Consider the following 41,119-nt stretch of genomic DNA (forward strand, 5'->3'; position numbering starts at 1 on the left):
GCCGACGATCGCGAACTTCAGGGCGACCGAGACCGGCTCGACGAGATCCGCGAGCGGCAGCGCGGTCACGAGCCGTCCTCGACCGTCATCGAGACCGTGCCGAGGTCCAGGCGGTCGCCGGGCCCGACCGGCGACGGGTCGTTCGGCCCGCCCACGGTCCGGCCGTTGACGCGGACGCCGTTGGTCGACCCGAGGTCGAAGACGATCCAGCCGTCGCCGCGGGGCCGGAGCTCCAGGTGTTGGCGCGAGACCTCGGCGCTGGCGATGACGACGTCGCACTCGCGGCTGCGGCCGACGGTCCCGCCGGCCGGCGGGACGGGCTCGCGGCGACCCTCGAGGACGAGCACGATCGAGCCGGCCCCGGCGCGGGGGCGCGCACCCTCGCGCGGCCGGGGTCGAGCGGCGGGCTCGGCGACCCGCTCGCGGCGGCGCGGCACCGGGTCGGCGGCGCCCGTGACCGCGCGGCGGCGGGCGACATCGGCGGACTTCGAGCGGTCGGGCTCGCCCGCGAGGATCGACGGGCCCTCGTCGTGCTGCGCCCGGACGCCGTAGCGGCTCGTCGGCAGCTCGGGCCCGAGGTGGAAGACGATCTTCGGGGCGTGCGCGAGCGCGAAGCGCTGCTCCCGCGCGTGGATCACGAGACTGGCGGCCAGCTCGTCGGCGAGCATGGCGGCGCCGTCGGAGATGCGCTTGTGGTCGGCGGGGGAGAGGAACACGTCGTAATGGTGGGCGACCCACGTGCGGTCGAGACCCTGGCGCCGCGTGGCCTCCATCTCCCGAGCCAGCCCACGGGCCAGCTCAGCGGGGGTGACCTCGCTTCGGAACATCCGGCCGAAGGTTCCTTCGACCAGACCGGCTAGCTTGCTCTCGATGTCTCGCAGCACTGGGGTCTCTACTCGGTCACCGGATGCTACGGGGTGCACGCACACGACCGGGACACCCTCCGGCGGCCACCGCGAGGCCGCCGGCGAGCAGCGGCCCGATCACCGTCGCCGCGCTCCCGGCGACCGCGCCGGCCAGCGGGGCGACGGCGAGCCCGCCGAGCGCCACCCCGAGGGCCAGCAGGAGCAGGCCCGCGCCGAGCCGGCGCGATCCCGGCCGGGGGTCGGTCGGTGACGCGCCCCAGACGACGGCGGTGACCGCCGACGCCGCGAGGGCCAGCGCGAACGCGGCGGCCGGAGCGGGGCCGACCAGGGCGCCCGCGGCGGCCGCGACCGGCGCCGCGCGCAGGAGCGGCGTGCGGGTCCTCGGCGCGGCCGGCAGGGCGTCGGCCTCGTGCGAGTGCTGCTCCCGCAGGACCCGGGCGATCGGGACGCCGCGCTCGGCCAGCCCGTCGCGCAGCGCGCGCTCGAGCTCCTCGACCCCGCCGCGGTCGGCGGGCTCCTCCGCCACCGCGCGGTCGACCGCCGCGATGACGACGTCGGGCAGGTCGGGGCGGCGGGGCCGCAGGGACGGCAGGTCGGCGTGCGCGCGCACGAGGGCGCCGGCGCGCTCGGGCTTGCCGGCGGGGTGCTCGCCGACGAACGCCTCGTGGAGCACCACGCCGAGTGCCCACAGGTCGCCGGACTCGTCGCCGGGGCCGCCGGTCAGCCGCTCCGGGGCCATGTAGGACAGGGTCCCGACGATCCGGCCCTTGCGGGTCTCCTCGTGGAGCTCCTTGGGCCGGGCGATCCCGAAGTCCGCGAGCTTGGCCGGCGGCACGTGTGCGTGGGCGACGGTGCCGGGCCGGACCCCGGTGCCCGTCGTGCGGCCGAAGGCGTCGGCGGGCACGAGGACGTTCCGCGGCGTCACGTCGCGGTGGACGATCCCGTGCGCGTGGGCGTGGCGCAGCGCGACGCACAGCGCGACGCCGATCTGCAGCAGCTCGTCGTCGGTGTGGGTGTCGTCCGCGATCGTCCGGCGCAGCGTGTCGCCGGCGACGAACTCCGTCACCAGCCACGTGCAGCCGTCGGCGCTGCCCAGGCCGTAGGTGCTGACGACCGTCGGATGGCCGAGCCGAGCCGCCGCGCGGGCCTCGGCCAGCGCGCGGTCGCCGCCCTCCATCGGCAGGCACTTCACGGCCACGGGGCGGCCGAGGTTGCGGTCCTCCGCCATCCACACGGTGCCCGCGCCCCCGCGCCCGAGGATGCGGACGAGCTCGTAGCGGCCGAGGACGAGGTCCCCGGGCTTGCGGTCCGCGCCCGCCACCGGGGTGGGACGTGACCCTGCTCCCGGCCCGCGGAGACGCGCCGCGGTGGGAGCGGCGTCGTCCATCGCAGGGGGCACGACGCGCGAGGCGTCGGAGGCGGCGGCGGTTCCCGTGCGCACGTCGCGGTCTTCGCCCTCGTGACACCCTCTCCTCCCGGACCGCCATCACCGTCCCCGATCGGTGACGGCCCGGGTCCGGACGGACGTCACAGGTCCGCAGCCATCCGGCTTTGCAGGTGTTCTCGAAAAGAAGGACTCCTCGCCGTGATGGTGAACGGCAGGCAAGACCGTCGGTAGCGTCCTTCCGGGACGAGTCCGCACGCAACCCCTTTCACCTCCCCAGGAGCACCCCGTGTCGTTCTTCGACGACGACGACTTCGATGAGCCCACCCACGTCGCCGACGCCCCTCGGCGCGGTGGTGTGCGCGCAGGTGCCCTCGGCGGGTTCGGTCGCGGGGGCGGGGGCGGTGGTCGCTCGACCCCCGGCGGCATCGACCCCCAGACGGCGCGCACGCGCCAGCTGGTGGCCCTCGGCGTCATCATCTTCGTGCTGCTGCTCCTCGTGGTCGCGGTCAACAGCTGCGTGAAGTCGGGACGCACCTCGGCCCTGAAGGACTACTCCCGCGACGTCAACGCGGTCCTGCGCGAGTCCAGCGACGAGGTCGCGGTGCCGATGTTCCGCGCGCTGCGCTCCGGCGAGGACGCCAACGCGGTGCAGACGGCGCTGAACCGCGTCCGCGGCACCGCCGAGGACCAGGCGGACCGCGTCAAGAGCTTCAGCGAGCCCGGCGACGACAACGGCAAGGCCGCGCAGCGCGACCTGGAGCTGGCGATGAACCTCCGCGCCGAGGCGGTCCGCGTGATCGCCGAGCAGATCCCGGCGGCGATGTCGGACTCCGGCGACGACGCCACGAAGGCGATCGCCGGCCAGCTCGGTGCGTTCCTCGCGAGCGACGTCATCGTCAGCCAGCGGACGAAGCCGCTGATCGACGAGGCGCTGAAGGACAAGGACGTCAGCGGCGCCGACATCAGCGCCCCGAAGACGATCACCGACGTCACGGTGCTCGATCCCGTGACGGTCCAGGCGGCGCTCGGCGGGGGCGGCTCGACCTCCGCGTCGGGCAGCACCACCGGCGAGGTCCGCGACCGCTCCAGCGAGCAGCCGCAGAACCCCGACGTCACGCACGGCACCCAGCTGGGCGACGTCACGGTCGGCGACCAGACGCTGGCCGCGGGCACCGAGGCCACGCTCACGGGCCGCGCGATCTCCGTCGCCGTGACCAACAGCGGCGCCGCCGACGAGTCCAACGTCGAGGTCGGCGCGACGTTCACCGCCGACGGCGGCAAGGCCGTGTCGGTCAAGACCTCGATCCCGACGATCGCCCAGGACGAGTCGAAGACCGTCCAGCTGCAGCTCCCGGCCAGCGTCCGCGCCGGCCAGAGCGGGCAGCTCGTCGTCAAGGTCGGCGGGGTGCCGGGCGAGGAGAAGCTCGACAACAACGAGGCGACGTACACCGTGACGATCGGCGGCTGATCGGCGTGGCCGGCAACGACGAGACCTTCCACCTCGTCGCCACCGTCGGCGCGGCGCTGGCGGTCGCCGCCGTCGTCTGGCTGGTGGTCCTGTCGGTGCAGATGCGCCGGATGCGCCGTGCCCAGCTGGCGGTCCTCGGCGAGTCCGGCACCGACGACCTCGTCGCGCACGCCGCGGCGCTGAGCCGCCACGTCACCCACGAGACCGCCGAGTGGCGGTCGACCGCCGCTCGCATCTCGGAGCGGATGGGCGGCATCGAGGGCGCACTGCTCAACGTGTTCTCGCGCCACGGCCTCGTCCGCTACGACGCCTACGGCGAGATGTCCGGCCAGCAGTCCTGCTCGCTGGCCCTCCTCGACGTCCGCGGCGACGGCTTCGTGATGACGTCGATCCACCATCGCGACCAGGCCCGGCTGTACATCCGTCGGATCAACCGCGGCAAGCCCGAGCACCGCCTGGCCCCCGAGGAGGAGGAGGCGCTGGCCTTCGCCCTGCGCAGCGGCGCGGTCGGATCGACCGGCGTGATCGACGGCATCGACCCGGAGGCCCGCCCCGGCGTGGAGTAGGGAATGGGGTGCGGGCCCCGGCCCCTGCTTCTCGGGTACGGACCGCGACGGACCGCGACGAGGCACCGGCCACCCGCAACGACGACGGTGGGGAGTCGAACCCCGGCGTCATGGTTCCGTGAACCGGGTGGACATCCGGGGGGCGACGGGTATCCTCGGTGCCGGAGTGCAGGTGATGCACGCGGGAGAGCCCTCAGCCACCGTCGTGACCCTGCCGCCCCGCGGCGCCGGATCTGCTCCGGTCCAGCCCAGGGGTGGTGGACACCTCACTGCGCGCCAACGCCGGTCCGGCGCCGCTGGCGCGACCACGACGGAAGCCTCCCTCTCGGCCGCCTCGGCCCCCAGCTCCCACGTGCTCGTCCTCAACGCGACGTACGAGCCGATACACGTCTGCGGCATCAAGCGCGCGGCCGTGCTCCTGCTGAAGGAGAAGGCCGAGGTCATCGAGAACGGCGAGGGCGAGCTCCACGCCGAGCACACCGCGATGGCCCGCCCGGCGATCATCCGCCTGCGCACCTACGCCCCGGTCCCGCGCCGCAGCCGCCGCCGGCTGACCCGCCGTGCGGTCTTCGCCCGGGACGAGTGGAAGTGCCAGTACTGCGGCGACCACCGCGACCTCACCGTCGACCACGTCATCCCGCGCTCGAAGGGCGGGTCGAGCGAGTGGGAGAACATCGTCGCCTGCTGCTCGTCGTGCAACCGGCGGAAGGCGGACCGCCTGCCCCACCAGGCGCGCATGTTCCCGAAGACGACCCCGCGCCCTCCGCACCCCTCGGTCTTCATCCAGGTCGCGTGCCCGCGAATACCTCCGAGCTGGGACGCCTGGCTCGGGCACGCCGCCTGACGGCGGCGCGGCGCAGGGCGATCTACTCGTCGGTCCCGTGGGGCCGGAAGGACGCGATCCGCCACGCCCCGTCGTGGTCGGCGACGACCAGCTCCCGTGCCTCGACCGTCTGCAGGCTGTGGTCCGCGTCGCTGCCGACGGGGAACGAGAGCAGCCAGATCGGCCGGCCCGACGCGTCCGAGCCCGCCCGGCGGTAGCTCGCGCGCAGCCGGGCCGGGTCGCTGCCCGCGAGGTAGGCGACACCCGCGTGGCAGACCGTGGCGTACGAGGAGCCGTCGAGCGCCTGGAAGATCTCGGCGTTCTCGGGGTCGTAGTTGAACGGCCACTCGAGGATGTCGTAGTCGGGGACCTGCCGGGCGGCGAAGCGGCCCCCGGGGAACATCGACAGCAGGTCGCGCAGCTCGGTCGCCCGGTCCGGCGGGGGGTTCTCGGCGGAGTACGCGCTGGGGTCACCGTCCGTGGGCCCGTGGTATTCGTCCTCGGAGTACTGCCCGAGGAGCCCGCTCTCCGCTCCGGGCTCGAAGAGCGCCGACAGGCGCCGCAGGCTCGTCGTCGCGACGTTGAAGTCGCAGCCGACGAGGCCGCGGTCGAAGCCGTCGACGATGAGCTTCGCGATGCCCTCCCCGTCGGCCTGCCGGTCCGCCGCCGGCGCGGTCGGCGCCCGCTTCGCGGCGGGGGCTCCCGGGATCGCTCCCCCGCCGTCACCACCGCCGCAGCCGAGCGCGCCGAGCGGCGCGAGGCCGCCCACCACGACCGCGGCGAGGAGCGCCAGGCGTGGTCGCCCGACCGGTCGGAGTGATCGTGGGCGACGCGTCGTCGGCATCGGGGGATGATCCCGGCCGGACCGCGCCACCACATCCGCCATCCGGCTGAACCGCGCCGGACCGACGGGTGGTCCCGCCCGGAGTCAGCCGGCCTCGGCCGTCGCGACCGCCCGGGCGAGCGACTGCGCCGCGTAGCGGCGCCAGAGGGGCGCCAGCGCCCGGACGGCGAGGGCCGCGCCGCGGCGGGGCCGGAAGTCGTAGGTCCAGCTGACCTCGGTGGAGCCGGCCGGGCCCTGGCTCAAGAGAAACGACCCGTCGATGTGGTCGACGACCCGGCCGAGCGGGCCGGTCATCGGCCCGACGCGGTAGTGGAAGGCCTCGGGGCTCGCCACGGCGACGATCCGCTCGGACAGCTCGTTGCCGTCGGCCAGCTCGACGACGCGCGTGGACCCGGGCGTGTCCCACGGACCGACCTGGTCGCGCGTGCCGCGCACCGCCGGCAGCGGACCGTAGCCCTGCATCATCGCCGCCAGGTCGATGGGGACGATCGCATCGAAGCAGCGCTGCGGGGAGACCCTCGCGGTCGCCGTCACGGTCACGGGCACGGACTTCGGCACGAAGCGGACCCTAACGGGCGCCGTGAGCCCCGTCGCGGTTCGAACCCGAGACGCTCGCGGTGCCCCCGCACCCCCTACAACGACGCGCGGCGCCCGATTGGGCGCCGCGCTGAGTGTGCCGGGGGTGATCCCGAACCGAGGTTCCGCTCCCCACCGTGCCAGTAACACGGGTGCGTATCCGCTGGGACCAGGGCAGACCCTCGATCGGCGGCGACGCGACGAGCGTCACCGACCTCCCGGATGACCGTCGTCAGACGACGGCCACCTCCTGAGTCCCGGAATTCCTGTCGTAGATTCGGACCACCTCCTTTCTCTGGTGCAGTGGAACCGAACCTAGCAGGGCGATCCGACGAGGTCGAATCGACCGGCGATCCGCGTCCCTCACTCGTCCAGCGGGTTCGAGTCCGGAGGGGCGCCGCGGGGTGCGGCGGACCGCCGCACCCCCGGGGATCACTCCCCGTCGGGCTCGTCCTCGTCGGCGTCCCGGTTGACGGTGCCCGGCGTCTCGTCGGCCTCGTCCGCGGCCGGCTCGTCGGAACCCTGGTCGACCGGCTCGGTGTCCGGGACCGGGGCGTCGGCGGCGGACAGGTCCACGGGGCCGCCGCTCACGAGCGGGTTGCCCTCCGCGTCGACGAGCTCTTCGACGACGTCGGTGGTCTCGTCCTCGAGGATCCGGGCGACGGCGCTGACGCGGTCGTCGTCCTTCATGTTCATGACCTTGACGCCCTGCGAGTTGCGGCCGTAGCGGTTGATGCCGCGCACGGCGGTCCGCTGGACCATGCCGCCCTCGGAGATGAAGACCAGGCCCTCGTGCTCGCGGACGACGAGCGCGCCGGCGAGGCCACCCTTCGTCTCGGTCAGCTGGATCGTCTTCACGCCCTTGGCGCCGCGGGACGTCTTGCGGTACTCGCGGATCAGCGTCCGCTTGCCGAAGCCGTTCTCCGTGATCACCAGGAGGTCGAAGTCGTCGCGGGCGACGTCCATCGCGATGACCTCGCCGTCGCCGACGTCCATGCCGCGCACGCCCGAGGTGTCGCGGCCCATCGAGCGCGCGTCGTCCTCGGAGAAGCGGACGGTCAGGCCGGCCTTGGAGACCATCACGATCTCGTCGTTCTCGTCGACGCCGCGGACGGCGACGAGCTCGTCGTCGTCGCGGATCTTGATGGCGATGATGCCGTCGGCCTTGATCGGCGTGTTGTACTGCTGCAGCTCGGTCTTCTTCACCGTGCCGGAGCGCGTGGCGAAGACCAGGTACTGCGTCTCGCTGAAGTCGCGCGTCGAGAGGACGGACTGGATCCGCTCGCCCTCGCGCAGCGGCAGCACGTTGCCGAGGTAGCGACCCTTCGCGGTGCGCGACGCCTCCGGCAGCTCGTAGACCTTCGAGCGGTAGACCTTGCCGCGGTTGGAGAAGAACAGCAGGTAGTCGTGGCTCGAGCAGACGAAGAGGTGCTCGATGTAGTCGCCGTCCTTCATGTCCATCCCGGTGACCCCGCGGCCGCCGCGCTGCTGCTGGCGGTAGGTCGCGAGCGGCAGGGACTTGATGTAGCCGGACTGCGTGATCGTGATGACCATCTGCTGGTCGGCGATCAGGTCCTCGATGTCGATGTCGCCGTCCGCGTGGGTGATGAGCGTCTTGCGCTCGTCGCCGAAGCGGTCGCGGATCTCGGTCATCTCGGTCTTGATGAGGTCGAGCACGAGCTGCTCGTCGCCCAGGAGGGTGCGGAGCTCCTTGATGCGCTCCATCACGTCGGCGTGCTCGCCGCGGATGGCGTCGCTCTCCAGCGCCGTCAGCTGGGACAGGCGCAGGTCGAGGATGGCCTGGGCCTGGATCAGCGTCAGGCCGAACTGCGCGATCAGCTCGCCACGGGCGGTCTCGCGGTCCTTCGATCCGCGGATGACGGCGATCACGGCGTCGAGGTTGTCCAGCGCGATGAGCAGGCCCTCGAGGACGTGCGCGCGGGCCTCCTTCTGCGCCAGCTCGTACTTCGCCCGGCGGACGACGACCTCGCGCTGGTGGCCGACGTAGGCCGTGAGCACCTGCTGCAGGTTCAGCGTGCGCGGCACGCCGTCGAGCAGCGCGACCATGTTGACGCCGAACGTCGTCTGCATGTTCGTGTGCTTGTAGAGCTTGTTCAGCACCACCTTCGGCAGCACGTCGCGCTTGAGCTCGATGACCAGGCGCATGCCGCGGCGGTCGGTCTCGTCGCGGATGTCGGAGATCTCGGAGATCTTCTTGTCGCGGACGAGGTCGGCGATCTTGACGATCAGTCCGTTCTCGCCGCCCTTCTTGACCTCGTAGGGCAGCTCGGTGACGATGATCGCCTCCTTGCCCTGGGCCAGCGGCTCGATGTGCGCCTTGGCCTGGACGCGGATCTTGCCGCGACCGGTCTCGTAGGCGTCGCGGATCCCCTGGTGGCCGAGGATGATGCCGGCGGTCGGGAAGTCCGGGCCCTTGATGTGCTGCATCAGGCCGTCGACCGAGATCGACGGATCGTCGATGAAGGCGATCGTGGCGTCGATCGTCTCGCGCAGGTTGTGCGGCGGGATCTTCGTCGCCATGCCGACCGCGATGCCCGCGGAGCCGTTGACGAGGAGGTTCGGGTAGCGCGACGGCAGGACCGTCGGCTCCATCTTGCGGCCGTCGTAGTTCGGCGTGAAGTCGACGGTGTCCATGTCGAGATCGCGCAGCATCTCGAGGGACAGGCGCGTCAGGCGCGCCTCGGTGTACCGCATGGCCGCGGCGTCGTCGTCGTCGATCGAGCCGAAGTTGCCCTGTCCGTCGACGAGCTCGTAGCGCATCGAGAAGTCCTGGGCGAGGCGCACGAGCGTGTCGTAGATCGACGCGTCGCCGTGCGGGTGGTAGTTGCCCATCACCTCGCCGACGATGCGGGCGCACTTGGCGTACGGCCGCGTCGGGCCGATGCCCAGCTCGGACATGCCGAAGAGCACGCGCCGGTGGACCGGCTTCAGGCCGTCGCGCACGTCCGGGAGCGCCCGGCCGACGATGACGGACATCGCGTAGTCGAGGTACGCGGTGCGCATCTCGTCTTCGAGGGCGCGGGGCTCGATGTTGCCCCCGCTGAGGGCGTCGGTCGTCGCCATGGATCAGGCTCCGGGTACGGGTGTCGGGACGGTCTGGTGGGGCCTAGACATCGAGGTTGGCGACCTGGCGGCCGTGCTCCTCGATGAAGTTGCGGCGGTGCTCCACGTGCTCGCCCATGAGCATCGAGAACAGCCGGTCGGCGCCGGCGGCGTCGTCCACCGTGACCTGCTGCAGGGTGCGGTGCGCGGGATCCATCGTGGTGATCCGCAGCTGCTCGGCGTTCATCTCGCCCAGCCCCTTGAAGCGCGACAGCGCGACACCCTTCTGCGCGACGCTGAGCACGCCGCGGCCGAGCTCCTCGAACGTGTCGGCGTCCTCCGTCCGGTCGCCCAGGCGGATCGTGAACGACGGCTGGCCGAAGAGGCCCACGAGCTGCTGGTGGACCTTGACGAAGCCGACGTACTCGGGGGAATCGAAGAGCAGGCGGTCGAGGTCGGTCGTACGGGCCAGGCCGGTCTTCTTCTCCGTCGTGCGGATCCGCAGGTGCGTGCCCTCCTCGGAGAGCAGCTTCACGTCGATCGCGGCGTCGTCGCCGGAGACCTCCGCGGACTGCAGCCGCGCCAGGACCTCGGCCGAGCCGGTGATCCCGTCGTGGACGAGGCCCGTCGACGCGAGGAAGTGGACCGTGTCCATGCCGTGCTCGGCGCGCAGCGCGGAGGCCCAGCCCTCGTGCTGCTTGCGCAGGCGGGCGAACTTCTTCCACTTCGCGTCGTTCAGCGCCACCTTCTCGCCGGCGGCGTTGATGACCTCGAACTTCTCGAGCTTGTCGGAGAGCAGGAACTCCTCGAGCTCGTGCTCCTTCTCGATGTAGCGGTCGTGGCCGCCCTGGCGCACCTTGTACAGCGGCGGCTTGGCGATGTAGACGAAGCCGGCCTCGATGAGCTCCTGCATCTCGCGGAAGATCAGCGTCAGCGCGAGCGTGCGGATGTGGGCGCCGTCGACGTCGGCGTCCGTCATCAGGATGATCTTGTGATACCGGGCCGCGGTGATGTCGAACTCCTCGCGGATGCCCGTGCCGATCGCGGTGATCAGCGACTGGACCTCGGTGTTCTGCAGCACCTTGTCGATGCGGGCGCGCTCGACGTTCAGGATCTTGCCGCGCAGCGGCAGGATGGCCTGGGTGTGGCGGTCGCGGCCCTGCTTCGCCGAGCCGCCGGCGGAGTTGCCCTCGACGATGAACAGCTCGGCCAGGGACGGGTCCTTGACGGAGCAGTCGGCGAGCTTGCCCGGCAGGCGCGAGTTCTCCAGCGCGCTCTTGCGCCGGGTCAGGTCGCGGGCCTTGCGCGCGGCCGAGCGGGCCTGCGACGCCTGGACGGCCTTGCGGACGACCGCGATGGCCTCCGACTTGTTCTCCTCGAAGAACTCCTGGAGCTTCTCGTTGACGACCTTCTGGACGAAGCCCTCCATGCCCGGGTTGCCGAGCTTGGTCTTCGTCTGACCCTCGAACTGCGGGTTCGTGAGCTTCGCGGAGATGACGGCCGTGAGGCCCTCGCGGACGTCCTCGCCGGAGAGGTTGACGTCCTTCTCCTTGAGCTCGCCGTTCGCGCGGGCCCAGGCGTTGATCGTGCGCGTCAGCGCGGAGCGGAAGCCCGAGAGGTGCGAGCCGCCCTCGTGCGTGTTGATGTTGTTCGCGAAGGAGTGGACCGACTCGGTGTAGGTCGAGTTCCACTGCATCGCGATCTCGACCGCGGCGCCCTCCTTCTCGTCCTCGGAGTCGAAGGCGATGACCTTCTTGCCGATCGGGTCCTTGGACTCGTTCAGGTACTCCACGAAGTCGGCGATGCCGCCCTCGTAGTGGAAGTCGACCTTCTTGCCGCCCTCGCGCTCGTCCTCGATGACGATCCGCAGGCCGCGGGTCAGGAAGGCCGTCTCTCGCAGGCGGCTCTCGAGCGTCGACCAGTCGTACTCGGTCGTGTCGAAGATCTCGGTGTCCGGGAGGAACCGGATGATCGTGCCGGTCTGCGCGCCCTCAGGCAGCGCCTCGCCCTGCGCCAGGTCGGCCGTCGGCACGCCGCGCACGTAGGACTGCGTCCACACGTGCCCGTCGCGGCGGATCGTGATGTCGAACTCCTCCGACAGCGCGTTGACGACGGACGAGCCGACGCCGTGCAGGCCGCCGGAGACCTTGTAGCCGCCGCCGTCGCCGAACTTGCCGCCGGCGTGCAGAACCGTGAGCACGACCTCGACGGTCGACTTGCCGGTCTCGTGCATCGCGACCGGGATGCCGCGGCCGTCGTCGGAGACGGTGATCGAGTTGTCCGGGTGGACGACGATCGTGACCGTCGACGCGTGCCCGGCGAGGGCCTCGTCGACGGAGTTGTCGACGATCTCCCAGACCAGGTGGTGCAGGCCGCGCACGCCGGTCGACCCGATGTACATGCCGGGACGGTGCCGGACGGCCTCGAGGCCCTCGAGGACCGTGATGTCCGCGGCGTCGTAGGTGGCGTCGGTCGCGGTGCGCGCCTTGGCGGCCTTCGTGGCCTCGGAGTTGGCGGCCTTCGCAGCCTCCTTGGCGGCCTCCAGCATCGCCGCGGCGTCGCCTGCGCCGGTACCGGCCTCTCCTGCCCCCGGGTCGACGGGGACCTCCTTCGCCGGCTCGTCGGGGGTGGGGTTCTCGTCAGTCGCCATAAGCCTCCGTGCAGCGAAACGCCTCGGTCCAGTCGCCTACGAGGGCGGACCGAGGCGGAGCGTGCGAATCACGTGTGAGGATACCACAGCGCACCCCCGAAATCCCCTCCCGCGCGGTGCCGAATCAGCCGCTGAGGGCCCGCTGGCGCCGCTCCTGGCGCCACGGGCCGCGGCGAGGACGGTCCCCCCTCATCCCCGGCGCCCCCGGGAGCGATCCGGGCCTCCTGCGGCCCCGCGGTCGCGGGCTCCGCCGCCGGCCCGGCGCGCGGGCCGGCCGGGAGGCGTCGGCGCAACCCCGCCGGCGCGGGGCCGGATCGCCGTCACGTCGGCGACGCCGGCCGCCGCCAGGGCCTCCAGGAGCATCGGCTGGCGCAGCTCCATCTCGTGCGCCCAGGTGGCGTCCTCGCAGGCGACGTGGAGCACCCCGTCGACGAACGCGACGGGCTTCCCCGCGCTCGCGATCGCCGGTCCGACCGCGCCGGCCCACGCGCGCTGCAGCCGCGCGAGCCCGACGTCGCCGCTGTCCTCGGGGGCGAGGTCGTCGAGCAGCGACTCCAGACCGGCGGCGGCGGAGTGCGGCGACGAGCGGCGACGACCCCTCATCCGTCCCCCCGGTCGGCGGCCACCGCGGTCGCCGTCGCGGCGCCGGGAACGACGTCGATCCGGCCGATGCCCGGGTCGTCCGCGCCGGGAACGTGGCTCGCCTCGGTGACGGTCACCAGCGCCTGGCCCCGCTCGCGGATGAGCTCCACGAGCCGGGCCCGCCGGTCGGCGTCGAGCTCGCTCATCACGTCGTCGAGGAGCAGGACGGGCCGGCTGCCGGTCGCGTCCTCCATGACGTCGGCCTCGCCGAGGAGCAGCGCCAGGAGCGAAAGCCGCTGCTCGCCCTGGGACCCGAAGCGCGTGATCAGGCGCCCGTCCCGGCGGACCGCGAGGTCGTCGCGGTGCGGCCCGTGGTGCGTGAAGCCGCGCTCGACGTCGCCGGCGTGGCGCTCGACGAGGGCCGCGAGGACCTCGTCCGGGTCCTCGGACGCCCGGGGGCGGTAGGAGATCTCGAGCTCGCCGGCCAGACCGAGCTGCTCGGCGCGGGCGTTGACGGCGGGGCGGATCGCCTCGGCCGTCTCGCGTCGCGCCCGGGTCAACCCCGCCGCCCCGGCGGCCAGAGTCCGGTCCCACGGTGCGAGCTCCTGCGCCGCCCGTTCGCCGCCGACGCCGCGCGCCTTCAGCGAGGCGAGCAGGGCGTTGCGCTGGCGCAGCGACTCGTGGAACGCGCGGCGCACCGGCGACGACGCGGGACGCAGGACGGCGAGCAGCTGGTCCAGGTGCGCGCGGCGCAGGGCGGGGCCGCCCTTGACGAGGACCATGCGGTCGGGGAGGAAGACGCTCATCCGCGGCCGGGCGGGGTGGTCCAGCAACGTCTCGACCGGGGTGCCGTCGACCCGCAGGCGCCGGCCGCGCGGGGCCCCGGGGTCGATGCCGACGGAGAACACGCTGGGGCCCGTCGCGGTGACGACGGTGGCGGCGGCGTTGCCGGCCTCGGCGCCCCGCCGAACGAGGTCCGCGTCGGAGGCCTGCCGGAACGACCGTCCGGTGCAGGCGAGGTAGGCGGCCTCGAGGAGGTTGGTCTTCCCCGCGCCGTTCGGGCCGGCGACGACCGTGAGGCCCGGGCCCAGGTCGACGTCGGCCTCGACGTAGGTCCGCACGTCGCGGACCCGGAGCCGGGAGAGGTGGGTCGCGGTCGGGGCCGGCCGCCGGTCCGCCGGCCCCTCCGTGCCGCGCTCCGCGGCCGCCACGACTCCCCGATCCGCGATGGGAGCGGCCCTAGGAGTTCAGGCGGATGGGCATGATCAGGTAGAGGAAGCCCTGATCGTCCGTCGTCTGCAGCAAGCCGGGACGGATCGGGCTCGTCAGGCGCAGCAGCACCTCGTCGCCGTCGATCGTGTCCAGCCCGTCCCGCAAGTACTCGGGGTTGAAGCCGATCGCGAACGCCTCGCCGTGGAACGGCACCGGCAGGGCCTCGCGGGCCTCACCGACGTCCTGCGTCTGCGACGAGACGACGAGCTCGCCCTCGCTGAACGCGAGGCTGAGCGCCGCGGCCTTCTGCGCCAGCAGCGAGACGCGCGAGACGACCTCGCGCAGCTCGCTGGTCGACACGCGCAGCTCGTGATCGAACGTGTCGGGGATCAGCGAGCGGTACTGCGGGAACGTCCCGTCGACCAGGCGCGAGCTGAGCACGTGCTGCCCGACGGTGAAGAGGACCTGGTTCTCTCCGCGGGCGACGGTCAGGGTCTCCGCACCGCTGGCGGGCACGAGGCGCTCCAGCTCCTGCATGACGCGGGCCGGGACGTTCGCCTCGAACGAGCCCTCCAGGGGGCTCTCGAGCGTCGTCTTCTTCTCCGACAGCCGGTAGGAGTCCGTCGCCACCATGGTGAGGACGTCGCCCTCCGCCCGCACCAGCACGCAGGCCAGCAGCGGCCGCGTGTCGTCCTTCGCGGCGGAGCGGACGACCTTGGCCGTCGTCGCCACGAAGGCCTGGGCCGAGACCTCGACGCCCGTGGCGCCGGACGGCTCCGGCAGCGGCGGGAAGTCCTCGCCGCGGAGCGTCCGCAGGTGGAAGACCGCGGACCCGGCGGTGACCTCGACGTCCTGCTCCTCGGTGCGCAGCTCGAGCGTCAGCCGCGGCCCGGGGGCCTGACGGGTGATATCCAGCAGCAGGCGGGCCGGCAGGACCACGGTGCCGGGACGTTCGACGTCGCCCTCGAGCTGGATCCGGAGGCCGACCTGCAGGTCGGTCGCACGCAGCTCGATGCCGTCGCCCGTCGCCGCGATCTGGACCCCGGACAGCGTCGGGTTCGCCAGGCGACCGGACGCGATGCGGCTGAGCGACTGGAGGTGCCCCAGCAGGTCCTGTGCGGCGGTGTGCAGTTTCACCTTGGAATCCTCGGGAGAGAAGAGTGATCAGGAGTCGTAGGAAGTCCTGTGCGTCCTGTGCGTCGAGGGTTCCGGAGACCCGGATCCCCCGTCGTCATCGGGATCCGCGACGCGGCGGCCACGCACAGGGCGCTGTGCAGTCTGTCAGTCATGGCGGTCGTCCTGTGGACCGTCGGTGACGGTGTCGTCGCCACCGACCCCGGACTCGCGCACAGCCTGCAGCAGGGAGCGCACACGTGCGAGGTCCACCTGTGCGCTCGGATCGCGGTCGATCCGCTCGCCGACGCTCTTCCAGGCGGACATCACGGTGGTGTGGTTCCGGCCGCCGAACTCGCGGCCGAGGCTCGGATACGACGCACCGGTCTCTTCGCGCGCGAGGTACATGGCGAGCTTGCGCGCCCAGGACACGCGCTTGTCGGCGCGGCGGGAGAGGAGGTCCTCCTCCGAGATCCCGAACGTCTGCGACGTCGCCGTCAGGACGTGGGGGACCGTGACCGGCTCGAGGATCGGGTCGTCGGCCCGCTGGCCCGGGGTGCGGGTGCGACCGGGGTAGAGCGACCCGAGGACCTCCTGGGCGAGGCCGGCCGTCAGGGGCCGGTCGGTCAGGGAGGCGTAGGCGACGACGCGGACCAGCGCGGCCTCGACGGCCCGCACGCTGCTGCTGACGTGCCGGGCGATCTCCTCGAGCGCGGCCGGATCGGTGAGCTCGATCGCCTGGCCCGTGATCCGCTTGCGCAGGACCATCAGGCGCGTGGCGAGGTCCGGCGGCTCGACCTCGGCGGCGAGCCCGGACGCGAAGCGGTCGCGGAGCCGCTGCTCGAGCTGCTCCATGTCGTGCGGGACGCGATCGGCCGTCAGGACCAGCTGGGCGCCGGACTCGTGCAGGGCGTTGAAGGTGTGGAAGAACTCCTCCTCCGTCGCCTTCTTCGCCATCAGGAACTGCACGTCGTCGACGAGCAGCAGGTCGAGCTCGCGGTAGCGCTCCTTGAACGCGGCGATGCCCTTGCTGCGCAGCGCGCCGGTGAACTCCGACGTGAACGTCTCGGCGGTGCAGTACCGGACGCGCAGCCCCTCGTGGTGCCGGCGCGCGTACTGCCCGATCGCGTGGAGCAGGTGCGTCTTGCCGGTGCCGGGCGGGCCGTAGAGGAACAGCGGGTTGTACGTGACCCCGGGGTTCTCGGCGACCGTCAGCGCCGCGGCGTGGGCGAAGCGGTTGGACGGCCCGAGAACGAACTCCTCGAAGCGGTACCGCGGGGTGAACGGGCGCTCGGCGGGGAGCGGCTCCGGGGCCGGTGCGGCCGGCCCGCCGTTCCAGCGACCCGCCTGTCCAGGTGGGGGCGGCGCCGGCTCGTCGGCGGCGAGGCGGACGGTCAGTGGCCGCCGCATGACGCGGGTGGCGCTGGCGCTCAGGAGGGGGACGAGTCGCGCCTCGATCCACGTGCGCGCGTGAGGCGGCGCCTGGACCCAGAGCTGGTGCCCGTCGGTGGACACCGGCCGCAGGACCGAGAGCCAGCTGTCCCAGGCCCCGTCGCCGATCTGCCGCCTGGCGTCCTCCATGATTGCGGTCCAGGCGCGGTCGAGGTCGGAGGGGTTCACGGGTAGGACGAGACGGCCGCTCGGCGAGCGGCGGGGAGAAGCAGGAGGGAGACCGTCGGACGGGCCCCCCGAGGAGGCCGTCACCAGGGGTGACGGCGAGCCGCGAATATACCAGCGGTCGTGGCGCCCGACGGGCCGGACGGGGGCCCGCTTCGACGGAGTTCCCGGAAAGAGCGGAAAAGGATCTCCGCGGGCCCCGGTGGTCTGTCCGGAGGGTGCTCTATGACCGCTGCGCCCGAGCGTCACGGGACCGCTAGACTGCTCGTTCCGTGCCCGTGCCGGGCAGGCCGTCGTGCCTGTTCCGCTGCCGGGCCCCTCGACCCGAGCTCTAGTTATGAAGCGCACCTACCAGCCGAAGAAGCGCAAGCGCGCCCGCACCCACGGCTTCCGCGAGCGGATGTCCACGAAGGCCGGCCGCCAGGTCCTGAAGCGCCGCCGCGCCAAGGGCCGTCGCAAGCTCACCGTCTGAGTCATGCCTGATCCCCGTCCGGCCGCTCCGCGGTCGAAGCGGGGTCGCCTGACCCGCAGCGCCGACTTCGAGCGCGTCTTCCGCAAGGGGCGCTCGTACGGCAACCGCCACCTGGTGCTGCATCTGTTCCCGCGGGACGACGCCGACGAGGCCCGCGACCCGCGGGTCGGCCTCAGCGTGTCCCGCCGCGTCGGCGGGTCCGTCGAGCGCAACCTCGTCAAGCGCCTCCTGCGGGAGGCCATGACCGAGCACGTCGACCGCTTCCGCTCCGTCGACCTCGTGCTCGTCGCGCGCCCGGATGCCCTGGCCGTCGCCGAGCGCGACGGCCTGTCGGGTATCGCCGAGGTGCTCCGTGAGCTCGTCGAGAAGGCCTCACCGGCCGTCGCGGCGCCGGACGCCACCAGCTGATGTCGATCCTGCGGTCGATCGTCGTCGCGCCGATCCGCGTGTACCAGCGCGTGATCTCGCCGGCGCTCCCGCGCACGTGCAAGTACGAGCCGACGTGCAGCCACTACGCCGCCGAGGCCATCAGGACGGAGGGCGTCCTCAAGGGACTCGTCCTCGGTGCCTGGCGGATCCTCAGGTGCAACCCGTGGAGCCACGGCGGCTACGATCCCGTGTCGGCCCAGCGGCTGTTCCGCTCCCGCCGTTCCTCTCCCTCGTCCTGAACGACTGAACGAGTTCCATGCCCGCAGCCGTCATCGCCCCGATCCAGTGGCTCATCAACCTGTTCCTGCCGATCCTGGAGTTCTTCCACGACTCGGTCGGTCTGGGCTGGGGCCTCTCGATCATCGTCCTCACGATCCTGCTGCGCCTCTGCGTCCTGCCGCTGGGCGTCAAATCGTTCAAGTCGATGCGGGGCCTCCAGGCGATCACGCCGCAGATGAAGGCCCTGCAGGCCAAGTACAAGGACGACAAGCCGCGTCTCCAGCAGGAGACGATGAAGCTCTACTCCGAGCACAAGGTGAACCCGTTCGGGTCCTGTCTGCCGCTCCTGGTGCAGATCCCGTTCCTGGTCTCGTTCTACTACATGCTCCGCACCGATCTGAAGTTCGAGATCTGCGGCAGCGGGCGGAACCTGAACCTGCCGCACGACATCGGCTGTGGCGTCGTCCCGAACGTGAACGGTGAGGCCCCGAAGGACTTCATCTACAACCCGGACACGTTCTCCGCCGTGAAGGAGGCCGCCAAGAAGCTCGGCGGCTTCGGCGAGAACTTCATCGGCATCCACGACATCACGGCCGTCGCGACCGGCAGGCTGCTGGTCCTCCTGCTGGTCCTCTACGTCGGCTCGCAGATGGCGTCGTCGATCGTGAACATGCCGCCCACGGCGGACAAGAACCAGAAGCGCCTGATGCTCGCGCTGCCGCTGGTCTTCGTCTTCTTCCTGATTCCGATCAAGCCGCCGTCCGGCCTGTTCATCTACTGGATCACGACCAACGTCTTCACGCTGGTGCAGCAGTGGGGCCTCATCCAGGTCTTCGGGCACGTCAAGCACGCCCCGGTGGAGGAGGAGGACGAGGTCGCCGTCTCCCCCGGTGGCGCGGCCGCCGTGCGCGCCGGCGGTGGTGGGGGCGCGGTGCCGCCGCCCCCGCCGCGCAAGCGCAAGAAGAAGCGGTCGGGCCGGAGGCGCTAGGGATGGGCACGGACGAGATCGGCCAGCGGATCGCCGACGAGGTCGGCCTGCTGGTCGGCCGTGTGGCCGTCGCCATCGACGCCGGCGAGGAGGTCGAGGTCACGCGTCGGGGCACGCGGATCACGGCCACCCTCAACGGGGACGCCGTCGCGCCGTTCATCGGTCGCCACGGCCACGTGATCGACGCCGTGCAGCACCTCGCCACCCGGATCGCCGCCAAGCACGCGCCCGGTGGCGACTGGGTCGTCACCGTGGACGCCGGCGACTACCGCACGCGCCGCGAGTCGATCCTCGAGCGGATCGCCGACGAGGCCGCCGAGCGCGCCCTGCGCACCGAGCAGCCCGTCGCCCTGGACCCGATGACCGCGAGCGAGCGCCGCTTCGTCCACGAGCGCCTCCGCGATCGCGGGGACGTCGGGACGCACAGCGAGGGCGACGAGCCCGACCGCCACCTGGTCGTCACGCGCCCGGTCGCGTGAGCATGCCGTCGCCCGCCCCGTCGTCGGTGGATCACCGATGAGCGCCCCCACGTTCGACGCCCGCGTCGAGACGCGCCTCGATGAGCTCGCCGCCGAGTACGAGCTGCCCGGAACGGCCGTCGACCAGCTCCGCGTGCTGCTCGACGTCTACGCGACCGACGAGCACGCGTCGACGACCGTGAAGGATCCCGTCGACGCCGTGGACCGCCACGTCGCCGACGGCCTGTCGGGCCTCGTCGTCCCGGCCCTCTCGCGGGCCTCCCGCGTCGTCGACGTCGGCACGGGGGCGGGTGTCCCCGCCCTGGTCCTCGCGGCCGCGCGCCCGGACATGGAGGTCGTCGCGCTGGACACCGTCGGCAAGAAGGTGGCCTGGACGGTGTCGTGCGCGGAGCGCATGGGCCTGAGGAACGTCCGCGGCGTCCACTCCCGCGCCGAGGCGTGGTGGGAGGGCCAGGGCTGGGCAGAGGTCGTCACCGCCCGCGCCGTGGCCCAGCTCGGCGTTCTCATCGAGTACGCCTGCCCCCTGCTGACCCCGGGCGGCCGCCTGGTCGCCTGGAAGGGCTCGATCGAGGGCGCGGAGGAGACGGTTGCGCAGTCCGTCGCCAAGCGCCTGCGGATGTCGCCCCCGGAGCAGCTCGAGGTCCGCCCGTGGCCCGAGGCCACGCAGCGCCGCCTCGTCGTCCTGATCAAGAGCGGGCCGACCCCCAAGGGCTTCCCGCGCCAGGCCGGCGCTGCGCTGCGCCAGCCGCTCCGCTGAGCCGGGTCTGAGGTCTCCGGCCCCGCCGGAGGGGGAGGGCGGTCCGGTGTGGTCGTCCTTGGCGATGGGTGGGCCGGCGGCGCGCCCACGGTAGTGCCCGGCGTCCGCGGTGCTCCGCCCTCGGGCCGGCGGTAGTGGTGGGCCGGAGGTGGTCGCGCGGCCGTGGAGCGTCGACTGGGCCACCGGGGTGGTCGCGGTGCTCGGGACGCATCGGAGGTCGCGGGCCGCGTCGGTCTTCGACCTTGCGCTCGCCGGACTCTTGGTCGTCGGGTTCTTGGCGTGACCGCGGACTTGCCGCCTGACGCGCCCCGTGGAGCGCGGGTCGCTCCGGTGGGTGTCGGTCCGAAGGAGAGCCTGTCCGCCGGGTCGTCGGCGGTCGGGGGTGGTCCCGCCCGGTTCGCGGCGCCGCTACCGTGCCGCTGCGGCGAGCGACCAGGTGTGGCTCGGCGTGCGGCGGACCCGAACCGCCTCCCGTTCCGGGGGAGCTCGACCCCGGCGTCGTGGCGTGATGACCGGGGTTCGTGGCTCCGGTGCCCGAGACGTCGGGGTGGCGCGATGGGCGAGCCGGGGACGGCCGATGGGGTCGCCGTCGTGGTCGCCTGGGCCTGCCTCTATTCGACGCTGGCAGGGTGGTGCGCGGTGGTCGGGGGATCGGGGTGCTGTCTCTGGCGCGCGGCGCCGTGTTTCACGTGAAACACCTGGGAGACCGTGGGAGGTCGGGATGGCGTGCCCCGGACCGCTCGGGCCCCGGGATCTCCGAGGACGTCGCGTGGTCGGTCGTGCGTGGCGTCGCACGAACCGCCGACGTCGGCCGGGTCTCGGGCCTTCGGTGGTCCGCGACCGGGACTCAACCCACCGGGACGCGGCGACGGTGGAGGTCGGCCGACCTGTCCGTGGGGCGACACCGGGCATGCTGCAGGCGATCGCGCGAGCGCAGCAGCATGCGTCCGGCCGGGTCACCGGCGTCGCGCATGTCGTCGTCGTTGGCTCGGACTCGCTTGCCGCGGTTCGTGCTGCCGGCTTGGTCCCCCGGTGCGTCCGGCACCCTTCTTCCAGCGTGCACCCGGTCGGCTGGCGAGGTGGCGACTCGTCGGCGGTTCCACGGTGTGGACCGGGGGGCCGGGAGTGCCGGGTCGGTCCCCCGGTGCGTCCGCGGGTGCGGCGGGTGGTCTCGCCGGGTGGCGGGCCCGCGGTGGGCACGGACCGGGTCGCCGAAGGAGCCGCCGTTCGGCGGGGCGGTCTCCGCATCGTTGCGGCGTCCCAGACACGATCGCCCACCGCCCTCCGCTTGGTGCCCAGGACGACCAACCGGAGGCCCTTCGCACGGCCAGGGAGGGCGGCACATGTCGCGTCGTGGCGATGGCTCGTGCGTCGGCCTCGCACGTGAGCCCTCGTCGGCCCCGCGCTGCGCCCGCCCGGGAGCGCGGCGCGACTGCTCGTGCCGCGACCGTGACGCCTCGTGCTCCCGCCGCCGCCGTCCTGCCTTACCTGCCGAGCCCTGCGGGTCCGGACTCCGTCCCCTTCTCGGGATCGGGCCGGCGGCGGCGCGGAGGGACGTGTCGATCACGATGTCGGAAGTCGCCGGCTGCTCAGCCCGGGCTGAGCGGGGGCTCGAACGAGTCACCGGCTTCGGCGTTCCGGTGCGCCGCGCCGCCACCGGAGCGGCGGGCGGCGGGGCGTTGTGCCCCGTTGCGGTGGGTGCTTCGGCTGCGGTCGTCGAGCCCGTACGGTCGCGGCGGCCGCGCCGACCCGGGGGGGGGGTTCGCGCGCCGCCACGCGGGGGCCGCTCGCGACGTCTCGTCTCGGTCCTGCCGTCGTGTTCCGGGGCACCAGGGAGCAGCAGGATGTCCCTGCCGGTCGCCACTGACGGGTGTGTCGATGGCGCGGTCGCAGTCGCGATTCTCGGGTGTCTCGTCACTGGCGGTCGCCGACCAGACCGTTTCACGTGAAACACGTGAGGCGGACTCTTGCCGCGGAGGGTTCCCTTGCGCCCGGATCCGGGCGCGAACCCCGGCGCGGCCGGCAGGCCGTCTCCAGGTCTCGGGAGACCTGCAGGGGCGGGCGGTGTTTCACGTGAAACGGAGGGCCGCTTGGGTCGAAGGCGTCGATGTGAGATCCGTCGCCCCCCGAATGGTTCACCGTCGCCCAGGACCGACGTGCCGAGGTCGACGCGCAGCCCGGTCCGCGGGACGTCGAGCCCCGGGCCCGGGTACGGCCATGCGCGCCGACGACGGTCGGCTGGGCGGCCTCGTCGGCGCAGCGGACGGGGGCGGGGCAGTCGCGGTGTCGGTTGGCTCGCCGCCTGGCTGGGACGGCGACCTCCCGATCCGAACGCCGCGTGGTGGCGAGCGCACCCCTGGTCGGTCCGCGGCGGCGTCTCGGATGGCCTCGATCGAGGCCGGCGCCGTGTCAGGCCAAGGTGGCTGGCGGGGTCCGCTCAGGCGCGGCGGGCGGGCGCGAGCGCGCATCCCCGGGCGTCGCGTCGCGCAGACGTCCACCGGCGCGCTCCGCGAGGCCTCCTGCGGGACGCGGCCCGAGGCCGCCGCCGACACCCCACGGATGTTTCACGTGAAACGCGCAAACAGCGGCGCGGCGCCCTCGCGCGCGGGGTGCGCCCGGTACCCTCGGTGGCCCTTGGGCACCATCTACGCCATCGCGAATCAGAAGGGCGGCGTGGGGAAGACCACCACCGCCGTCAACCTCGCGGCCTGCATCGCGGAAGCGGGCTACCGGACCCTGCTGATCGACATCGACGCGCAGGCCAACGCCACCGTCGCGCTCGGGATCGACAAGCACACCGAGCCCAGCGTCTACGACGTCCTGCGCGGGGACGTCACCGCCGCCGAGGCGGTCATCGACACGAGCATCGACGGCCTCTCGCTGCTGCCCTCGAACCCCGACCTCGCCGCCGCGACGGTCGAGCTCGCTCGCGAGGCCGGCAGCGACGGGCGCCTGCGCGACGCGCTGGAGGGTATCCGCGAGGACTACCGCTTCATCCTGCTGGACTGCCCGCCGTCGCTCGGACCGCTGACCATCAATGCGCTGGTGGCGGCCGACCGGGTCATCGTCCCGGTCCAGGCCGAGTACTTCGCGCTCGAGGGCCTGGCGGGTCTGCTCGACACCCTCGGGCTGATCCAGCGGCGACTGAACCCGCGGCTGGCGATCGCCGGGATGCTGCTGACGATGCACGACACCCGAACCCGGCTGTCGCACGACGTCGAGCGCGAGGTCCGCGAGCACTTCCCCGAGCTCGTCTTCAAGACCGTCATCCCGCGCAACGTCCGAATCAGCGAGGCGCCGAGCTACGGCATCCCCGTGATCCACCACGATCCGCACTCCAACGGCGCGACGGCGTACTTCGACCTGGCGAAGGAGATGGTGGCCCGTGGCTAAGCCCAAGCAGCGGGGGATGGGCCGCGGGCTCGCCGCGATCCTCTCGGCCGACGAGCAGTCCGAGACCGGCACCGAGCGCCGGGCGGAGCTGCGGACCCTGCCGGTCGAGCTCGTCGTCCCGAACCCCAAGCAGCCACGCCGCACCTTCGAGCCCGAGGCGCTCCAGGCGCTCGCCGACTCGATCGCCGACCGCGGGGTCCTGCAGCCCGTCCTCGTGCGCCCGATGCCCGGGGGGCGGTACGAGCTCGTCGCGGGCGAGCGCCGCTGGCGCGCGACGCAGCTGGCGGGGCTCGGCGAGCTCCCGGCCCTCGTCCAGGAGCGCGACGACGCGACGACCCTCCAGGCCGCGCTCGTCGAGAACATGGCCCGGGCGGACCTCAACCCCGTCGAGGAGGCCCGCGCGATCTCGGCCCTCGTCGAGGACATGGGCCTCACCCGCGAGGCCGTCGGCCGGATGGTCGGCCGCTCGCGCGTCGCGATCTCGAACCTCCTGCGGATCCTCGACCTGCCGGACGAGACGCTCGACCTCATCGGCGAGGGCCGCCTGACGGAGGGGCACGGCCGCGCGGTGCTGCTTGCCGACGGGCACGACGTCCGACGCTCGCTCGGCCAGGCGGCCGCGGACCAGGGCTGGTCCGTCCGCGTCCTCGAGCAGAAGGCCCGGGCCGAGGGAACGGGCAACCGCGCGAAGCGCTCGCGCGAGGTCGCCCCGGCCGACCAGGTCGCCGCCGCGACGGACCTCAGCGACCGGCTCGGCAGGCGCATGGGCCACGACGTCGAGGTCAAGCCGAAGGGCGACGGCTTCGCGATCGAGATCCGCCTGCGCGACGCCGGCGCGGCCCGTCGCCTGATGGAGCGCCTCGACGCCTGAGGGCCACCGCTCCCTCGGCACCCCGGTCCGGGTGCGGGCCCACCGCATCGCGGGTGAGAGCGGGCGATCGGGAGGGATCGGGCACGAGGCATGCGTCGCCGTTCTGCGCTAGTCTTCCCCGTCCGCGGGGGCGATTAGCTCAGTCGGTTAGAGCGCTTCTCTGATAAGGAAGAGGTCCCTGGTTCGAATCCAGGATCGCCCACTCGGAAGGGCCCGCATCGCGGGCCCTTCGTCGTTCTGGGACCGGGTGTCGGCCGCCGCGTTCCGCCCCACCCCGGGTCGCTGCGGTGCCCGCAGGTCGCAGCGTCGCGGTGAGCGGCCGGCATCGCAGCGACCCGGGCACCAGGCGCCGGGGACGCCGGCGCGACCCGGGCGCCCCGTGTCCCGGCCCACGGTGGCCCGGATGGTCCCCCGCCTATACTCGTGGTGCAGGACGCCGAGTCGGCCTTCTGGTCCACCGCACCCTCCCCGCGGAGCAGATCCATGCAGGAGATGACCATCTACGGCGTGAGCTTCGACATGGTCGGCAAGCAGCCGATCGTGCTCCTGAAGTGCGCCGAGTCCAACCGCTTCCTCCCGATCTGGATCGGGCATCCGGAAGCAGCGGCGATCCTCATGCGCCTGCAGGGCGCCTCGACGCCCCGCCCGATGACGCACGACCTGATGGTCGACGTCCTCGAGCAGTTCGAGGTCAAGTGCACCAAGGTCGCCGTGACCGAGCTGCGCGACAACACCTTCTACGCGACCATCACCCTCGACCTGAACGGGAGGGAGGTCGAGGTCGACTCCCGCCCGTCCGACGCCCTCGCGTTCGCGGTCCGCTGTGGCGCGCCGATCTTCGCGGCGGACGAGGTCATCGAGGAGTCCGCGATCGAGTTCGACAAGGGCTCCGAGGAGGCCGACGACGTCGTCGACCGCTTCCGCAGCTTCCTGGACCAGGTCTCCCCGGACGACTTCGGCCAGCAGGGCTGACCCGCCCTGCAGGATCCCGCCCGGGTGGCGCCTCGGCGCTCGACTGCACGAGATGTTGCATCCGCGTCGTCGGCGCTCCGGCCGGCGACGCCCGCGGACGGTCCGGGGCGGTGCGTCCCGACCCACCGAGGATCGGCTTGCGCGAGCAGGCCTGACGGCGCGCTCAGGCGCCGGCGGACGCCGGCTGCAGCGCCAGCTCCACGAGCCGCGCCACCAGGGCGTCGAAGCCGATGCCCGCGGCCTCCGCGGCCACCGGCAGGTAGCTCGTGTGCGTCAGCCCGGGCACCGCGTCCACCTCGAGCACGGTCAGCTCGCCGGTGACGCGGTCGGCCAGCAGGTCGACGCGCGCGAAGCCGCGGCAGCCGAGGGCGTGGAAGGCCCGCAGGGCCAGGTCCTCGGCCGCGGCGATCGTGGCCGCGTCGAGGTCGGCCGGGCACGTGAACGTGGTCTCGCCGATCGTGTACCGCTCCGCGTAGGGGTCGACGCCACGGGGGTGGACCTCGACGACCGGCAGCGTCTCGTCGTCGAGGACCGAGACGGAGAGGTCCCGCCCGTCGACGTGGTGCTCGAGGAGCACCCGGTCGTCGTAGGAGAGCGCGGCGACGAGGGCCGCGGGCACCTCCTCGGCGCGCTGGACCATCCGCAGGCCGAGCGCCGAGCCCTGACGGGAGGGCTTGACGACGAGCGGGAAGCCGATGCGCTCGCCGACGAGGACCAGGGCGTCCGCCGCGCCGAGCTGCTTGAACGCGGACTCCGAGACGGAGACGGCGTCGGGGGTCGCGATGCCCGCCCCGGCCAGCGTGCGCTTGGCGACGACCTTGTCCCAGCAGCGCTCGCAGGCCGCGGGCGCGGAGCCCGTGTAGGGGATGCCCAGGACCTCGAGCAGCTCCTGGACCGTCCCGTCCTCGCCGTCCTCGCCGTGCAGGGCGACGAACGCGACGTCGGGCCGCAGGTCGCCGAGGGTCCGGACGAAGGCGTGGTCGATGTCGACGCCGTGGACCTCGTGGCCCAGGCGGCGCAGCGACTCCTCGACGCGCTGGCCCGTCTGCAGGGAGACCTGGCGCTCGAGCGACCGGCCGCCCTGGAGGACCGCGACCCGCATCAGGCGGTGCCCCGGCGCCGGCCGGCGGTCCGCAGGGGGACGATCGACCGGTCCGTGTCGCCGGGGCTCGCGACGGGGTCGGAGGAGCCGCCGCGGGTCGAGCCGCCGCGCGGGCGCGGAGTCCCGGCGATCGACGCGTAGAGCTCGAGCTGCTCGGCGATGACGGAGCCGATGCGGCTGACGCCCTCGCGGATCTCGTCCTCGGTGACGCCCGAGAAGTTGACCCGCATCGAGTTGCCGCCGCGGCCGTCGAGGAACGCGCCGCGCCCGGGGACGAACGCCACGTCGTGCTGCAGGGCGCGCGCGAGGAGGTCGGTCGTGTCGATCTGCTCGGGCAGCGTCAGCCACACGAAGAGGCCGCCCTGGGGCCGCGTCCACGTCGTGCCGTCGGGCATGTGCCGGGTCAGCGCCTCGAGCATCACGTCGCGGCGCGCCTGGTAGACGGTCGCCTGCTGGCGGACGTAGTCCCGCCAGTCGCGCTCGCGGAAGTAGTAGGCCACGAACAGCTGCGAGAGCGACGAGGAGTTCAGGTCGCTGCCGGCCTTGCCGATGACCATCTTCTGCCGCACCGGCGCCGGGGCCAGCGCCCAGCCGACGCGGATGCCGGGGGAGAGGATCTTCGAGAGCGTGCCGGCGTAGATCACGAACCGGCCGCCGTCGAGCGACAGCAGCGTCGGCAGGGCCTCGCCCTCGTAGCGCAGCAGGCCGTACGGGTTGTCCTCCAGGACGAGGATCTGCTGCTCGTGGGCGATCTGCACGAGCCGCCGGCGGCGCTCGAGCGACATCGTCACGCCACCCGGGTTCTGGAACGTCGGGATCGTGTAGATGAACTTCGGGCGGCGGCCCTCCGCGGCGAGGCGGTCGAGCGCCTCTTCGAGGAGGTCGATCCGCATGCCGTCCTCGTCCATCTCGATCTGGACGACGTTCGCCTCGTAGGCCGAGAACGTCGGCACCGCGCCCGGGTACGTCGGGCCCTCGGTGACGACGACGTCGCCCGGGTCGACCAGCGTCTTGCAGACGAGGTCGATGACCTGCTGGCCGCCGGAGGTCACGAGGATCTCGTCGGGGTCGACGATCGTGCCCTCCGCGGCCATGACCTCGGCGAGGCACGGACGGATCTCGGCCAGGCCCTCGGTCGGGCCGTACTGCAGCGCCCGGGCCGAGTCGCCCGCCGCCATGTGGGAGAGGACCTTCGCGAGGTCCTCGGCCGGGAAGAGCGTCGTGTCCGCCAGGCCGCCGGCCAGCGAGATGACCTCGGGCCGCTCCGTCAGCGCCATCAGGTCGCGCATCGCGGACGTCTTCATGACGCGCGTGCGCTGCGAGAACAAGCGGGCGTAGCGCTCGAGGTCGCCGGACGGGCGCTGGACCGGGGTGTGGCCGTCGAACGCCGGCACGGGACGCGCCGGCGGGGTCGCCGCGGCCGGATCCGCGGCCGGGGCGCCGGACCGCTCCGCGGCTGCCGCCGCAGCGGTGGGCCGGCGCTCGTCGTCGCCCACCCCCTGCGAGGGAGTCGGGTCCTGGTCCTCTACAGTCATGCGGGAAACGGTACCGCCCTCATGAACTATCTCCTCGACATCCTCCAAGGTCTCGGCATCGCGGCCGCGGCCGGCGCCAGCCCCTTCCTCCCGCTGGCGGTCGCCTCGGCGGCCGGCCTCGCGAACCTCGGGGCCGACTACGACGGGACCTCGTTCTCGGTCGTCGAGTCGCCCGTCGTCCTCGTTCTGGCCGTCGTCCTGGCCGTCGCGGCGATCGTCGCCCGCAGGCGGCTCGAGTCGCCGCAGGCCGAGCGCGTCCTGATCGGCCTCGGCGTGATCTTCGGCGCGGTGGTCACCGCCGCGACCGTCGCCGACCGCAGCGACACCTGGTGGCCGGGGCTGATCGCCGGCGGTCTCGCCGCGCTCGTCGTCGGCGTCGCCGTCCAGTCGCTGCTGCGCCGGACGCGCGCCCGGCTCGAGGACGAGCAGCGCACGCTGCTCTCCGTCGGCGGCGCGCTGGGCGCGGGCCTGGTGGCGCTGCTCTCGGTCGTCCTGCCTCCGGTCGGCATCCTCGCGGTGGTCGCCGGCGTCTGGCTCTTCGTCGGCGGACGGCGCCAGGACACCACCAAGCACGCCGGCCTGCGGATCCTGCGGTAGATGGCCGGGACTCGCCACGTCCACGCTCCCGGCGCGGCCGGCCGGCTCGTGATCGCCCGCCGTCCGACGCGCGGTCCGCGGCGCTGAGGGTCCTCCCATCGCGGACCCCGACGAGCGTCCGCGCCGGCGCCTGATCTTCGCCGTCGTCGACGGCTGCGACCCCGCCCAGCTGCGCCGGGCGATCGCCGAGGGCCGCGCCCCGGTCCTCGCCCGGGCCGTCGCCGAGGGCGAGCTGCACGAGTCCGTGGCCGCGTTCCCGTCCGTCACCCCGGTCTGCGCGACCGCGCTGGCCACCGGCGTGCGTCAGGACCGCCACCGGATCCCGTCGATCAACTGGTGGGACCGCACCCGCGAGCGGTACGTCGAGTACGGGTCGAGCTTCCGGGCGTCCCGGCGGCTCGGGATCGCCCGGCAGCTCGCCGACGTCACCTACCACCTCAACGGCCGCCACCTGGCGCCCGAGGTCGAGACGGTCTACGAGTCGCTCGACGACGCCGGGATCCGCACCGGGGGCACGACGTTCCTCATCACCCGCGGGCGCCATCGCCACCGCCTGGCCCGCGACCGGATGGCCACGAAGTTCTCCGCCACGCTGCTGCGCGCCCCGATGATGGGCCCGAAGGAGCTGTTCTTCGCCGACCTGGTCGCGACGCGCGAGACCGCCTGTCGGTCCCGCTTCGGCCACCCGGGGCTGCGCGACCAGCACGCCGGCTGCGTGTCGGCGCACCTGGTCGAGAACGACCTCGTCGACTTCCTCCTGCTCTCGCTGCCCGACAACGACACCCACAGCCATGCGCACGGGCCCGACGCCCAGGTCGAGTCGATCGAGGCCGCCGACCGCGAGATCGCCCGGGTCGCCGAGGCCGCCGGCGGGCTGGACCGCTTCTTCGCCGAGTGGGCGCTCGTCGTCGCGTCGGATCACTCCCACACGTTCGTCGAGCGCCGCGCCGACCCGCGTCCGGCCTTCGAGCCGTTCGGGATCACCGGGCCGTCGGGGCCGAAGAGGCGGGACCGGATCGCGTACTGCCCGGCCTCGCGTGCGGCCATGGTCTACGTCCTGGACCCGGCGGAGCGGCCGCGGCTGCTGCCCGAGCTCGTCGCGGCGGGACGCGCGGCCGACGGGGTCGAGCTCGCGGTCTGGCGCGACCCCGCGGACGGGTCGGGCGTGATCGGCGCGGGCGTCGACTCCGACGCGGAGGGCGAGCTGCGCTTCCGTCCTGCCCCCGACGGCGCCGAGCCCGACGCGTCCTCGACGCTCGACGGCGGACCCGTCGCCGTGCCCGAGACCGTCGTCCGGGACCAGCGCGGCGGGACGTGGATCGTCTCCGGGCGGCTCGGCGTCGTCGGCGCGGCGGTCTCCGCGGGCGTGCTGAAGAGCGCCAGCCACCCCGATCCGCTGGGCCGTTGCTGGTCCGCCCTGACCTGCGTGAACTCCGGTGACCTGCTGCTGTCCGCGGCCGCCGGGGCCGAGTTCCCCGACTGGGGCGGCGTCGACCACGTCGGCGGCGGGAGCCACGGGTCGCTACGGGCGGACGACGCGGTTGGCATCCTGATCCATCACGGCCTCCACGACCAGGAGGATCCGCGCGGCCGGCCCGAGCTGGCCCCGGACGCCTGGTCGATCGAGGACGCGACCCCCATGATCCGGCGCCACTTCGGCGTCGGGACGACGACGAGCACCCCGTGAGCACCTCCGAGTTCGAGCTCCCCGCCCCCTCCCCGTCGCTGCGCGTGCGGCTCGGCCAGGCCGTGCGCAGCCGGGCGGCGTGGGTCCAGCTGCTGCGCTTCGCGGTCGTCGGCGCGACCGGCACGGTCGTCAACCTGCTGGTCTACGCGGTGGCGGCCGGGCCGCTGGGCTGGGACTACCGGCTCGCGGCGCTCCTGGGCTTCGTCGTGGCGGTGACCAACAACTTCGCGCTCAACCGCATGTGGACGTTCGCCGACGCGTCCGGCCACGCCGGCTTCCAGGCCGCGCGCTTCGTCGCGGTCAGCCTGGCGGGTCTCGCGGTCAACCTGCTGGTGCTGCACGTGCTCGTCGACGGCTTCGGCGTCGGCAAGCTCGCCGCCCAGGCGATCGCGATCGGGGCGGCCACGCCGATGAGCTTCGTCGGCAACAAGCTGTGGAGCTTCGCGGAGCGGTGATGCGCCGCGCCCCGGTCCTCATCGGGGTGCTCGTGGCGTTCGTCCTGGCGCTCGCGTCGGGGCCCGCCGCGGCGGTCGCGGCCCCGCTGACGGTGACGAAGACCGTCACGTCCACCGCGGGCGCCCCGGCCACGGCCGGCGGGACGACCAACCCCCTGCAGCCGGTGGTCCGCGACGGGCCGACGGAGGCCAACAAGTTCGAGACCCCCGCGACGATGGACACGCCGCCGCGCGGGCACGTGATGACCGCCCGCCAGGCCCAGCGCCTGGCGCGGTCGGACCCGAAGATGCAGCAGGTCCGCCGGGACAACCCCGGCAGCTACGACCGGATCTTCCTCAAGGGCCAGTACCAGTGGCAGCTCTCGATCTACAAGAAGGGCAAGCCGCTCACGGAGATCGGCCAGCTCGTCATCGACGACGCCTCGAAGACGATCACCGAGTCGTGGGACGTCCCGTACGTCGCCTGGACGATGGCGCGGGGCATCGACGGCGCGTTCGGCCGCTCGATCACCAACCCCTGGCTGTGGGGCGTGCTGCTGATCCTCTTCCTCGTGCCGTTCGTCGGGCTCCGGCCCGTCCGCGGCCCGCCGGTGCCGCTGCTGCTGCTCGCGGGCTTCACGGCGCCGCTGGCCTTCTTCAACAACGCCCGCCTGGACTGGGCGGTGCCGCTGAGCTTCGGGCTGCTGCTGTCGCTCTTCGTCTGGGCCGTCGTCCGGGGGCTGCGCAAGCCGCGTTCGGAGGCCCGGACGGTCCCGATCCTGCTGCCGACCGGGGTCCTGCTGGTCCTCGGCGTCGCCCTGCTCGTCTTCCGGGCGATCCTGAACGTCGAGGACGGCAACGTCATCGACGTCGGCTACGCCAGCGTCGTCGGCGCCGACAAGATCGGCCACGGGCTGACGGCCTACGGCGTGTTCCCCGACAACGTCGGCCGCGGCGACACCTACGGGCCGCTCACGTACCTGGCGTACGTGCCGTTCGAGCAGCTCTTCCCGTGGAGCGGCAACGGCAAGTGGGACGACCTCCCCGCCGCGCACGCCGCCGCGATCGCGATCGACGCCCTGGCGGCGGCCGTCCTCTTCTTCGTCGGCCGCTCGCAGGAGGAGGACCGCGCGTCGGGTCACCGGCGCGGCGTCCTCTACGCGTACCTGTGGCTCGCCTGCCCGTGGACGGCGTACTGCCTGAACTCGAACTCCAACGACGCGCTGCCGGCCGTGATGCTCGGGCTCGTCCTGCTCGCGGGCGCCAAGCCGTTCCTCCGCGGGATGGCGGCGGGTGCGGCCGGCGCGTCGAAGATCGCGCCGTTCGTGATCCTGCCGCTCCTGATGAGCACGCGCCGGGTGGCGCCGTCGGTGCGGGTCTCGTACGGCCCGCCGTCGTTCTGGCCGCTGCGCGGGTCCGAGCGGCCTGCGCGCGAGGCCGGCCGCGGCGTGGTCAGCGGCGTCGTGCTGCTCGCCGGCGCCCTGGTGCTCGTGTTCGTCGTGTCCGTGATCGTGATGCGCGGCTTCACGTTCGGGCATCTCTTCGACCGCACGATCGGCTACCAGGCGGGGCGCCCGGCGCCGTTCATGCCGTGGGGCTTCTACGACGCGCTCGGGTGGATGCGCAACCCCGTGCGCGTCGTGGCCATCCTCTTCGGGGTCGCGATCGCGCTCTTCCCGCGCCGCCACGACGTCACCGGCACCGCCGCGCTCGTCCTGGCCGTGATCCTCGGCCTGCAGATGGCGACCGAGTACTGGTTCTACCTCTACCTCGTCTGGCTGATCCCGCTGATCGTGGCGGCGGGCCTCGCCGACCGGCCGCTGCGGTGGCCGGGGGTCGTGCCCGGCGGGCGACCGGCGGTCGTGCCGCGGATGCACGGGCCGATCGCCGAGGAGGACGCGCCGTGGGCCGCGGACGTCCGGCGGCGCGAGGCCGCTCGGCTCGCGGCGCCCCGCCGCCCGCCGGAGCACGGGTCCGGCGTCGACGCCTGAGGCCGATCAGACCTGGGGCGAGACCTGGATCGGCGTGATCGACGCGGCGGTGCGCGGCTGCTCGCCGCCGCGGATCAGCACGGCGCAGAGCCACGGATCGCGCTCGGAGGGCTCGAAGCGGACGGGCAGCTTCGTCCGCATCGCCTCGATCGCGAGCTCCTTCTTGACGCCGATCACCGAGTCGCGCGGCCCGCACATGCCGACGTCGGTGATGTAGGCGGTGCCCTTCGGCAGCACGCGCGCGTCGGCCGTCGGGACGTGGGTGTGAGTGCCGACGACGGCGGTCACGCGGCCGTCGAACTCCCAGCCCATCGCGACCTTCTCGCTCGTCGCCTCGGCGTGGACGTCGATCAGCACGTGGTCGCAGCCGCGGCGCAGGAGCTTCTCGACCTCGGCCTCGGCCAGCGTGAACATGTGGCGGCCCGGATCGAGGTGCAGGTTGCCCATGATGTTCAGGACGCCGAGCTTCACGCCGCCCGTCTCGACCACGCACGAGCCGTGGCCCGGCATCGACGCGAGGTAGTTGGCGGGCCGGACGATCTCGTCGACCTCGTCGAGGTACGGCCACACCTCGCGCTGGCGGAAGGCGTGGTTGCCGAGCGTGATGACGTCGACGCCGATCGAGAACATCTCCTCGGCGATCTTCGACGTGATCCCGACGCCGCCGGCCGCGTTCTCGCCGTTGACCACGACGAACGTCGGCCGGTGCTCGGCGCGCAGCTCGGGCAGCGCCGCCCGCAGCGCCCGGCGACCGATCGAGCCGATGACGTCGCCGACGAACAGGATGGATGGCGCTTCGGGCATCGGACCACTGTGGCAGCGGACGGGCCGGGGCGCCGGGCCCGCGGGTCGTGATGCCGGCGCCGGGCCTCCGCCCCCGTCCGCCGGTCGCGGTCGCCGAGGGCCGGGGCGCCCCGGCCCTCGGCGCGTCAGTCGACGGGCCTGGACCGCAGGTCGAGGTCCACGTCGAGCCCGAGGTCGAGGTCCGCGTCGTCCAGGCCGTGCGGATCGGGCATCCGGTCCTCGGGCGGGTGCTCGATGCGGTCGCGCAGCCCCTCGACCGCCGCGGCGATGCCGTCGCGCTCGTCGTCGGCGGGGTGGCCGCGCAGGTGGCGCTCCGCCTCGGCCAGATGCTCGCGGGCGCGCCGGACGTCTCCGAGCCGACGGAAGCCCTCGCCCAGGTTCAGGTGCAGCGACGGGTAGAAGGTGCGGACGCTGACCCCGTCGATGCCGCCCCGCTCGGCCGCGTCGTCCGCCGCCTTCAGCGCCACGAGGTCCCAGTGGACCTGCTCGGCGGGATCGCTCTGGGCGTCCGCGGTGACGTGCGCGACCCACACGCGGTGCATCGGGTCGTCGTCGCCCGCGGCGTCGAGGTCGGCCCACAGCTCGGCGTAGACCTCGCGGGCCCCGTCGCGATCGCCCTGGAGCAGCAGCCGCTGCCCCTCGAACGCGCGCCGCATCACCGGGTCGTCGTTCATCGCCGTCGCTCGGTCGTCCGCCGCACCGGGCGGACGCTAGGGACCGGGGCGGACGGGCCCGGTCTGACGGGCGTTCCGGTCCACGGCGCCGTCCGGCCCGCCGGGCGGCCGCGTCACGCGTGCGTCCAGCTCCGACGAGGTCGCGCCGTACCCCGCCGGCCACGGCCCGGGGACCCCGCCGTCCTACGATGGACCCATGGCCTTCCCGCGCTCCCGGCCCCGTCGCCTGCGTCGCACGCCCGCGCTGCGCGCGATGGTGCGCGAGACGACGCTCCGTCCCGAGCAGCTCGTCCTGCCGCTGTTCATCGGCGAGGGCCAGGACGGGCCGGTGCCGATCGGCGCGATGCCGGGCGTCGTCCGGCACACCGTGCAGGGCGCCGTCGACGCCGCCCGCGACGCCGCGGCGGCCGGCGTCGGCGGCGTGATGCTCTTCGGGATCCCGCTGCACAAGGACGCCGAGGGCAGCGGCGCGTGGGACGACGGCCAGGTCGTGCAGCTCGCCAGCCGGGCGATCCGCGACGGCGTCGACGGGATCACGGTCGGCACCGACCTGTGCCTCTGCGAGTACACGGACCACGGGCACTGCGGGCTGCTCGACGCGCACGGGAACGTGCAGAACGACGCGAGCCTCGAGCTGCTCGCCCGTGCCGCGGTCTCGCAGGCGGCCGCCGGATCCGAGGTCGTCTACCCCTCGGACATGATGGACGGGCGGATCGGCGCGGTCCGCGACGCGCTCGACGCCGCGGGCCACCAGGACACGGTGATCGTCGCCCACTCCGGCAAGCTCGCGTCGTCCTACTACGGCCCGTTCCGCGAGGCCGCGGGCTCGACGCCGGCGTTCGGCGACCGCCGCAGCTACCAGATGGATCCGGCCAACGGCGACGAGGCGATCCGCGAGGCACGGCAGGACGTCGAGGAGGGCGCCGACATGATCATGGTCAAGCCCGCCGGCCCCGCGCTCGACCTCGTCCGCCGGACGAAGGAGGCCGTCGACGTGCCGGTCGCCGCCTACCAGGTGAGCGGCGAGTACTCGATGATCAAGGCCGGCGCCGCGGCGGGCTACGTCGACGAGGCCCTGGTCTCGATGGAGTCGCTCCTCGCGATCCGCCGCGCCGGCGCGAGCTCGATCGCGACCTACTTCGCGGTCGACGTGGCCCGCGCCCTGCAGGGCTGACGCTCCGGCGACGCCGACCAGGACGAGGCTGCCTCTGCGCCATCGCTGACGGTCTCCCCACGCGGTCCGGGCGGGGCACGGCCTTGTACCCGGCAGACGTCGCCGTCGGGCGCGCCGGTCGGTGCCCTGGCGCGTCGCGCGCCATGTCGCCGGCGGTCGGTCTGCGGGGCCCGGTCCGGCGGCGCAGGACGTTCGGCCCGGGTGCCGTCGCCGTCGGGCGCGCCGATCGCGACCCGACCGTTGCCCTGGCCCGGGCCGCGCCCGTCTACCATGGGACGATCGACCTGAGGAGCCCGCATGGCCACCAGTGACAAGACGGCTGTCCCGAAGATCCGCAGCCGCAAGGACGGATCCGCCGTTCCCTTGGACGCGACCGACAAGTCGCTGATGAACACCCTGCAGGGTGCGTTCCCGCTGGTCCCGCGTCCGTACGCGGAGATCGCGACCCGGGTCGGCATCTCCGAGGACGAGGTCCTCCAGCGCACGCAGCGGCTGGAGAAGGAGCGGATCATCCGCCAGGTCACCCCGATCTACGACACCCGCGCGTTCGGGTACGGGTCGATGCTGGTGGCGGCGAAGGTCGACCCCGAGAACCCGTGGCGTCCGGCGAAGGTCATCAACGACCACCCCGGCGTGTCGCACAACTACCTGCGCAACCACGACTTCAACATGTGGTTCACGCTCGCGGTCGAGGAGGACTCCAAGCTCGGCCTGCAGGGCACGCTCGACGTGCTGCAGGAGCTGACGGGCGCGGAGTCGATCCGGCAGCTGCCGACGCTGCAGCTGTTCAAGATCCGCATGGATCTCGACATGGCGGGCGACACGAAGGACCTCGCCACCGCCGGCGTGGCCGTCGCGCCGGCCGAGACGGAGCGCCAGCCCTACGACGAGTTCGACAAGAAGGTCGTCCGCGCCACCCAGGGCTCGCTGCCGATCGTCCAGGAGCCGTTCGCGCCCGCCGCGGCGGAGCTGGGCATCTCGGTGCAGAGCCTGCTGGAGCACCTCGAGGGCATGACGGAGCGCAAGCTCCTGCGCCGCGTTGCCGCGATCCTCTTCCACCGTCGCGCGGGCTTCTCCGCCAACGGGATGGGCGTGTGGCAGGTCGACCCGGACCGGATCGAGGAGATCGGCATCCGGATGGCCGCCTACCGCGGTATCAGCCACTGCTATCAGCGGCCGACGTACGCGGACTGGAAGTACCAGGTCTTCACGATGGCCCACGGGCGCTCCAAGGAGGAGTGCGACGCGATCCTCGACGCGATCGCCAACGAGGTCCCCGGGATCGAGGACCGCTCGACGCTCTACAGCTCGACCGAGTTCAAGAAGATCCGGCTCATGTACTTCACCGAGCAGTTCAAGGACTGGGAGCGCGTGAACGCCGGGGTCTGACCGCCGTGCCGATCTCCCTCACCGACGCCAAGTCGGCCGAGCTCTTCGCCCGCGCCCGCCGCGTCCTCCCCGGCGGGGTCAACTCGCCGGTCCGCGCGATGCGGTCGATCGGCCGCGACCCGCTCTTCGTCGAGCGCGCCCGCGGCGTCGACCTGCTCGACGTCGACGGCAACCGCTTCGTGGACTGGGTCTGCTCGTGGGGCCCGCTGATCCACGGGCACGCGCACCCCGACATCCTCGCCGCGATCCACCACGCGGCGGCGGCGGGCACGACGTTCGGCGCGCCCACGACCGCCGAGGTCGAGATCGCCGAGGAGATCGCCCGGCGCGTCCCGTCGGTCGAGATGCTGCGGATGACCTCGTCCGGCACCGAGGCCTCGATGAGCTCGATCCGCCTCGCGCGTGCGGCGACCGGCCGCGACGTGATCGTGAAGTTCGCCGGCCACTACCACGGCCACGTGGACGGGCTGCTGGCCGACGCCGGGTCCGGCCTCGCGACGCAGGGCATCCCGGCGTCCGCGGGCGTCCTGGCCTCCGCGACCGCGGCGACGATCGTCGTCCCCTGGAACGACGAGGCCGCCGTCCGGGCCGCGCTCGAGGAGCACGACGTCGCCGCCCTGGTCTGCGAGCCCTACCCCGGCAACATGGGCCTCGTCCCGCCGGCCGACGGCTTCCTGCCCTTCCTGCGCGCCGTCACCGAGGAGCACGGCGCGCTCCTGATCTTCGACGAGGTCATCAGCGGCTTCCGCGTCGGCCCGGGCGGCGCCCAGGAGCGCGAGGACGTCACGCCCGACCTCACGGTCATGGGCAAGATCGTCGGCGGCGGCCTGCCCGCCGCGGCGTTCGGCGGCTCGCGCGAGCTGATGGAGCGCCTCGCCCCGCTGGGCGACGTCTACCAGGCGGGCACGCTCTCGGGCAACCCGCTGGCCGTGGCCGCCGGGCTCGCCAGCCTGCGGATGCTCGACGACGCCGCGTACCAGCGGCTCCACGCGACGACCGAGGCGCTCGCCGCCGGCCTGCGCGAGGCGGCCGGCGACCGGCCCGTCCAGGTCGTCAGCGTCACCGGCCTCGTGACGGTGTTCTTCAGCGCCACGCCCGTGACGAACTACGACGAGGCCAAGGCCTGCGACACCGAGGCCTACGCCCGCTGGTGCCGCGGCCTGCTCGCCCGCGGGATCTACGCCCCGCCGTCGCAGTTCGAGGCGATGTTCGTGTCGCTGGCCCACGAGCCCGAGCACGTCGCCCAGACCGTCGAGGCGGCTGCCGCGGCGTTCGAGGGCGCGTGGTGACCGAGACCGAGGCCGTGGCCCCCGCGCTGAGCGCGCTCGCCGCCGCCCTGCGCGACGAGGGCGGGCTCCTCGCCGCCGTCGTCCGCGACCCCGCCCCCGACGCCGACCGGACGATCGCGACCGCGGTCGAGGCCGGACCACGGTCGTCGGTCGTCGGTCCGGCCCTCGCGCTCGCCGCCGAGGCGACCCGCGAGGCCGAGCTCCTCCACCACGCCCCCGAGCTCGCGCGCGTCGTCGCGACCGACGACCGGGACCTCGCGCTGCTCGCCGGCGACCGCCTCTACGCCCTCGGGCTGGAGCGCCTCGCCGAGGGCGGGTGGACCGACGACGTCGCGACGCTCGCCGACATCGTCGCCCTGGTCGCGCGCTTGCACGCGGTCCCGGCGTGGGCGATCGGGCCGGCCCGCGTGGGCTCGCCGGCGACCGGGACGGGTGCCCCCGAGGAGGCCGCCGCGCGCACCGCCGACCTCTGGGCGGCCGCCGCGGCCGCTCTGGGACGGGGCGCGGGCTCCCCCGCGGCCGCGCTCTTGCGCGACGTCCGCGACGGCCAGGTCCCTGATTCCTCCGCCCTTCGCGCGGCCGCGACGGCCCCTGACGACGGGTCCTACACCCCCTAGCACGCCGAGCGGACTCCAAGCGCGGATCAAGCGAGGCCCCGGGCAGGTACGATCCGGCGGTCCTCACGCTTCCCTCGTGGGACGACGCAGGAGCCTCACACGTGTCCGATCGACGCCCAGCGCAGAGCAAGTACACCCTCGACCGCGGAATCCCCGGCGCCTTCGAGGGGGAGACCGTCACGCGTCGCCGCCTCATGGTGTTCGCGGCGAACGCCACTGCCGGTGTCGCCATCGGTGGCGTCGCCCTCTCAGCAGCCGGATTCGCGCTCGGGCAACCGTTCGTGGAGGTGGATACCGGCTGGCACGACATGGGCCCGCTGGACGAGATCCCGAACGACACGTACGTGCCGCGGGTCATCACCCTCGACCCCAAGACCGGCCAGGTCGGCAAGTCGACGGTCTACCTCCGCCAGCGCAACGACGCGGTCGACAAGGAGCCCGCGGACCAGTGGAACAAGGTCATCGCGATCTCGTCCCGCTGCATGCACATGGGCTGCCCGGCCCGCTACGTGCAGGCCGCGAAGAACTTCGTCTGCCCGTGCCACGGCGGCGTCTACGACTTCCGCGGTGAGGTCGCCGCCGGTCCGCCGGTCCGCCCGCTGGACCGCTTCTACACGCGCATCGGTGACGACGGCCGCGTGCAGGTCGGCAAGCGCTTCTCCGTGAACTCGCAGATCAAGCGCTTCTCCCCGCGCCCGCCCGGTCAGCCGCTCGACGGCATCGGGCAGTACCTGTTCCCGTCGCGCCCGACCCAGCGCAAGCTCCCGGGCACCTGATCCTCATGGCGAAGTTGAAGCTCTTCCCCTCCTTGCCCTCCGGTCTGAAGCCCGCGACGCGGCCCAGCGACGCGGCCGTCAAGTCGAGCCCGATCGGCGCCGCCCGCGACGCCGGCATCCACGCCGTCGACTGGGTCGACGAGCGCACGTCCCTCTCGGGCACGATGCGCTGGGTCATGTTCCGGCCGATCCCCAAGGGGACGAACTGGTTCTACACCCTGGGCACGGCCACGATGGTGGCCTTCATCAACCAGGTCATCACGGGCGTCGTGCTCGGGATGTACTACGAGCCGTCCGCCACCCGCGCGTACGAGTCGATGAAGTACATCAACAACGAGGTCTTCCTCGGCGAGTTCGTGCACGGCATGCACCGCTGGGGCTCCACCGTGATGGTGGTGCTGATCTTCCTGCACATGGCCAGGACGTTCTTCTTCGGCGCGTACAAGTACCCGCGTGAGCTGAACTGGGTCATCGGTGTCGTGCTGCTGGTCCTGACGATGCTGATGTCGGTCACCGGCTACCTGCTCCCGTTCGACCAGCGCGCCTACTGGGCGTCGGTCGTGGCGATGAACATCGCCGGCAACGCCCCGATCGTCGGGCCGTTCACGCCCGACCTCGCCCTGGGCGGACCGGACGTGACGACGCTGACGCTGTCGCGCTTCTACCTGATCCACATGATGATCATCCCCGGCGCGCTGATCGCGCTGATCGGGGCCCACCTGTACCTGGTGATCAAGCTGGGAACCACCGCCCCCCCGTGGGTCCGGGCTGACAAGGTCAGCGCCGGCCTGAAGGAGCACGAGGAATGAACCAGCGCGAGAAGGAGGAGTACCTCCGCGAATACGCCGTCCTGAAGTCGCAGGGGAAGCCGTTCTTCCCCTACATCATCGTCAAGGACGGCGTGATGATGATCGTCGTCATCGGCGTCATCATGCTGCTCTCGCTGCTGCTGGGTGGCGAGCTGACGTCGAAGGCCGACGCGACGACGACCACCTACGCGCCACGGCCGGAGTGGTACTACTTCTGGGCCTTCGAGCTGCTGCGCGTGGTCAAGCCGCCCTACCTCGTGGGCGTCGCGACGGTCGGGATTCCGACGATCGCGATCCTGCTCCTGATCCTGCTGCCGTTCTACGACCGCAACCCGGAGCGCCACCCGCTGCGCCGGCCGATCGCGACGACGACCGGCATCTTCATCATCGGCGCGATGTTCTTCCTCTCGTACCTCGGTGCCGAGGCCGGCGCGCCGTCGCAGATCGAGCTCGGTCCGCCCAAGGCGATCCGCGAGGCCGGCGGCGCGACGCTCACCAAGTGGGACCAGGGGCGCAAGCTCGTGGCCCAGAGCTCGTGTGGTGGTTGCCACAAGATCGGCGAGAACGGCAACGACGGCCCGGGGCCGCCCCTCACGGAGATCGGAGACCGCCTGAAGGCGGGCGCGATCCGCGAGACGCTGATCAACCCGACCCGCCCGATGCCGTCCTTCGCGGACCTCGGCGCGGACAAGATCGACAAGATGGCGTTCTTCCTGGCCTCGCTGAAGAGCGACGCCGACGAGAGCCACGAGACGGTCGAGGAGCTCCGGAACGAATCCGGTGGCGACTCGCCGTCGGGTGTCGAGCCGTCGCGGTCGGGCTCGCAGCCCTAGCCGACGGATGCCGGTGGCGCGCCGCGCGGCGCGCCACCGCACGGAGGTCGCCGACGGGAGA

Annotated in this window: 37 protein-coding genes and 1 tRNA gene; 24 read left to right on the top strand and 14 right to left on the bottom strand. The window is 73.0% G+C overall.

Features of this window, described 5'->3' with window-relative positions:
* Positions 1-65: 65 nt before the first annotated feature.
* Positions 66-929, bottom strand: coding sequence for a DUF3662 and FHA domain-containing protein (locus AB0L40_RS08770; RefSeq protein ID WP_364352252.1), 864 nt, complete (start codon positions 927-929; stop codon positions 66-68).
* Positions 901-2,187, bottom strand: a complete 1,287-nt coding sequence (locus tag AB0L40_RS08775) for a serine/threonine-protein kinase (RefSeq protein ID WP_364352255.1) — start codon at positions 2,185-2,187, stop codon at positions 901-903. Before AB0L40_RS08775 ends, AB0L40_RS08770 begins: the two co-directional genes overlap by 29 nt.
* A 352-nt stretch (positions 2,188-2,539) precedes the next feature.
* On the opposite strand from AB0L40_RS08775, the gene AB0L40_RS08780 reads away from it, so the two are divergent.
* From AB0L40_RS08780 to AB0L40_RS08790, 3 genes are all read left to right on the top strand, one after another.
* Positions 2,540-3,721 (top strand): hypothetical protein, encoded by a 1,182-nt coding sequence (locus AB0L40_RS08780; RefSeq protein WP_364352258.1) that lies wholly within the window; start codon positions 2,540-2,542, stop codon positions 3,719-3,721.
* A gap of 5 nt (positions 3,722-3,726) precedes the next feature.
* Positions 3,727-4,287: a DUF4446 family protein gene (locus AB0L40_RS08785; RefSeq protein WP_364352261.1), complete on the top strand. Its 561-nt coding sequence runs from the start codon at positions 3,727-3,729 to the stop codon at positions 4,285-4,287.
* Between the two features lie 352 nt (positions 4,288-4,639).
* Positions 4,640-5,131: an HNH endonuclease gene (locus AB0L40_RS08790; RefSeq protein WP_364352264.1), complete on the top strand. Its 492-nt coding sequence runs from the start codon at positions 4,640-4,642 to the stop codon at positions 5,129-5,131.
* Positions 5,132-5,153: 22 nt separating this feature from the next.
* Here the strand turns inward: AB0L40_RS08790 and AB0L40_RS08795 are convergent, their stop codons facing one another.
* The 8 genes from AB0L40_RS08795 to dnaA form a co-directional block, all read right to left on the bottom strand.
* Entirely contained in the window at positions 5,154-5,954 is an 801-nt protein-coding gene (locus AB0L40_RS08795) for a hypothetical protein (protein ID WP_364352267.1), read from the bottom strand.
* A gap of 84 nt (positions 5,955-6,038) precedes the next feature.
* Entirely contained in the window at positions 6,039-6,512 is a 474-nt protein-coding gene (locus AB0L40_RS08800) for an SRPBCC family protein (protein ID WP_364352270.1), read from the bottom strand.
* A gap of 450 nt (positions 6,513-6,962) precedes the next feature.
* Complete coding sequence (gene gyrA, locus AB0L40_RS08805) at positions 6,963-9,614, bottom strand: DNA gyrase subunit A (protein ID WP_364352273.1); 2,652 nt, start codon at positions 9,612-9,614, stop codon at positions 6,963-6,965.
* 43 nt (positions 9,615-9,657) lie between these two features.
* Positions 9,658-12,243 (bottom strand): DNA topoisomerase (ATP-hydrolyzing) subunit B, encoded by a 2,586-nt coding sequence (gyrB, locus tag AB0L40_RS08810; protein WP_364352276.1) that lies wholly within the window; start codon positions 12,241-12,243, stop codon positions 9,658-9,660.
* A gap of 189 nt (positions 12,244-12,432) precedes the next feature.
* Positions 12,433-12,846 carry a DUF721 domain-containing protein gene (locus AB0L40_RS08815; RefSeq protein ID WP_364352279.1) on the bottom strand — a complete coding sequence of 138 codons (414 nt, stop codon included), beginning with the start codon at positions 12,844-12,846 and terminating at the stop codon, positions 12,433-12,435.
* A complete protein-coding gene (gene recF / locus AB0L40_RS08820; RefSeq protein ID WP_364352281.1) occupies positions 12,843-14,036 on the bottom strand; it encodes a DNA replication and repair protein RecF in 1,194 nt (397 codons plus the stop codon). Before recF ends, AB0L40_RS08815 begins: the two co-directional genes overlap by 4 nt.
* A 28-nt stretch (positions 14,037-14,064) precedes the next feature.
* The gene (gene dnaN, locus AB0L40_RS08825) at positions 14,065-15,174 is read right to left on the bottom strand and encodes a DNA polymerase III subunit beta (protein ID WP_364352283.1); all 1,110 of its coding nucleotides are present in this window, start codon (positions 15,172-15,174) and stop codon (positions 14,065-14,067) included.
* Positions 15,175-15,318: 144 nt separating this feature from the next.
* Positions 15,319-16,770, bottom strand: a complete 1,452-nt coding sequence (dnaA, locus tag AB0L40_RS08830; protein ID WP_364352286.1) for a chromosomal replication initiator protein DnaA — start codon at positions 16,768-16,770, stop codon at positions 15,319-15,321.
* 334 nt (positions 16,771-17,104) lie between these two features.
* Here dnaA and rpmH point away from each other — a divergent pair, with 334 nt between their 5' ends.
* From rpmH to AB0L40_RS08880, 10 genes are all read left to right on the top strand, one after another.
* A complete protein-coding gene (gene rpmH / locus AB0L40_RS08835; RefSeq protein ID WP_364352289.1) occupies positions 17,105-17,239 on the top strand; it encodes a 50S ribosomal protein L34 in 135 nt (44 codons plus the stop codon).
* A 3-nt stretch (positions 17,240-17,242) separates the two neighbouring features.
* A complete protein-coding gene (gene rnpA / locus AB0L40_RS08840; protein ID WP_364352292.1) occupies positions 17,243-17,647 on the top strand; it encodes a ribonuclease P protein component in 405 nt (134 codons plus the stop codon).
* Entirely contained in the window at positions 17,647-17,907 is a 261-nt protein-coding gene (gene yidD / locus AB0L40_RS08845; protein ID WP_364352295.1) for a membrane protein insertion efficiency factor YidD, read from the top strand. Before rnpA ends, yidD begins: the two co-directional genes overlap by 1 nt.
* A 17-nt stretch (positions 17,908-17,924) precedes the next feature.
* A complete protein-coding gene (locus AB0L40_RS08850; protein ID WP_364352298.1) occupies positions 17,925-18,875 on the top strand; it encodes a YidC/Oxa1 family membrane protein insertase in 951 nt (316 codons plus the stop codon).
* A 2-nt stretch (positions 18,876-18,877) separates the two neighbouring features.
* Positions 18,878-19,354: a R3H domain-containing nucleic acid-binding protein gene (locus AB0L40_RS08855; RefSeq protein WP_364352301.1), complete on the top strand. Its 477-nt coding sequence runs from the start codon at positions 18,878-18,880 to the stop codon at positions 19,352-19,354.
* 37 nt (positions 19,355-19,391) lie between these two features.
* Complete coding sequence (locus AB0L40_RS08860) at positions 19,392-20,111, top strand: 16S rRNA (guanine(527)-N(7))-methyltransferase RsmG (protein WP_364352304.1); 720 nt, start codon at positions 19,392-19,394, stop codon at positions 20,109-20,111.
* Between the two features lie 2,634 nt (positions 20,112-22,745).
* On the top strand, positions 22,746-23,504 hold the full coding sequence (locus AB0L40_RS08865; RefSeq protein WP_364352307.1) for a ParA family protein: 759 nt from the start codon (positions 22,746-22,748) through the stop codon (positions 23,502-23,504).
* Positions 23,497-24,375: a ParB/RepB/Spo0J family partition protein gene (locus tag AB0L40_RS08870; RefSeq protein WP_364352310.1), complete on the top strand. Its 879-nt coding sequence runs from the start codon at positions 23,497-23,499 to the stop codon at positions 24,373-24,375. The genes AB0L40_RS08865 and AB0L40_RS08870 overlap by 8 nt, the downstream gene beginning before the upstream one ends.
* 128 nt (positions 24,376-24,503) lie before the next feature.
* Positions 24,504-24,577: transfer RNA gene (locus AB0L40_RS08875), tRNA-Ile, on the top strand.
* 281 nt (positions 24,578-24,858) lie between these two features.
* Complete coding sequence (locus AB0L40_RS08880; RefSeq protein WP_364352313.1) at positions 24,859-25,347, top strand: bifunctional nuclease family protein; 489 nt, start codon at positions 24,859-24,861, stop codon at positions 25,345-25,347.
* 163 nt (positions 25,348-25,510) lie between these two features.
* Here AB0L40_RS08880 and AB0L40_RS08885 read toward each other — a convergent pair whose 3' ends face one another.
* Both AB0L40_RS08885 and AB0L40_RS08890 read right to left on the bottom strand, forming a co-directional pair.
* Positions 25,511-26,449, bottom strand: coding sequence for a D-alanine--D-alanine ligase (locus tag AB0L40_RS08885; protein WP_364352316.1), 939 nt, complete (start codon positions 26,447-26,449; stop codon positions 25,511-25,513).
* Positions 26,449-27,984, bottom strand: a complete 1,536-nt coding sequence (locus AB0L40_RS08890) for a PLP-dependent aminotransferase family protein (RefSeq protein ID WP_364352319.1) — start codon at positions 27,982-27,984, stop codon at positions 26,449-26,451. The genes AB0L40_RS08885 and AB0L40_RS08890 overlap by 1 nt, the downstream gene beginning before the upstream one ends.
* A gap of 21 nt (positions 27,985-28,005) precedes the next feature.
* Between AB0L40_RS08890 and AB0L40_RS08895 the strand changes: the two genes are divergently transcribed.
* The 4 genes from AB0L40_RS08895 (at position 28,006) to AB0L40_RS08910 (ending at position 32,693) form a co-directional block, all read left to right on the top strand.
* Complete coding sequence (locus AB0L40_RS08895; RefSeq protein WP_364352322.1) at positions 28,006-28,581, top strand: DUF4126 family protein; 576 nt, start codon at positions 28,006-28,008, stop codon at positions 28,579-28,581.
* A gap of 133 nt (positions 28,582-28,714) precedes the next feature.
* Positions 28,715-30,268, top strand: coding sequence for an alkaline phosphatase family protein (locus AB0L40_RS08900; protein WP_364352357.1), 1,554 nt, complete (start codon positions 28,715-28,717; stop codon positions 30,266-30,268).
* Positions 30,265-30,723, top strand: a complete 459-nt coding sequence (locus tag AB0L40_RS08905; RefSeq protein ID WP_364352325.1) for a GtrA family protein — start codon at positions 30,265-30,267, stop codon at positions 30,721-30,723. Before AB0L40_RS08900 ends, AB0L40_RS08905 begins: the two co-directional genes overlap by 4 nt.
* Positions 30,723-32,693, top strand: coding sequence for a hypothetical protein (locus tag AB0L40_RS08910; RefSeq protein ID WP_364352328.1), 1,971 nt, complete (start codon positions 30,723-30,725; stop codon positions 32,691-32,693). Before AB0L40_RS08905 ends, AB0L40_RS08910 begins: the two co-directional genes overlap by 1 nt.
* 6 nt (positions 32,694-32,699) lie before the next feature.
* On the opposite strand, the gene AB0L40_RS08915 is transcribed toward AB0L40_RS08910, so the two are convergent.
* Complete coding sequence (locus AB0L40_RS08915; RefSeq protein WP_364352330.1) at positions 32,700-33,497, bottom strand: TIGR00282 family metallophosphoesterase; 798 nt, start codon at positions 33,495-33,497, stop codon at positions 32,700-32,702.
* Between the two features lie 125 nt (positions 33,498-33,622).
* Complete coding sequence (locus AB0L40_RS08920; RefSeq protein WP_364352333.1) at positions 33,623-34,171, bottom strand: hypothetical protein; 549 nt, start codon at positions 34,169-34,171, stop codon at positions 33,623-33,625.
* Positions 34,172-34,367: 196 nt separating this feature from the next.
* Here AB0L40_RS08920 and hemB point away from each other — a divergent pair, with 196 nt between their 5' ends.
* The 7 genes from hemB to AB0L40_RS08955 all read left to right on the top strand — a co-directional run bounded on the left by hemB (position 34,368) and on the right by AB0L40_RS08955 (position 41,058).
* Positions 34,368-35,345: a porphobilinogen synthase gene (gene hemB / locus AB0L40_RS08925; RefSeq protein ID WP_364352336.1), complete on the top strand. Its 978-nt coding sequence runs from the start codon at positions 34,368-34,370 to the stop codon at positions 35,343-35,345.
* 297 nt (positions 35,346-35,642) lie between these two features.
* Positions 35,643-36,734 carry an AsnC family transcriptional regulator gene (locus tag AB0L40_RS08930; protein ID WP_364352339.1) on the top strand — a complete coding sequence of 364 codons (1,092 nt, stop codon included), beginning with the start codon at positions 35,643-35,645 and terminating at the stop codon, positions 36,732-36,734.
* A gap of 5 nt (positions 36,735-36,739) precedes the next feature.
* Entirely contained in the window at positions 36,740-38,023 is a 1,284-nt protein-coding gene (gene hemL, locus AB0L40_RS08935; protein WP_364352342.1) for a glutamate-1-semialdehyde 2,1-aminomutase, read from the top strand.
* Positions 38,020-38,640, top strand: a complete 621-nt coding sequence (locus AB0L40_RS08940) for a hypothetical protein (protein ID WP_364352345.1) — start codon at positions 38,020-38,022, stop codon at positions 38,638-38,640. The genes hemL and AB0L40_RS08940 overlap by 4 nt, the downstream gene beginning before the upstream one ends.
* A 101-nt stretch (positions 38,641-38,741) precedes the next feature.
* Positions 38,742-39,416 (top strand): Rieske (2Fe-2S) protein, encoded by a 675-nt coding sequence (locus tag AB0L40_RS08945; protein ID WP_364352348.1) that lies wholly within the window; start codon positions 38,742-38,744, stop codon positions 39,414-39,416.
* A gap of 5 nt (positions 39,417-39,421) precedes the next feature.
* A complete protein-coding gene (locus AB0L40_RS08950; protein WP_364352351.1) occupies positions 39,422-40,225 on the top strand; it encodes a cytochrome b N-terminal domain-containing protein in 804 nt (267 codons plus the stop codon).
* Positions 40,222-41,058, top strand: a complete 837-nt coding sequence (locus AB0L40_RS08955; protein ID WP_364352354.1) for a c-type cytochrome — start codon at positions 40,222-40,224, stop codon at positions 41,056-41,058. Before AB0L40_RS08950 ends, AB0L40_RS08955 begins: the two co-directional genes overlap by 4 nt.
* Positions 41,059-41,119: the final 61 nt, after the last annotated feature.

Origin of the sequence: Patulibacter sp. NPDC049589, from assembly GCF_040675535.1 — a bacterium.
In the GTDB taxonomy this organism is placed as follows: Bacteria; Actinomycetota; Thermoleophilia; order Solirubrobacterales; family Solirubrobacteraceae; genus Patulibacter.

Excerpts from the sequence above, each read along its gene's own strand:
- AB0L40_RS08880 (WP_364352313.1), top strand. The coding sequence starts at position 24,859 with ATGCAGGAGATGACCATCTACGGCGTGAGCTTCGACATGGTCGGCAAG.
- AB0L40_RS08930 (WP_364352339.1), top strand. The coding sequence starts at position 35,643 with ATGGCCACCAGTGACAAGACGGCTGTCCCGAAGATCCGCAGCCGCAAG.
- rpmH (WP_364352289.1), top strand. The coding sequence starts at position 17,105 with ATGAAGCGCACCTACCAGCCGAAGAAGCGCAAGCGCGCCCGCACCCAC.
- gyrA (WP_364352273.1), bottom strand. The coding sequence starts at position 9,614 with ATGGCGACGACCGACGCCCTCAGCGGGGGCAACATCGAGCCCCGCGCC.
- AB0L40_RS08950 (WP_364352351.1), top strand. The coding sequence starts at position 39,422 with ATGGCGAAGTTGAAGCTCTTCCCCTCCTTGCCCTCCGGTCTGAAGCCC.
- AB0L40_RS08885 (WP_364352316.1), bottom strand. The coding sequence starts at position 26,449 with ATGCGGGTCGCGGTCCTCCAGGGCGGCCGGTCGCTCGAGCGCCAGGTC.
- AB0L40_RS08955 (WP_364352354.1), top strand. The coding sequence starts at position 40,222 with ATGAACCAGCGCGAGAAGGAGGAGTACCTCCGCGAATACGCCGTCCTG.
- AB0L40_RS08850 (WP_364352298.1), top strand. The coding sequence starts at position 17,925 with ATGCCCGCAGCCGTCATCGCCCCGATCCAGTGGCTCATCAACCTGTTC.
- rnpA (WP_364352292.1), top strand. The coding sequence starts at position 17,243 with ATGCCTGATCCCCGTCCGGCCGCTCCGCGGTCGAAGCGGGGTCGCCTG.
- AB0L40_RS08895 (WP_364352322.1), top strand. The coding sequence starts at position 28,006 with ATGAACTATCTCCTCGACATCCTCCAAGGTCTCGGCATCGCGGCCGCG.
- AB0L40_RS08795 (WP_364352267.1), bottom strand. The coding sequence starts at position 5,954 with ATGCCGACGACGCGTCGCCCACGATCACTCCGACCGGTCGGGCGACCA.
- AB0L40_RS08915 (WP_364352330.1), bottom strand. The coding sequence starts at position 33,497 with ATGCCCGAAGCGCCATCCATCCTGTTCGTCGGCGACGTCATCGGCTCG.
- AB0L40_RS08855 (WP_364352301.1), top strand. The coding sequence starts at position 18,878 with ATGGGCACGGACGAGATCGGCCAGCGGATCGCCGACGAGGTCGGCCTG.
- AB0L40_RS08890 (WP_364352319.1), bottom strand. The coding sequence starts at position 27,984 with ATGACTGTAGAGGACCAGGACCCGACTCCCTCGCAGGGGGTGGGCGAC.
- AB0L40_RS08920 (WP_364352333.1), bottom strand. The coding sequence starts at position 34,171 with ATGAACGACGACCCGGTGATGCGGCGCGCGTTCGAGGGGCAGCGGCTG.
- AB0L40_RS08815 (WP_364352279.1), bottom strand. The coding sequence starts at position 12,846 with ATGAGGGGTCGTCGCCGCTCGTCGCCGCACTCCGCCGCCGCCGGTCTG.
- hemB (WP_364352336.1), top strand. The coding sequence starts at position 34,368 with ATGGCCTTCCCGCGCTCCCGGCCCCGTCGCCTGCGTCGCACGCCCGCG.
- gyrB (WP_364352276.1), bottom strand. The coding sequence starts at position 12,243 with ATGGCGACTGACGAGAACCCCACCCCCGACGAGCCGGCGAAGGAGGTC.
- yidD (WP_364352295.1), top strand. The coding sequence starts at position 17,647 with ATGTCGATCCTGCGGTCGATCGTCGTCGCGCCGATCCGCGTGTACCAG.
- AB0L40_RS08910 (WP_364352328.1), top strand. The coding sequence starts at position 30,723 with ATGCGCCGCGCCCCGGTCCTCATCGGGGTGCTCGTGGCGTTCGTCCTG.
- AB0L40_RS08860 (WP_364352304.1), top strand. The coding sequence starts at position 19,392 with ATGAGCGCCCCCACGTTCGACGCCCGCGTCGAGACGCGCCTCGATGAG.